Source organism: Turicibacter sp. KK003, from assembly GCF_037014675.1.
In the GTDB taxonomy this organism is placed as follows: domain Bacteria; phylum Bacillota_I; class Bacilli_A; order MOL361; family Turicibacteraceae; genus Turicibacter; species Turicibacter faecis.
In genome coordinates this window covers 167,501-225,000 of record NZ_CP142738.1, presented here as the reverse complement: position 1 = coordinate 225,000, position 57,500 = coordinate 167,501, and the positions used below count along the sequence as shown (strand labels likewise).

Here is a 57,500-nt window from a genome sequence, read left to right as displayed (position 1 = left end):
TCGTCTTTTTGACGACTCATTTATAATATCATTCCGACACAAGATTGTCAAAAGTTTTTTTTATTAATTTTCAGTTAATGTGGGGCCGATTCTTGGCCCCCCCTTTACTTCAGTATCCTTTTTGAAAATAAATTAAAGAAAAATCCTTTTTTCACTACCTCTTTTGGCTTAGGTGCATCAATTTCTTCATTTTGATAGACTTTTAATGGATTCTCATAAAATAATTCCTCTACTAATTGCAAATCATGCTCTTTAATTACTTCTAAGGCCTCTTTAATTTTAGGCGACCTACGTTTAGTACTATGGGCATCTGTCGCAATAAAATGAATCATATTATGATCAATAAGCGTCATAACTGTCTTTTGAACTCGTTCCCCAAACAACCCCCTAATACTTCCTACATTAGCCTGACACAAAACTCCTAAATTTAAAAATTTTAATAGAAGATTCGGATTTTCCATTATCATTGGATAACGTTCAGGATGTGCCAAGATTGGTACTAATCCCATCAACCTTAATTCATAGAAAACATCCTCTGCGTAAATTGGTATGTCGTTCATTGGAAACTCAATTAAAATGTATCTTGAGTTATTTAAGGTAGCAACTTCACCTTCTCGCACTAGTTTAGGCAGATCCGGGGTAATATAAATTTCATGACCAACCGATAAGTTTAACAAAATTCCCTCTTTATATAGACATTTATTCACTTCTTGAACTAATCCTTCTAAGTGGTTTTTATTAGATGAATCATTATATTGGATATAGTGAGGGGTACAAATAATATTTTTTATTCCTTGACTGGTAGCAATCCGAGCCATTTCTAATGTTTCATCCATATCTTTTGCACCATCATCTATACCCGGTAAAATGTGACAATGAAGATCGATCATTTTATTTTCTCCTCCCTTTATCTATTACTTTTTATTATAGCATTTCCGTTATCAGCCCCTTTAGATTTTACATTAAAATGTGACTTATATCATATTTTTTATTCTATTTATCTGATAAAATTAGTATACCATTTAGGAAAGGATTGAAATTTATGCAAGAAATGATTTATATGAAGTGTGGTTGTGAATTTAAGGATGGACAGGCCGTTGCAGATAAAGTAAGAATGAAAGGATTTGCAGATCGAGAAATGCCTCAACCCGCTACCATTAATTGCAGCTGTGGAAAGAGTTATACTAAGACTAAACTAGTTGATAACTGCCCGAACTGCCAAATGACATACGCGGTTACGCCCTGTTCTGCTGACGATCATAAATACATTGTCCCCGCGGGAATTAATTATTAAAAACATCGGGTCATATCGCCCGATGTTTTTTTATTTTATATGCTTTTCAATTGCGCTCTAACAACAAAGCGTTGCGGCGTAGGTCCCATATAAATGAAAGGATAACATGTAACAAGTGTAATGGTCGGCTCCTGAGACTTTTCATAAATATATGGATCGTATGGATCCACAATCTGAATTTCTTTAACTTCAAACACCAACGTACTCTCTACCCCCTGAATCGTAATGTGGTCACCCACCTCAATATCTTTTAATTCCCATAGCACATTCTCCCTATGCCCATATAGAACAGAGTTTCCTATAGCACCCGGAAGAACCGTTAATTCATCTAACCCTATTCCCTGACTTAATTCCTTATCAGTTGTTCCTACATGGATGGGAATTTTTTTTTCATTATTACCTAATTGTAAAATTCCAATAATTCCATCCGTGCGCTCCGCTTTTTCCTCTTCTGGTGTTTTATCCTCTTTGACATCCTCCCACTTGTCTAAGGCCATGTTTATCCCCTGATGAACTTCTAAAATTGGATATACAGCATATACACAACACAATGTTCCCACAACTATGAGTACGGCAGAGACCCATTTTCTCAATACTCATCCCTCCTCTATATAATAAAAGAGAAACAAAAGTTTCTCTTTTATTATTGATTAAACTTCAAATTGTCAAACGTGACAATAGTCTTCGTTTTATTCTTTCCATCAATATACTCAATTTTTACTGGATCGCCTTCATAACTAATTGGAAGTTCTGCCGATATCGTTCCAGATCCCATTAATAACAATTCAGGATGCTCCTTTAAAAGAATCGTATAATAGGTATTTCCATCCGTTTGACTTGTCCCTATTCGCTCAATTGTTGCTTCTATAGTCTTATGTTCTCCAAGTGATGAGTCTAATAAACTTCCTTGAGTTCCAAATACTAATTTTGCATAGTTCGTTCTAGCCTCATCCAAAGTTTCTCCTGTCCCTACCTTTGAATAATCTTTCACATTAACAAAAGCATATTGTTTCACCAAGCCCTGGTTATCCTTTAAAGTCGTAAAATATGTAGGCTCATTTTCAATATTTAACAAGACAGGAAAACTAGCCTCATATCCTAAATGTTGCACCTTTCCTTCAGCGGATTTCATAGCAGCAGTTTCAGTTGCCCCTGCTATTTTATAGAAAGTTGTTTCCTTTGTTCGAGTGTTAGATAACATAAACCCTACTGTTGATTCATCCGATCCCGATGAAGTCATTCCTGTATAAAAATACCATTCACCATCAATAAACATGTAATTAGTTCCTGGCGTCGTTTGAATGATATCCTTTTTAGCAAATAAAGTATTCATAAAGCCGTTTTTGTACCATCCCCAGTCATTTATTTGATTGATAACAAAGGATTGTGGTTGAATTCGATCGATCCATTTTGGGGCATCTTCTACAGAATATTTATTGGTTTCACCGGTTTGTGCATCTACAACAACAACCCCTGTTGCATCTGATCCCCCATGAATTCCAACCTTTTTGGTGTAAGTAGTCACCACCCAGTATGGACGTCCACTATCATCTAATTCAAATGAATAATCGGTTAATCCACTAAACATATTCCCCTCAAAATAAACTTTACGACGTATATCTTGATTAAAATAGGCTGAAGGTAGATACTTCAAGTTAATTGGATTTCCCTTTGAATCTTCTTGTACTAATCGTACATCTTGGGCATCTGTAGCTGAAACCATAATGTACCCTGGTGTTCCCTCTCTATTAGTAAACCATTTAATAATATCGATATGTTCAAGCGGGGCAACCCAGTATAAAGAATCCTTTATACTAATCAGTGTATAATCACCTACATAAACCTGTGATCCCAATCCGACGTCTTCGCCTAGCTTTTTATCCCCTAGTCGTCTAGCGTAGGCCTCATCGACAGTAGGAATCTTTTTTAAATCCATTTCAGGTATTTCCTGTTCAAACTCTTTCGTCTCAATATCCCCAATCAGATTTCGATATTGTTGACTTAAAAAAAGTGGCAGAGATGATACCTGATATCCCAAATAAATGAGCAATAACAGAATGACACATCCTTTAACCTTTTTACCCGGGAAATGAATCGGTTTTCCCTTGACCGCATCCTGAAAGATATAACGAACATCTTCGTAAAAATATGCAATGCATACAATAATAGCTAGACCAAAAAATAAATTAAATCCCTCTTCAAACTTAACATTTAAAGGAACTAGCAAGATATAGTCCGCTATAAAAAATAAAATTACCAAAGGGATAACGGTAACTAAAATATTCTTTAACCTCTTCACTTAACTCACTCCCTCTCATATAATGAGCCTATTATACCAAAGAGCATTCACCAATACCATAGTTTAGGTAAATTCTTCTTTAGTATTATTTACGCATCCAATTGAAAAATCTAAAATAAGAGAATTAACAAAAAAATCTGACATCCATTTTTAAAATCTACACTAATCCCTAACCAATCATCCCGCTAATAAACCTACTTCATCTAGATTCTAATCCTAATAGTAGAAACTAAAAAAAACCAGCGATCGCTGGTTTGGGGTTAAGAATTTAATTATATAGATAGTGCTATGATTTTAGTGTCTTTTAGATTTGTCATTTTAAATTTGACGGGCTTAATGTTAGTTTTATTTTATTTGAGGAGTACAAAACTAATTTATTAAATAAATATCATCGTGATAAGTTATTTAAAGTCATATATCAATAATATTTATAAATCTATTTTTCACACTACCCTAATATTCTTAACAATTAATATTATACTATAAAAATATTCATTATTGTGAAAAAAAACAAAAACTTTGTGATTTTTTTATATATACATCAATAAGAGGTAGATCTTAATCTACCTCTTATTGATTTACTTCTCGATTGCCCCTAATACCTCATCTACCATTTTAATTGTTGAATTAAATCCACCTGTTGCTGTGTACCAAATAGCAGCATCTAAATAAACAATATTATTATTTTGAGCGGCACTTGTTGAATTAATTAACTCATTATCAAGTGTACCTTGGGCATTTGAATCTCCACCAACAACAGCACCTCGGTCAATAACAAATAAGTAATTAGGATTTATATTTGAGATATATTCAAAAGATACTTTTGAACCATGTGTCGAAGATTCTCCTAAGTTTTCATCTGCTTCTTTAAATCCGAAATTTTGATGAATCATTCCAAAGCGTGAATTAGCACCATAAGCACTAACTGCTCCCTCATTTGTTAAAACAACTAAAGCATTTAATCCTTGCTCACTTACTTTCTTATTCAAATCCTCAATTTTTTCGTTAACCTCAGCTAATCCCTTTTCAACAATATCTGTTTTATCAAAAATATCGGCAAGTACCTTCATGTTTTTTTCAAAAGAGGCTAAATAATCTTCACTATCTAATCCCATGTAAAGCGTTGGCGCAATTTTGCTTAATTCTTCGTAGTAGTCTGCCTGACGCCCTGAGATAATAATTAACCCTGGATTCATTTCATAGATTTTTTCTAAATCTGGTTCCTTTAATCCTCCAACATTCACATATTCATCCGATTCAAATTTTGATAAATGACTAGGAATAGCACCCGATTTAGGTAATCCTTTAACTTCTACCCCCATATAATCCAACGCATCTAAAATACCAAAATCAAATACAACGATGTTTTTAGGATTTTTTTCAACAACCGTCTTTCCGTACTCATGGGTAACTTCTACTGTTTGTTTCTCAGTTTCCTTAGGATCTTTTGCTTCTTGATCAACGGGCTGTGAGCACGCCACTAATGATACAACCCCTATTCCTGCAATAACATTCATAAATAACTTCTTAAGCCTAATCTTCATTTTTTATTTTCCACCTTTTCCTTAATATATTTTAAACTAATAATAAACACATATTTTTTTATTATTAATCTTTTGAACATTAAATTCCATTTCATATAACTTACTTAATATCGATTCCTTCATAATTTCATCTCTAGTTCCTGATATGACAACCTCACCCTCCTTTAGAGCGATAATTTCATCAGAGTAACAAGAGGCAAAATTAATATCATGGATCACCATAACAACTGTTTTTCCTAATTCATCGGTAATCTTGCGTAATATTTTCATAATCTGCACACTATGCTTCATATCTAAATTATTCAACGGTTCATCTAAAAAGATATAATCCGTATCTTGTGCCAAAACCATTCCAATGAATGCACGTTGTCTCTGACCACCACTCAACTCATCCAAAAATTTATGTTGGATATCTCCTAATTTCATATAATCAATCGCTTCATCAATTTTGTTGATATCTTCCTGAGTTAAATTACCCTGGCTATGTGGAAAGCGACCAAATGAAACTAAATCCCTTACACTTAAGCGGACATTTAAATGATTACTCTGTTTTAAAATACCTATTACCTTAGAAAGTTCCTTTGTGTTCCAATGGGAGATTTCTTTTCCTTCAATAAATACTTCACCCGCATCCATTTTGAGTAGGCGACTCATCATCCCAAGAACCGTACTTTTCCCAGCCCCATTAGGTCCAATAAATGACGTAATTTTTCCTTTTTTTATGCAAAAAGAAACATCATTCACAACCGGCTTTGAGCTATACTTTTTCGAAATTCCTTTAACCTCAATCATGCACGCTCCTCCTTTAATAAGATGTAAATAAAATATAAACCACCTATAAAATTAATAATTACCCCTACCGTTGTACTAAAGTGAAAGACTCTTTCCACTAAAAACTGTCCACCAATCAGCGCTGCTAAACTTAAAAGAATAGCAGTAGGAACTATTACGCTATGACGATAATCCTTCACCAACTGATAAGCCAAGTTGGTTACTAAGATACCAAGAAAAGTAATAGGTCCTACAAGTGCAGTAGAAACAGAGACTAGAATTGACACGATAATTAAGATTTTTTTTACCATATAGTCATAGTTAATTCCAAGATTAACGGCTTGCTCTTTTCCTAATGACATAACATCTAACTTTTTAAAATCTTTACAAATGCATCCAATTGCAACACTTACTATAATAATTGAAATCATTAACAGGGAAGACTGAACATTATTAAAACTTGCAAACATTTTATTTTGAACAATGAGAAATTCATTCGGATCCATTACCATTTGCATAAAAGAAGACAGACTACTGAATAATGTCCCGAAAACCATTCCAACCATTAAAAGAAAGAATAAGTTCGTCCCTTCTCTTTTAAACATCATTTTAAAAAGGAATAATGAAAAAATAATCATCAATGCAGCAGAGAATAAAAAGTTAATATTAGACCCTGCAAGTGCAATATTTAGTGACCCAAAAACAAAAACAATTAACGTTTGGAACAAGTTATATAAAGAATCTAAGCCCAATACACTTGGCGTTAATATTCTGTTATTCGTTACGGTTTGAAAAATAACTGAAGAAAGTGCAATCCCACTTCCCGTGAGAGCAATAGCTATTAGTTTCGGTACCCTTAAAGATAAAGCATATTGATAAGAGTTTGGATTTAATCCATACATCAAAAACAAGAAACTACTAACAACAACTAAAACAATTAAAATAATCAATACCTTATGCCGACGCATTTGAACCCCTCCTCATCAGCATGTATAAGAAGATTATACTTCCGATAACCCCAACGGTTAAACCGATAGAAACTTCGTATGGATATATAACGATTCGTCCAATCACATCACAGGCTAATAGAAATAAGGCTCCCATCAAAGCTGTATGCCAGAGACCACGTTTTAAATTATCTCCTAAATACATCGACACCACATTAGGAACAATTAATCCAATAAACGGGATCGATCCAACCGTAATAATAATCACAGATGTAATCAGAGCAATAATTGTTAATCCAACGTTTACTACCCACTTATGATTTAAACCTAAATTTGCTGAAAAATCTTCTCCCATTCCTGCAATCGTAAATTTATTGGCATACAGAAACGCAATAAAAACCAAAGGAATACTAAGATATAACAGTTCATAATTTCCTTTCATAATATTCGTAAAATCCCCTTGAGCCCAAGACGAAATATTTTGAACTAAATCGAACTGATAAGCAATAAAGCTAGTAATTGAATTCACAACATTTCCAAGCATCATCCCGATTAAAGGAATAAACAAGGAATTTCGGAACTTTACTTGCTTCATAATTCCCATAAAGAGAAATGTCCCTAGCAATGAACAAATAAAGGCAAACACCATTTTATGAACCAGTGATGCCCCGGCAAAAAAGACCATCGCAATTAACATTCCGAGTTTAGCAAAATCCATTGTAGCCGCCGTTGTCGGAGAAACAAACTTATTCCTTGTTAATTGTTGCATAATTAAACCGCAAATCCCCATTCCAACCCCGGTCACACAAACACTCAATAGACGTGGAATACGACTAATAAAAAGGATATATAATTGTTGAGAATCTCCGTTCAAAATGGAGGATAACGTTACGTCGCTTGCACCTATAAAAACAGAAATAACCGATAGCACTCCTAATAAAATGATTAAATACCTCTTCCTCATATACTCCCCTCTTCCTAAATTAACATTTACTATTTATATCCTTTATGATATAATTCACACATTGAAATTGATAATCGTTATCAAAAGATCTATTTATAGTATACCATTATTTATACATAATCGCTAGTTATAACTTTTATTTTTCAATCACATTTTATCGACGTTATTAGGGGGATTAAACATGCATCATACAGAGTTAATTAATCATAGCACAGACAGTACATATGGTCATCAAGTGTATCAGTACATAGAGAAACGGTTTTCCACGACGTTAAAATTAGACGATGTTGCCCGTCACTTTAATTTAAACAAATGTTACTTCTGCTCAGTTCTAAAAAAGGAAACAGGAATGACATTCACCCAAATAGTCAGAGAAGTTCGCGTTGAAAAGAGCAAGCTCCTTTTAACAAATAGTAATCTTTCTACACTTACAATTGCGTTAACCGTAGGGTTCAATAATCAGAATTACTTTAATATGTCATTTAAAAAGTTAACAGGAATGACACCACTCGAATATAGACGACTCGCCCATCAAAATAAAAGAGCGTAAACATCCATTTGTTTACGCTCTTTTTATTAATCTATTAAAAGTTCTCGCAGAATTCTACCATCTGCCTCATTCATTTTAAATCCTAAAATTGCCGCACATGTTGGAGCAATATCAACGACTTTAGCAACTGAAATTTCTTTTCTAGGTATAATTCCAGGACCGCTTAAAATTAAACACGGTTGCTCTCCCTTGCTTGGAATATGTCCGTGTGTTCCACGACTTACCCGGTAATCGTTATTCATAATTGGATTTTGATAGTCAGCTTGGAGATTGAAACCAAATGATGCCCCATCTTTCGCCTCTAAAACGAATGTAAAATCCCCGTCTAAATGATAAGTCTCTTTAACTTGTTCACGTGTAAATATATGTTCAATATGCAATAACTCACGATTCTCATTTAATAGTCTATAGACCTTCTCTTCTAATTCCTTATCATTCTTATCTTTTAGGTAAACATGGGCTGAGATGGCACTTGATTGAATGTATGCCTTCCAATCAACAATATCACCATTTTCATCTAAACTTAATAATCCGTTTTCAATTAGTAATTTATTAGGATTTATACTCATATCGATATCTAATTGTCCATGATCGGAACAGAATACAAATGTTGTCTGTTCATAAACCCCTTGAGCCTTTAATTCATCTACCACAATCGCTAACATGTCATCCAAGTACTTATATGCATCTACTAATTTTTCTGAAAAAACACCGTATGAATGACGATAGTGATCCGGCAATGTCATGTGCATTAGGATAACCTCAGGTTGATAACGATTAATCACATATTTTGAGGCTAATGCTGAAAACTTATCTGTCGAATAATAATTTGGTAACGTCCAAGCCTCCGCACAATAATCCCACATTTCCTGCGTTAACACATCATTTGAATTTTTACGGATTTCAAATTCTTGCTCTTCTTTTGGATAATGAATTCCGGCACGTTGAACAACATAATCCACATCGGCACCAATTAAAGTTGGCCAACTATTAATAAATACTTTATATCCATTTTCATTGGCTAATTCCGGAAGAATCTGAGCTTTATTTTGATCGCGTCGCTCATACCATGGTGCATTTTTAACTAGCGGAGTAAACACCTCATTAGTAATAACTCCATGTTTTTGTGGATATGTTCCTGAAACAATAGACGCATGTGCAGTATACGTCATTGAAGGATAAACTGTCTCTACCGATTTTACAATAGAGGCTTTCTCTAAAATCGGAGAAAAAGTAGGTAGTTTTTTTAATATTTCAATATCTTTTCCAATCATTGCGTCAAATGAGATTAGCAATAACCTTCTTTTCATTATAATCACTCACTTTTCCTGTTGCTTTATACAATATCTGTTCAACTACAATAATGGCATAAAAACTTAAAATTGTCCAATCTTTAACGTCACACATCTCTCTCATCCTGCATAAACTAAAATAGAAAGATTAGAATGGGGGAGATACCTTTGAAGGTCATGAACACTATTCTTCTATTATTCACCCTATTACTTATTCTTATCAGTCTATTAACCAACGCATCAGACGATACACCTCAATCAACAAGTAATAACACCGACTGTAATATCCAATTATCTGAGCCTAAAAATTTTAAAAATTTAATAAATGATTTATATCCTATGTAAAAGGAAGCCCCTTAACTAATATTAAGGGACTTCCTTTTCTTATTAATATCCAAACATGATTTTATAAATAACATAAAACCATCCTAATAAACCGTGAATAATCGCCCATAAAATAGAATGGTTTGAATTAAAAGAAACCACGACAGCAATCATCATTCCTAAATTGTAGCTTTTACCTAGAGTTGTTAAGGCGCCCTTTCGAAATTGATGACGATAGTCCTCTCGAAGTTCTGCCCTTAATTCCTCTTTCAATTGGTCACGCCAATAATCTTTCTGTGAATGATCACTTCCATCACTAATAATCTCTGCATCCACAACCTCTACAGGTTCATTGTATTGCCCCATTACATTTCATCCTTTATTATTTTGTTTTTAACTTTTCTAATTCCTCTGCCGTAAAATGGTGGCGTTCCATACAGAAGTAGCAAACAGCCTCAGCGCCATTATCTTCATCAATCATTGCCTGAATTTCATCATTCCCTAAACTCATAATTCCACTCTCAAATCTTTCCTTTGAGCAATTACATTCAAAGCGAACTTCTTGATGTTCTAATATACGAACTTCCTCACCAAATATAGCCTCTAACATTTTTTCAGATGTATATCCCTCATCAATCATTGTAGAAACTGGTTTAATCGTAGACAATGCTGTTTCTAATTTAGTCAATGTTTCTTCTGTTGCCCCTGGCATGACTTGAAGGATAAATCCTCCCGCCGCACGAACCGAATTATCTGGTTCAACAAGCACACCAACCCCTACTGCAGAAGGAACCTGCTCTGAAACTGCATAATAATACGTAAAATCGTCACCGATTTCTCCTGTCTGTAATGGAACCTGCCCAGTAAAATAATCTTTTAACCCTAAATCCTTAGTTACTGAAAGTTGCCCATCAGTACCAACAGCCATTCCTACATTTAACTTTCCAGAATCGTATTGAAAATGAACCTCAGGGTTAGATGCGTATCCTCTTACACAACCTTTTGAATCAGCGTCTACGATAATAGATCCAATCGGTCCATTACCGTTAATACGAATAGTAATTTTTTCATCACCTTTTAGTTGGCTTCCCATCATTGCTCCAACCGTTAGTGTTCTTCCTAACGCTGCTGCTGCAGTTGGCCAACATCCATGACGTCGACGTGCTTCTTCAACTAAATGAGTTGAACTAACAGCAAATGCACGAATTTGATCGTCAAACGCTAATGCTTTAACTAAATAATCTTTCATTGACAATTCCTCCTGATCAATAATTATTGCTTAGGAAATTTTTAAATATAACTTATATTAGCCATTTTACATGAAGAAAATCATTTTGGAAAGTTAAATTAATGTTCCACCTAATCAAAACTAGGCTATTCCCCTTATATTATGCTTATTATACGATATTTAATAATTCCTTTCCTCAAATACATCTGAAGAAAAAGAGTTTCCCCTATGAGTAAACCCCGAATTTAAACTTACAATAAACACGACTAATAAAAGTGATACTTAAAATTTTTAATACATTAGTGCCGCTCATATCTTATCTTTCCGGTGAGTGAGATTATACTTATTTAGGGTGAGACGAACCCTCTTAGTTCCCTATTCACAACGCCTAAAAAAAACACTCTTAATAAAAGAGTGTTTTTTTAATCAATAACAGGTAATTTATCATTCGATAAAGTTAAAGTTGATTTTAATTTATAGTTACTATCGCGGACTAATTTAAACTTATTTTGCTTAGCACTTTCTTTTTCAGAATTAACATTATAAGCAGTTTCTTCTAGTCTACCTTTTTCAACTAACTCATCGATTTGTTCTTTTGTTAACGTTTCATATTCTAATAAGGTTTCGGCGATTAACTTCACCAAATCCTGATTTGATAATAAAACTTGTCGGCAACGATCATAACATGAACTAATAATTTTTTGAACTTGCTCATCAATTTGTCTAGCCAAATGATCCGAGAAATTCTTATCTTTATTATAATCACGGCCTAAGAAAACATTTCCGCTACGTTGTTCGTATTGAATAGGTCCTAAGTCACTCATTCCATATTCAGTTACCATCGCACGTGCAATTCCTGTAGCCTTTTGGAAATCATTATGTGCCCCTGTCGTTACCTCATGGAACGTAATCTCTTCTGACACACGACCTGCTAATAAACCAGTAATGCGATCTAACAGGTCTTGTTTTGTTTGTAAGAATGTTTCTTCTTCCGGTAACATTAAGGCGTATCCACCAGCTTCACCACGTGGAATAATTGTAACCTTATGAACAACTTCTGCATTCTCTAACTTAATACCAACAACCGCATGTCCTGCCTCGTGATAAGCAACAACGCGACGTTCTTTTTTAGAGAATACTTTTGATTTTTTAGCTGGCCCCATCATAACACGATCCGTTGCTTCATCAATATCATGCATTTTAATCTGCTTACGATTTTCACGAGCCGCTAATAAAGCTGATTCATTTAATAAATTTTCTAAATCCGCACCACTAAATCCTGGAGTTCGGCGAGCAATATCTTCTAGACGAACTTCTGGAGCCAAACGTTTATTACGTGAATGAACTTTTAAGATTGCCTCACGACCTTTAACATCTGGACGACCAATTGTAATCTGGCGGTCAAATCGTCCAGGTCTTAATAAAGCGGGATCCAATACATCTGGACGGTTAGTTGCAGCCATAACAATAATTCCTGAATTTGGACCGAATCCATCCATTTCTACAAGCAATTGATTTAACGTCTGCTCACGTTCATCGTGTCCGCCACCCATTCCGGCTCCACGTTGACGCCCTACCGCATCAATTTCATCAATAAAAATAATACATGGTGCTGTTTTTTTGGCAGTTTGGAACATGTCACGAACGCGACTCGCCCCTACCCCTACAAACATTTCTACGAAATCAGAACCTGAAATCGAATAGAATGGAACTCCTGCCTCACCAGCTACCGCTCGGGCAAGTAATGTTTTCCCCGTTCCAGGAGGTCCTACTAAAAGAATACCTTTTGGAACACGTGCACCCATTTCATTATACTTAGCCGGGTTTTTAAGGAAGTCAACAACCTCTACTAACTCCTCTTTTTCTTCATCATTTCCGGCTACATCATCAAATGAAATTCCTTCCTGTTTAGATAACTTAGCACGGCTTTTACCGAAATCAAAGGCTTTATTATTCCCTCGCTGAGCTGATCTAAACATGAACATGATTACACCTAAGAATAAGACAGTTAAAATAGCATAAGATAAGAAACTCCATACCTTACCAATCGTTGAAGCCACAGTATTCTCTAATTTAACATCCTTTTCAAGTGCTAAATTACTAATTTTCTCATATGACTTGTCAGCTACTACAATCGTATATGGAACCTCTTTTTCTTCAACCTTCATTTTACCTGAAATATTCCACAAGTTTTTATTATCCTCACCGTCAACCGGACGGGCCTCCATGGAAATAACATTTCCATTTTCAATATTGCTAATAAATTCATTATAGGTTGGTTGTTCAATCACCGGCTGTTGTGGCTCCATGAAAATGAACCCATATAAACCTAAAACGATAATAAACAATAGAAAATAGATTCCAATACTTTGCGGACCTTTTTTCTTAAAGCTATTTTGCTTTTTGAAACTATTAATCTTATCTTTTGGATTAATTGGCGGCATTGTAGCACCCCTTTCTTATTTCATGTAAACTTCCTCTTTAAGAATACCTACATACGGTAAGTTACGATAATATTCATCATAGTCTAACCCGTATCCTACAACGAATGCCTTAGGAATTGTAAATCCAATATATTTTGGCTCCATCTCAACGACACGCCCTTCAGGTTTATCAAGCATTGTAACAACCTCAACCGAAGCAGCACCTCGATGTTTTAATAATGCTATCACTTTTGTTAATGTGAACCCTGTATCTACGATATCCTCTACAATAATGATATGACGATTTTCCACTGAAATGTCTAAATCCTTTAAAATTTTTACCTGTCCAGAAGAAGTTGTTCCACCATGATAGCTTGATACATCCATAAACTCAATTTGAATCGGCATATTCATATGCTTCATTAAATCTCCAATAAATGGGATTGATCCTTTTAATAAGCCTAATAAAATAGGTTTCTTGCCTGCATAATCAACTTCTAACTCTTTTGCTAATTGTGCTGCCTTCTCTTCAATTTGTTCAGTAGTAAATAAAATTTCTTTAATATCGTTACGCATCTTCTTCATTCCCTCCGCGATGTTTATAAACAATTGTCATTGTTTTACCATTTGACTTATGGCAACAAAATGCCGATTTTTTCAAAAGTGGTACCCAAAGAATCTTATCATTTGAATCAACCACAATAGGCCATGTGTCCCTCAATAACCGAGGAACCTTACCCTCTATCATTATTTCCTTAATCTTTTTCGAACCTGATCCATTCATTAATTGAATACGATCTCCGGGTTGACGAGTACGAACTTTTAACGGCAATTCTATTTCATTATAACACAAATGGACTTCGTTAATGCAAAATTTTTCCGGTTTTTCATCGACTTTGTTCTCGCTTACTTTCAGAATATCTCCATTAGGCAACACAACACTATCATTAAGGGATAGCGTAAACTCGTATTCCTCTGAACTAGTCATATCTTTAGAAAAACTAACCTTATCATAGGCCACAATACAGCGAATCTGATGCGGTAAAAATAAGGTTAAATTAGGCTTAGGATTTCTTATAAGTTCTAAAACTTTTTCAATATGAATATGTTGAATATCTTTAATTACAAACTGTTGCAAAATTCGCTTGATTAAACGTCTCGATAAACTTGGAGGCAACTGTTGAATAAAACGACGAGAAAGCCAAACATCGTTACCTTGTCGATATGTATTCTCCATTAGTTCATCAACTTGTTGACTAAAATATATTTCATCATCATTTAACTGCTCACCTATAACATTCAAATGTTCATATACAGATGGGCTTTCCTTTACGAGTTCGGGAACAATATACTTACGAATACGGTTTCTCGTATAGACATCACTTTGATTAGATTCATCCTCACGGAATTTAACCCCCTCCCGTTCACAATACCCATAAATCTGTTTTTTAGTAACACGGATTAACGGACGAACCACTTTTAAATGTTGACTAACCCTTTTAGCCTTAATCCCTATAAGCCCATTGGGACTTTCGAAATACAACAATCGTTGAATTTGTGTCTCCAGTTGATCATCGGCATGATGGGCTGTTACTAAACAATCCGCTCCATACTTCTTAGCGACTGATCTAAAAAAATTATAACGTTCTTTTCGAGCGTATTCATGAAAGTTTTCCGTTGTCCCCCCCGGGGGTAAATAATAAACCTCATACGGTAATTGATAGTTAGTTGCAATCTTTTGGACTAATAACTCGTCTAAATCAGCATTTTTTCTTTTCTTATGATTCACATGCGCAACTACTAAGGATAGTTGATAATTAGTAGCGTAATGCTTTAAAAAATGAAGCAGTGCCATCGAATCTGCCCCTCCAGATACGGCCACGATGACCCGCTCCCTTTGGTCAAATAAATCATATTTTTTTATCGTCTCTAATACGACCTTTTGCATTAAATGTCAAACTCCTTATACAACAAAATCTTATTTTTTATTATATCTCTTTTAAAATAAAAAAAAAGTGTCATTACAAGTTTCATACACTTTTTATCCATTATGGAATGCCAATAATAAAAAGCGATTAGAAATTATCTAATCGCCACTGTAATAAAAATTTTAATGATATATCCTCACCCTAAAGGGGGAATTGATTGAAGAATAAATATAACTATTTGCGCATATAATTGTATTAATTCTTTTAAAAATAAACTTTAAATGATTCAACCTGATCCTTCATTTTACGGATCACCGAATGCGGCTCTGCACCCAGTAAAAACGATATCCTTATCGTAAATTTTATTTAATTGTCAACTCGAACACGGCCCTCTAATACCAAAGGCACTCTTATACTTCCTAAACACTTCGATTTCTTTTTTAACACATTTTATTTCTCTTATCCGAACACGGCCCTCTAATACTAAAGGCACTCTTATACTTCCCAAACACTTCGATTTCTTTTTTAACACATTTTATTTCTCTTATCCGAACACGGCCCTCTAATACCAAAGGCACTCTTATACTTCCCAAACACTTCGATTTCTTTTTTAACGCATTTTATTTCTCTTATCCGAACACGGCCCTCTAATATCAAAGGCACTCTTATACTTCCTAAACACTTCGATTTCTTTTTTTACACATTTTATTTCTCTTATCCGAACACGGCCCTCTAATATCAAAGGCACTCTTATACTTCCTAAACACTTCGATTCACTTATTAAATCTCTTTTTCTGTTTTATTAAAGATCTATCCAAGAAGTTTACTCCAGCAACAGTTATTTATTAATTCAAATATACACTTTCATTTTTCTAGCATATTGGCTGCCACTTTTACTATATCGAATTAATAAACCTTCTGTCTCAAATGGCTTCTGTTATTTTCACATTAAACGCTTGTAAAAAGCTTTTTATCGCCTGTTTTGTCCCTTTAGATTCGTAAATCTAATTTACACGGACTAACATTAAAGAACTTCCAAGCCAACCTGACCTCGATTGGCTTTATTTACACATCTTTTCGCACACATTTCGAAACTTCCCGGTTAACCAGCTCCGACCTTGGTTAACTTTTTTTGCACATACTTTTTTAAAATCTTATGACTCGCCAATCAACTCTAACCCTGATCGACTTTACTCACACACTTTTTCGCACACACATTTTTTAATCCTATTACTCACCAATCAACTCTGACTCTGATTGACTTCACTCACACACTTTTTTCGCACACACTTTATTTCTTAAATCTTATTACTTACCAACCAGCCCTGACTCTGATTGACTTCACTCACACACTTTTTTCGCACACACTTTGTTTTTAAATCTTATTGCTTACCAACCAGCTCTGACTCTGATTGAATTCACTCACACACTACTTTTTGCACACACTTTATTTTTAACTCTTATTACTGATCAATCAACTCTGACTCTGATTGACTTTACTCACACACTTTTTTCGCACACACTTTGTTTCTTAAATCTTATTGCTTACCAACCAATTTTGAATATTATTGATTTCATTCACACACTTTTCTTAAACTAACTGACTTCATTTTAAACACTTTAAAACTTCCTGGTTAACCAGCTCCGACCTTGGTTAACTTTAATCATACACTACTTTTTCACACACACTTTGTTTTTAAATATTATTGCTTACCTATGAGCTCTGACCCTGATCGACTTTACTCACACACTTTTTTGCACACACTTTGTTTTTAAATCTTATTTCTCGCCAATCAACTCTGACCTTGATCGACTTCACTCACACACTTTTTTGCACACACTTTGTTTTTAAATCTTATTGCTTACCAACCAACTCTGACCTTGATTGACTTCACTCACACACTTTTCTTAAACTAACTGACTTCATTTTAAACATTTTAAAACTTCCTGGTTAACCAGCTCCGACCTTGGTTAACCTTTTTTGCACATACTTTTTTAAAATCTTATGACTCGCCAATCAACTCTGACCCTGATCGACTTTACTCACACACTTTTCCTAAATAAACTGACTTCATTTTAAACATTTTAAAACTTCCTGGTTAACCAGCTCTGACTCTGATTGACTTCACTCACACACTTTTCTTAAACTAACTGACTTCATTTTAAACACTTTAAAACTTCCTGGTTAACCAGCTCCGACCTTGGTTAACTTTAGTCATACACTACTTTTTGCACACACTTTGTTTTTAACTCTTATTTCTCGCCAATCAACTCTGACCTTGATCGACTTCACTCATACACTACTTTTTGCACACACTTTATTTTTAACTCTTATTACTGATCAATCAACTCTGACTCTGATCGACTTTACTCACACACTTTTTCGCACACACATTTTTTAATCCTATTACTCACCAATCAACTCTGACCCTGATTGACTTCACTCACACACTTTTCTTAAATAAACTGACTTCATTTTAAACACTTTAAAACTTCCCGGTTAACCAGCTCCGACCTTGGTTAACTTTAGTCATACACTACTTTTTGCACACACTTTGTTTTTAACTCTTATTTCTCGCCAATCAACTCTGACCTTGATCGACTTCACTCATACACTACTTTTTGCACACACTTTATTTTTAACTCTTATTACTGATCAATCAACTCTGACTCTGATCGACTTTACTCACACACTTTTTCGCACACACATTTTTTAATCCTATTACTCACCAATCAACTCTGACCCTGATTGACTTCACTCACACACTTTTCTTAAATAAACTGACTTCATTTTAAACACTTTAAAACTTCCCGGTTAACCAGCTCCGACCTTGGTTAACTTTAGTCATACACTACTTTTTGCACACACTTTGTTTTTAACTCTTATTTCTCGCCAATCAACTCTGACCTTGATCGACTTCACTCATACACTACTTTTTGCACACACTTTATTTTTAACTCTTATTACTGATCAATCAACTCTGACTCTGATCGACTTTACTCACACACTTTTTCGCACACACTTTGTTTCTTAAATCTTAGTGCTTACCAACCAATTTTGAATATTATTGATTTCATTCACACACTTTTCTTAAATAAACTGACTTCATTTTAAACACTTTAAAACTTCCCGGTTAACCAGCTCCGACCTTGGTTAACTTTAGTCATACACTACTTTTTGCACACACTTTGTTTTTTAATCTTATTACTGATCAATCAACTCTGACCTTGATCGACTTCACTCACACACTACTTTTCGCACACACTTTGTTTTTAAATCTTATTACTCGCCAACCAGCTCTGACTCTGATTGAATTCGCTCACACACTTTTTCACACACACTTTGTTTCTTAAATCTTATTGCTTACCAACCAGCTCTGACTCTGATTGAATTCACTCACACGCTTTTTCGCACACACTTTGTTTTTTAATCTTATTTCTTACTTACCTATCAGCTCTGACTCTGATTGGCTTCACTCACACACTACTTTTCACACACACTTTGTTTCCTAAATCTTATTGCTTACCAACCAATTTTGAATATTATTGATTTCATTCACACGCTTTTCTTAAATAAACTGACTTCATTTTAAACACTTTAAAACTTCCCGGTTAACCAGCTCCGACCTTGGTTAACTTTAGTCATACACTACTTTTTGCACACACTTTGTTTTTTAATCTTATTACTGATCAATCAACTCTGACCTTGATCGACTTCACTCACACACTACTTTTCGCACACACTTTGTTTTTAAATCTTATTTCTCGCCAACCAGCTCTGACTCTGATTGAATTCGCTCACACACTTTTTCACACACACTTTGTTTCTTAAATCTTATTGCTTACCAACCAGCTCTGACTCTGATTGACTTCACTCACACACTTTTTCACACACACTTTGTTTCCTAAATCTTATTGCTTACCAACCAATTTTGAATATTATTGATTTCATTCACACACTTTTCTTAAATAAACTGACTTCATTTTAAACACTTTAAAACTTCCCGGTTAACCAGCTCCGACCTTGGTTAACTTTAGTCATACACTACTTTTTGCACACACTTTGTTTTTTAATCTTATTACTGATCAATCAACTCTGACCTTGATCGACTTCACTCACACACTACTTTTCGCACACACTTTGTTTTTAAATCTTATTTCTCGCCAACCAGCTCTGACTCTGATTGAATTCGCTCACACACTTTTTCACACACACTTTGTTTCTTAAATCTTATTGCTTACCAACCAGCTCTGACTCTGATTAACTTCACTCACACGCTTTTTCGCACACACTTTGTTTTTAAATCTTATTGCTTACCAACCAGCCCTGACTCTGATTGAATTCACTCACACACTTTTTTCGCACACACTTTGTTTTTAAATCTTATTACTGATCAATCAACTCTGACTTTGATCGACTTCACTCACACACTTTTTGCACACACTTTTCCTAAATAAACTGACTTCATTTTAAACATTTTAAAACTTCCTGGTTAACCAGCTCTGACTCTGATTAACTTCACTCACACACTTTTTCGCACACACTTTATTTTTAAATCTTATTTCTCGCCAATCAACTCTGACCCTGACCGACTTTACTCACACACTTTTCCTAAATAAACTGACTTCATTTTAAACATTTTAAAACTTCCTGGTTAACCAGCTCTGACTCTGATTAACTTTACTCACACACTACTTTTTGCACACACTTTGTTTTTAACTCTTATTACTGATCAATCAACTCTGACCCTGATCGACTTTACTCACACACTTTTCCTAAATAAACTGACTTCATTTTAAACATTTTAAAACTTCCTGGTTAACCAGCTCTGACTCTGATTAACTTTACTCACACACTACTTTTTGCACACACTTTGTTTTTAACTCTTATTACTGATCAATCAACTCTGACCTTGATTAACTTTACTCACACACTACTTTTTGCACACACTTTGTTTTTAACTCTTATTACTGATCAATCAACTCTGACCTTGATTGACTTCACTCACACACTTTTTTTGCACATAATTTGTTTTTAATCTTACTACTTACCTATCAGCTCTGACTCTGATTGACTTCACTCACACACTTTTTCGCACACACTTTATTTTTAAATCTTATTTCTCGCCAATCAACTCTGACCCTGATCGACTTTACTCACACACTTTTTTTGCACATAATTTGTTTTTAATCTTACTACTTACCTATCAGATCTGACTCTGATTGGCTTCACTCACACACTTTTTTCGCACACACTTTATTTTTAAATCGTATTTCCCGCCAATCAACTCTGACTTTGATTGACTTCACTCACACACTTTTTCGCACACACTTTGTTTTTTAATCTTATGACTCGCCAATCAACTCTGACTTTGATCGACTTCACTCACACACTTTTTGCACACACTTTGTTTTTTAATCTTATTGCTTACCAACCAGCTCTGACTCTGATTGGCTTCACTCACACACTTTTTCGCACACACTTTGTTTTTTAATCTTATGACTCGCCAATCAACTCTGACTCTGATTAGCTTTATTTTTTGATTATTATTTATTGGCATAAATATTTTTCATTCGAACTTAGTCCTTACAGATCTTTTATCTCTGTTTTAACACTTTACATAAACTTCTCTTTTTGTTCCTCACCGGCTCCGACCCCGGTTTTCTACACTAAACTTTGTTTACACTTTTACCAATTCTTACTTCTAATCTAATCTCTTTTACACTTGGGTATTCAGCTCTGACCCTGATTTACCTCTTTTAAACACTTTTTTATCTCTGTTTTAACACTTTACATAAACTTCTCTTTTTGTTCCTCACCGGCTCCGACCCCGGTTTTCTACACTAAACTTTGTTTACACTTTTACCAATTCTTACTTCTAATCTAATCTCTTTTACACTTGGGTATTCAGCTCTGACCCTGATTTACCTCTTTTAAACACTTTTTTATCTCTGTTTTAACACTTTACATAAACTTCTCTTTTTGTTCCTCACCGGCTCCGACCCCGGTTTTCTACACTAAACTTTGTTTACACTTTTACCAATTCTTACTTCTAATCTAATCTCTTTTACACTTGGGTATTCAGCTCTGACCCTGATTTACCTCTTTTAAACACTTTTTTATCTCTGTTTTAACACTTTACATAAACTTCTCTTTTTGTTCCTCACCGGCTCCGACCCCGGTTTTCTACACTAAACTTTGTTTACACTTTTACCAATTCTTACTTCTAATCTAATCTCTTTTACACTTGGGTATTCAGCTCTGACCCTGATTTACCTCTTTTAAACACTTTTTTATCTCTGTTTTAACACTTTACATAAACTTCTCTTTTTGTTCCTCACCGGCTCCGACCCCGGTTTTCTACACTAAACTTTGTTTACACTTTTACCAATTCTTACTTCTAATCTAATCTCTTTTACACTTGGGTATTCAGCTCTGACCCTGATTTACCTCTTTTAAACACTTTTTTATCTCTGTTTTAACACTTTACATAAACTTCTCTTTTTGTTCCTCACCGGCTCCGACCCCGGTTTTCTACACTAAACTTTGTTTACACTTTTACCAATTCTTACTTCTAATCTAATCTCTTTTACACTTGGGTATTCAGCTCTGACCCTGATTTACCTCTTTTAAACACTTTTTTATCTCTGTTTTAACACTTTACATAAACTTCTCTTTTTGTTCCTCACCGGCTCCGACCCCGGTTTTCTACACTAAACTTTGTTTACACTTTTACCAATTCTTACTTCTAATCTAATCTCTTTTACACTTGGGTATTCAGCTCTGACCCTGATTTACCTCTTTTAAACACTTTTTTATCTCTGTTTTAACACTTTACATAAACTTCTCTTTTTGTTCCTCACCGGCTCCGACCCCGGTTTTCTACACTAAACTTTGTTTACACTTTTACCAATTCTTACTTCTAAACTAATCTCTTTCACACATTGGGAATTGAAGATAACCCCAATTATCCCTTGGGATTACCCCCTTCCACCTTCTCTTAAAAACATCTATCGCGCAGACCCACCTCTAACAACGGATGCACGCATAAACACACATAATTATATAGCGTTTATTTACTTAATAATGGGTATTATTATGATGCATATTGGGCTTGGGAAACTCCCTGTCGCTTATATTCCACCACTAAAACCATCATATCATCTCTAATTTTTCCTTTATGTTTACTAACTGTTGTTTGTAAAATATTTTTCGCCATATGTTTAGGAGGTATTCCAACCTGCCCTAAAATCATATGTTCCAAATCAGTAATATCCGGATATTGTTCGACAATACCATCACTACACATAATTAATATATCATCTTCTTGTAAATCTAACGTAACGTGATCAACATCTTGATCGCTCATAACGCCGACTGGAAGTTGCGCTAAATTAATTAATTCAATCTGATGATCTCTTATAAAGAATGTCGGTGTTGCCCCCTTTTTATAGAAGGTAGCTCTTTGACGCTCCCGATCAATCATACAGACATCTAACGAAAAGAATCTTTCGTTCGCATTGGAATGTTGTTTTAATTGCTGTAACGTCTGGATAGCCGTTTTAATTGGAATATTAAAACTTAACAAACATTTCAAAATTTTAAGGGCTTCCGAACTCTCCTTATGAGCTAGTTCACCATTCCCCATTCCATCACTAATCGCAATAAACGTTTGACCGTTCGTGAAATTTTCATAAATATAACTATCTCCTGAAACCTTATTTCCGTCTTTTCCAACATAGGAAACCGCATGATCAATTTTAAATTGATTAGAGGAATAAATCTTTATTTTCGTCTGCTTTCCTTTAGTCTTCTCAACAATTAAACGAAGTGGCTCATTCGTAATCCCTTCAAGTATTGCCTGAATAGACAACAACGTTAACTCTTTCGGGGGCGAATTAATCACTAAATCCATTTTGATGAGTCTTGGATAAAGACTTTTAATCTTAATATCCGAACACCTCACATTAATTCTTTCCAGCTCTTCCTTAATACGGTTGAACTGCAGTTCAAAGTCATGACGATCGTACATCATTGACTGCATCATATTGTCGATTGCCAATCCGATACAATCTAAAACCACGTCAACTCTGATTAACTGACCCTTACCTATAAAAGAACGCAAAGATTTCACTAATTGTTGAAAATTAACTAACTGATTAAATAACTGACTAATCGTATAAATATTCAACCGATCCTTACTTTCTCTCTTTGGCTTAGGCGAAAATGTTTGCTTCATTTTCGTTACGAGTTCCATGCTTCTCTCTCCTCCTAATGGCCTTAACTAATTGCTCCCTCCCGTGGGCTCAATTCGTACCCCTATATTACCACTCATCAACTAGAGATTTTGTCACTTTCTTGGAATCATTTAAACTTTTAAAAGACACAATTTTTACATCTTCGGCACATCTATTGAAAATAAACCAGCTATTCTACCTTCTTTTACACGACTCGGCAGCATAGTGCTATAAACTTTTAAAAACTTTTATGTAAAAGTGAATAAAATTAGATTTACAAACATAGCCCTATTTGTTCACCTCTATTTCCTCTTAAATAACACACACAACTGAAGAGAAAAGTTTGAATATTCCCTCAACTCTATCTCTGACTAATACCTTCGACTATTCGATTAAACCTTAGCTAAAAATGCATCTCCCCTCTATTGACACGTTTTTTTAAAAGAGTTATATTGTGTATATAGAGTATATACAATATAACAGGAGGTGATTAGTTTATTTATGGAAATAGTCATCAGCAATACCAGCAAAAAACCGATTTACGAACAAATTACTGATCAACTAAAACAACACATCATATCTGGGGTTCTTCAGGAAGGGGATGCCCTTCCTTCCATGCGCGCTCTCGCTCGCGACCTTCACATAAGCGTTATTACGACGAAGCGAGCATATGAGGACCTTGAACGTGCAGGATTTATCGAAAGTATTGTTGGAAAAGGAAGTTTTGTCACTCAACATAATAAAGAATTATTAAAGGAAGAAAAACAACGACAAATTGAAGAACACTTCACCCGTGCCATTGAATTAAGTAAACAGTGCGGCATCTCATATGAGGATTTAGCTGAGATTTTAAAACTTTTATATACTGAGGAGGAATAAAAATGGAAAATGCGATAGAAGTTAGAGGGCTCTCCAAAAAACGAGATGGATTTTTCTTAAACAATGTAAACCTAACCGTTCCTAAAGGCTATATTGTCGGATTAATTGGGGAAAATGGAGCCGGAAAAAGCACAACGATTAAGGCTATCTTAAACCTAATCGATAAGGATTCTGGGACAATCAAACTATTCGGTCAAGATTATCAACAACATGAAATGTCGATTAAACAAGAAATTGGAATCGTCTTTGATGATTGCCATTTTCCTAAACAATTAACCCCAAAAGATTTAAATCTCATTTTAAAAAATATCTATCTAAAGTGGGATACTCACTTATACCTTGACTATCTCAATCAATTTAAACTCCCTTTAAACAAGCCGATAAAAGATTTTTCACGGGGGATGAAAATGAAATTATCACTCGCTACTGCATTAGGTCACCGTCCTAAACTTCTTATTTTAGACGAGCCGACAAGCGGACTCGATCCAATTGTTCGAAATGAAATTCTCGATATCTTTTTAGACTTCATCCAGGATGAAGAACATTCCATCCTAATTTCATCACATATCACAAGTGATTTAGAGAAAATCGCCGATTATATCACCTTTATTCATGAGGGAGAAATCGTCTTCTCTGACTCTAAAGACCACCTTCTTTATGATTACGGACTTATTAAATGTCAAGAAAAGGACTTTTGCTCGATTGACCCAGAAGATATCGTCAACTATAAAAAGCATCCTTATCATATGGAAGTACTTATCAAAAATAAAAGAAAATTAGAAAATAAATATAAAGCATTAACGATGGATTCAGTCTCTATTGAAGATTTAATGCTTTTACATATTGGGGGGCGTAAATGATGAAAGGGCTAATTATAAAAGATTTCTTAAACTTAAGAAACAACATTAAAACGATGTTGATTACCATACTTATCTATTTATTATTCTTTATTTCCTATGATCCAAGCTTTTTAAGTGGGCTGTTAATTATGATTTTTTGTTTGCAAAGCCTAAGTACTTTCTCCTACGATGAGTACGCGAATTGGGATGTATTCGCCCTATCACTTCCTATTTCACGAAAAGAACTCGTTCTTAGTAAATATATCGTCTTCGCTATCTTCCCGATCGCCGGAACAATTCTTTCAGAAATAATAGTCACTGGGATTTGTCTTGTGAAAGGCATCCCTATTAGTGCAGAACTTTTTATATCCGGCATTGCCATTTTATTTACAGCGGAATTACTGATCTTATTTTTACTTCCATTTGTCTTTAAATACGGAATTGAACGCGGCCGTATGATGATGATGGTTATCAGTTTTAGTCTATTTGGCGGGATTGTTTTATTAGGTAAGTTTTTAAAAGGAATATTGACTCCTCAACGGATCACTCATTTAGAAACATTACTTCCCCTTTTACCGTGGATTGGAATCATCACTCTACTCATCGTTGCCTACTTCTCTTATCAATTATCCTCTCGAATCGTTTTAAAAAAAGAATATTAAAAATTTAAAAGGCGTACATCCCATCATGTACGCCTTTTAAGTTATACAAAAAAACTCATTCCAAACGGAATGAGTTTGATATCTATGCTAAACAAGTATCGTTAGTTAGAACGACGACGCTGTGTTTTCATGTTCTTTTTAAGAGCCGATTGTTTCTCATCGCTATCCTTTAAAAAGTTAGTAATTGCTTTATCTAAGTCTAAAGCTGGACGAGCTGGCTTTTCTGGGCGTGCTGGTTTCATTGAAAGGTTAATTTTCCCTTCTGGTGTCACCTCTTTAACGCGCACAGTTACTTCCTGACCCACGCTGACAACATCTTCAACTTTTTCTACGAATTTCTCAGATAACTCACTAATGTGTACAAGTCCTGATTTTCCATTTTCTAACTCCACAAATGCACCAAACTTCTTCACACTCGTGACTTTACCATTTAACTTTTGACCAGCTGTGATTGACATAAAAATCGACAGTCCTCCTCATAATTTTTATAATTTTAATTTTAGTTATTCTTGTCCTTGCGGAAGCTTAAATAATATCTCGCCTTCCTCAGATTTAAAATATTTCTCGCGCGCAAGCTTAGCAATGTAATCCTCATTTTCAAGTTTGCTTATTTCGTTGCGATAATATTCCTCTTTCTCAATTAACTCATCATATTCTTTTTCATATGCAGCTAATTTTTCCTTAGCTTCAGTAAGTTTGGCTAAACGACTTGTATATAGGCAAGCCCCAACGACACAAAAGAATCCTATAATAAGGCTAAGTGTTAATACCCGACGATAAAAAAGCTGTTGTCGCCTTTTTCGATTATTCTTCTGTACTAGAGTTAACTTTCTTTCTGCCACGTCGTCGTTTCTCCTTTTTTTTCTTCTTACTTGATATAGATTTTCCTAATTTAGCTAAAGGCGTATAAAATAAAAGCTTTAAAATTCTAAGAAACAACATTATTATATCAGAAACAAGCTTGTAAATAAACATAATGGGGGAAATTACTAAGATATTCACCACTTTTTTTATAAAGTGTGCAACTGTGAATAAACTCTCCCCTAACATTTCAAGATCCCGGTGCAACGGCTGTTTTAAGAACTTAAAGTATATGATAGCCCCAACGACTAAGAAAAGCAAAATATACAAATGGAAGATTCCTTCATTAACATTATATATATAGATAAAGGTAAGAGGAATTTGGATTAACCAATACATCACAATAATCACCCATTGTATGGAATGATTAAATAAAATCTCTTTAACGATGTAAGTAAAATCTAACGTTACACCGATAAAAATTCCATACAATAGGACATGAACCATTAGTTGAAATTGGACTTGTAAACTCATTATTTAAATAATTTGCTAAAGATTCCTTTTGAGTCTTCACCAATCATGTCTAAATCGTCGTATTCATAACCGGTAATATAACCCATAATCGATAGCTCTCCCTTTTCAAGATCAAGATTCTTAAGCTCTAAATCCATTCCTCTCACTGTTAAAATCCCCATTGTTGTATCAATCGTAAACAACTCACTATCAAAGCTTAATAACTTTTTAATTCCACTAACATCCATTAACTTCCTTTCTTTCATTGATACCTGATGGTAACCCAATAGCGTGCTTGGCTTTTGCTTCATGTACGACTCTTTCTCATAAATGTTCATATTCTTATCCCTCCGTTATCTGTTTTATCACTAGAAACTTATGATTGTTCTAAGCGAAATATAACTGGGGGAAAGAAAGACCTTGTTTCTACTTCATATTTTATGAAATCCCCCTCCCATTCGTTAATAAAATCGACATCTTTTTTCTTTTCTCCTCTTTCTTAGGAGTCAAGATGGCGAATTAATTCTTTTATTAAGATTTGAGTGATAAACTCAAAGCACATCACCAATAAAATAAGCACAAAACTCCAAGCAAAAACAGCGGGCATATTTAAATAAGTCTTCTCGTAGTTTAACTGACGACCAATTCCTATAGAGGTCTGAGCCATTACTTCCCCCATGACCATGACTTTAAATGATAATCCGATCGTTGCTTGAACCCCACCACTTAATTCTCTCATTAATTGTGGATAATAAAGCGCCCTAAATTTTTCATACGGGGTCGCACCAAACAATAAGCAAACATCTAATAAATCAGAATCTACATGGTTCATTGAGCTCTCTATCATCTCATATAAAAGGGGGAAAATCACACAGGCCATAATCATAACAGGCCCCCGTTCCGCCCCAAACCAAATTAATAAAATAATGGTGATTGAAATAGTAGGTAACGTTCTTAAAAGCGTTATAAATGGCGCTAAAAACAAGCGAAGCGCCTTAAAATAGCCCACAAGAATACCTAGTAATAAACTAATGATTAACACACCTGTAAAAGTAAGAACTGTCCTCCTAACCGTCGAAAGTACGGTCACAGTGAACATTGGATCAGACACAATCTCATAGGCTGCCTCAAAAACACTTATTAATGATGGTAAAATAATCGGTTGATGAACACATTGTACGAATAACTCATAAATGAGTAAGACACCTAAAATCCCCATTAATCGATACCCTTGCTTCATAAGTATGCCCCTCCCTCTTTTTCTATCTTACGGGGAAAAAATAAGGAAAATACCGTTCAAATAAAAAAATAGGTCACTACGGAAGCGACCTATTTTTAAAAACTTAAAAGTTATCCACATGATGAATTCACAAAAGTCATTGACATTAAGTTAGACAACAAAATGCAGTATAACTTTTAAATATTTATGACCCTTACTTGGCAAGTGGTATTTCCCTTGCATCCTTTGTCGGCTACCAAACCGAGTTTCAAGTAATCGTCAATAATAATATATGCACACTCAATTATTTTATACCTATTAATTCGCGAAATAATAGAAGTCATCGTCCGGCATCGAACCGCCAATTGTAGCTGGATTAAATTCAAACAATTTTTTCAAATAGACTTCAATCTCTTTCTTTGAATCGGCTGCTGTTTTAAACCTTAAATTTGACTGTGGCGTCGACTGAACAATAATATTTTCCGGCATTTCAAGTCCTGTTTGAATAGCTTCTTTAGCCATTTCGTCTGTTGATTCATTTGCGAATGAAACACTTGCCTCCACTTGGGCTAATAACGGTTCAATAACCTCTTTATGATTCTCAATTAAATCTTTATGAACAAATAAACTTGCTTGTGGATAAGAACTTACCCCATAAATTTCTTCCCACTGTTGTTGAAAATCAACAACGACATTTACATTCTCACTCTTTGTTTTTAAAACCGATAATGAAGGTTCTGCGATAACTGCAAGATCCGTTTCACCCGCTGCAAACATCGATTGAACATCTGCAACACTTGGTAAATACTCAATTTCTACCGAATCAAGTAGCCCCTTTTCCTTTAAAATGCACTGTAGCACAATGTCTGGTGTACTTCCTTGGCCAAAAGCCGTAATCTTTTTACCTGCTAAATCATCAAAATTTAATTCTTCTTGACTAATTAAATATAAATTTCCCCACACTAAAGTGGCTACTAATTGATAAGGCACTTCTTTTTGATAAAGCGTAGCTCCTAAATTAGTGGGTGCAACAATCACCTGTGAGCTCCCTGATGTAAAAGCTGCAGCTAATGCATCACTTCCTTGTGTATAAGGCGATACGGTATATTCCACATGATCTCCAAGGGAAGGTGCCGTTGCCTTAAAGTGCGCCATTGCCATGGCTGTTGATCCACTCGGAACTAACATATCAAATGAAACATTTTCAAATTGTGGAGTCGTCTCTATATTCTGCTCCTCATTTTCGGTTTGTTGCTCTACCTTTTCCTTTGTTTCATCTTTCTTATTCTCATCTACCGTTTGATTCGCGCAGCCGACGATTCCAAACAGCAATAGGAATATTGCTAAAAACTTTTTCATTTAAAATTCCTCCCATATGCTTGATTACCTCCGATTATATCTTACGTCCTACGATTTATCCGTAAAAAGCATGAGTCATTTTTCGCATACGAACAAGGGATTTCATCAAATGTTGTAACAATTTTAACAAATGGATAGGAACCTATCAAAAATAAAAAAACGATGTTCTCCCCCATTCCTAAATAACGAGAGATTTACTCATATTTTTTAAAACTATTTTTTATTTGTCGCTTTATATAAGAAAATGAAAGGCTTTTATTTTCTTATATAAAGACATTTGTTATAATGTTAGTGAATTTTCTGTACGATTGGAGATACAAAATGAACTATGTTGCATTCAATCATGTTTTTAAAACTTATCCCCGTTCAACTAAGGCGGTTATTAATGATTTTAATCTCTCAATTTCTAAGGGAGAATTCATCGTCATCGTTGGTCCTAGTGGAAGTGGTAAATCAACGTTGCTTGAACTTATTTGCGGATTTGAAAAAATGACTTCTGGGGATATCTTAATTGAGGGAAGACGAATTAATGAAACATTACCAAAAGATCGAGATGTTGCAATGGTCTTTCAAAACTATGCCCTGCTCCCCCATCTTAGCACTTACGAAAATATCGAATTTGGGATGAAATTACGCAAACTTCCAAAAAAGCAGCGCGAGGAAAAGGTACGCTGGGCGGCCCGTATTCTTCAACTCGAAGAATATCTCGATGTACTTCCAAAAAATCTTTCCGGTGGACAACGGCAACGCATCGCTATTGCACGCGCAATCGTCAGAGAGCCGAAACTCTTCCTAATGGATGAGCCGCTTTCCAACCTAGACGCCAAATTGCGTGAATCGACTGGTAATGAGATTACCCAATTACACCGGCGACTAAACGCAACAACCATCTATGTCACCCATGATCAGACGGAAGCCCTGACCATGGCAGACCGAATCGTTATTTTAAATGAAGGGATTATTCAACAGATCGGTACTCCTGTTGAGATTTACACGAAACCAGCCAATTTATTTGTAGCAACCTTCATTGGGAAACCGCGCATTAACCTTTTTAATGTGACGTATCACACCCACCACCTCATCTTATCTAATCATATTTCACTCGAGGTCGGATCTCGATTCTCCCCTCTTACAGAAAACGGGGAATATCTTCTAGCCCTTCGAGCCGAACACCTTTATTTAGATACGACGAATGGGATTGAAATGAGGATTCAAAAAGTTGAGTATCTTGGAAGTGAGGTTATCCTCCATCTACAAAAAGATGACTTGGTCATGACAATGAAATCTTATCAAAACTTAGATTATAAAACAGGGGCATTCATTAAAGTCAGCTTTGACCTAGCTCACGCTCATGTTTTTAATAAAACAACACATGAAAGGATTGAACTTAACCATGAACAAAATTAAGCTACTACTCGTCAGCATGACGTTACTCTCATTGACGGCGTGCCAAACAAAACCGAAGGTAGAAGAGGGAAAAATCGGTGGAACATTAACAGTTGTGACTTCTCGTCCTGATGCTGCCGAACTATTTGAAGAGATTGAAGAGGGATTTAAAAAGAAATATCCTGAAGTTGAAGATATTATTTGGGAGTCTTCAAGCGACTATGATGCTGATATCATGAAACGAATGAATACAAAAGATTATGGAGATGTTTTGTTTGTTCCTTTCTCAATGGCAGGAACACCAAGTGAATATGAAAACTACTTCTATCCGCTTGGAAAAGTAGAAGACTTAGAAAAAAAATATTTAGATGTAACTGAGGCTGTGTATAACGATACAGTCTACGGTTTACCTGTTTCAATTAATATTTTAGGCTTTGTCTATAACGAAGACGTTTTAAAGAAAGCTGGCGTTGAAAGTATGCCAACCTCAACAGATGCTTTACTTGAAACTTGCGATCAAATTGAATCAAAAACAGGGGCAACATGCTTTTACACTAACTATAATACCTCTTTAGGAGTTTGGGCAGGTGCCTTATCTTCATATGGGGAAAATTATAAAGAAGCCGCACTTAACGGTAATCCATTTGATGAAGGTCAACCGATTCGTGAAGTAATGGATTTATTCTACAAATTAGCAGCTGGTGGATATATTGAAGAAGATCCGATTACAGGCGACTATAACCAATCGCTTCAATTATTAGCGGACGGAAAAGTGGCCATGATTATGCGCGCCTCTCAAGACTTAGCAACTATTCAAGCGCTCAATGATTCTGAGGATAACATTAAATTGGCTCCATTCCCAACCACTTTAAACGGAACAACAAGTGTTCCAGTTGGAGCCCCTGGGGTCATTGGAATCAATAAAAATACAGAAAACTTAGCAACGGCGAAAGCATTCTTAGAATACTTTATTTCTGCTGAAAGTGGTTATGCAGAAGATTTAGATGGGGTTCCAGTCATCATTGAAGAATTAAACGATGATCAACGTGCTTTATTTGAAGAGGGGACAATTGTAAAAACTGCCTCAACTGAAGATGCAGCCATTCAGGAACGTTATAGTGCTGTTGCCGGGGAAGTCGGAATCGCCCGCTTAACAGATGTTTTACAAAAGGTAATCAATATCGGATTATATCCAGAACAAAACCAAAGTTATGAGGACTATGTTAAAGAGTTACAAAACGCTTGGGATCAAGCACTAAAAAATCATGAATAGTTCCTTACATAAAAAAGAAAGAGTCCTTATTGGGCTCTTCCTTTTTATTCCCCTATTATTACTGATTACCTTTGGCTTTTTACCTTTACTTGAAATTATCTCCTACAGTTTCACCTCATGGAACGGAATTAGCTCGCAAAAACCGTGGGTAGGGTGGAATAATTACGTGAAAGTACTAACAAGTCCTCAATACTTTCAGGTTTTTATAAATAACCTTTACTATTTTGTCTCTGGACTCCTGCAAATTTTAATTGCTTTATATCTCGCCATCCTTTTATCCTTTAAAGTCAAATTCAAATCATTTTTTAAGGCGAGTATTGTTTTTCCTACTCTCATTAGTGGCGTCGCCATTTCTATGATGTTCCGGCTCTTTTATACACCAGGTGGCCCCTTTGATACCCTTTTAATCACCCTTGGTCTAGAGAAGCTCATCCATTTTTGGCTCGGAGACCCTCGTTACGTCAACTATACATTAGCCGGAATCTCTCTTTGGCGTCATACAGGACTCCGCTTCTTAATGTTTTATGCAGCCATTCAAACCATCCCCAAGGAATACTATCAAGTAGCCGAAATTGAGGGGGCAACAACCTTTCAAAAAATTCGGTACATTATCTTACCCAATATCCATACAATCCTAAAGATTAACTTTATTCTATTAACAGTCGGGGCCGTTACAGCATTTGAAATTCCGATGATTATCACGAATGGTTCAAATGGAACCACCACCTTCTTACTTCAAACACTAAAAACAGCATTTGAACAAAAACAACTAGGACTTGCTGCAAGCATGGCTGTTGTCATGATGCTCGCCCTTATTTTACTAACCTCACTTCAAAAAAAGTTATTTAGGAATGATGATTATGATTTTTAAACGTCTACTACAATCAATCTTGAAATATTTTAGTTTAATCTTGTGGACATTCATTGTCTTCTTTCCACTACTCACCGTCTTTTTTGGATCGTTCAAAACTTACAGTGAGTTTATGTCCACGTCTGGGGTAACCCCACCCGTCAGCTTTTTAAATTTTGAAAATTATTATATCGCTTTAACCAAGGGAAAAATGTTGACAGGATTTTTCAATACTTTTATTCTGATTCTTGCAGGTGTTAGTGGGAGTATCTTTATCGGTTCGATGGTGGCGTATGTTATTAACCGATTTAACTTTAAAGGAAAAAAGTTAATTCTATTTATGTATCTCTTTGTCTCCATTATCCCTATGGAAGTCTCTCAAGTTTCAACCTTCAAAATTATTGCGTCCCTCGGGCTATATAACACACGATTAGCCCCGATTTTACTCTATCTTGGGGCTGATGTCTTGATGGTTTATCTTTACTTACAAGTTCTTGAAAAAATTCCACGAGAAATTGATAAAGCAGCGATGTTAGAGGGGGCATCCTATTTTCAAATTTATAGGAAAGTCATCTTTCCTCTTTTAAAACCAGCGACAGCAAGCATTATCATGCTAAAGGTTATTTCGATTTATAATGATTTTTACATTCCACACCTTTATATGCCAGGTGAACATTTAAATACCATCTCGACGGCCTTATTTAACTTTATGGGCCCTCATCGCATTGAGTGGAATGTGATTAATGCGGCAATAATTTTAAGTTTAATTCCGATGTTGGTCTTCTTCCTCATTTTACAAAAACAAATTTATACTGGATTGACAGCGGGAAGTATTAAATAAAGGAAGTGTATTATGAAAAGAAAAAATTTTTTACAACGTGCTTATACAGTCATGGAGATTAGGACTGGATTTGCTACGGGACTACCTGTCCTAAGTGGGGGATTATTTGGCGCCTATTTAGCCGGACACTTAAAAATCATCCCGCTTTTGTTAATGTTCGTCACTGGTTTTTGCTTAAATATCGTGGCAAACGTTGCAAACGAAATTCGCGCTTATCTAAAAAGCGAGGAAAACGAAGAGACATTCACTCATCATCTCGGAAGTGAGGGACTTGTGCGAGGAGATGCAACGGTTGTGGATACTTTAATCGTTCTCTTCTTTTTCCTTGGCATCAGTGGACTTTCAGGAATAACCCTCGTCTTCGTGACCAAAAACCTAACGATTTTAATGATTGGGATTTTAAGTGCATTTGCGGCAATTGGTTACTCTCTTGGTCCGAAACCTTATATTATCTATCCCATTGGGGAACTCGTTTCAGGGCTTTTTGTTGGGGCAATTAGTACGTTGATTTCGGCTTACTTACAAACAGATCATCTCAACCTTCCTATTGTTCTTTATTCTGTTATCCCCATGATCATGACGGTGTTTTTAATGTCCACCAATAATACCTCAGACATTGAAAAGGATCGAGGGCACCGTGTAACCTTACCTCATGTTATTGGATTTAGAAATTCAATTAAGCTGATTATTCCAGAAGCCCTTCTTATGTTGATCGCCTGGACGACACTTTATCTCATTGGGGGAATTACTCTACTCATGTTTATCAGTGGAGTTGTGATTTTTTATTACTTTGGATATATTCGTTGGTATAAAGATTATTATCAAATCCAAGCCCCTTACAAAGAGATGGGACGCGAATTTGGTCCAAGACCTTTATTATTGATTTATAGCTTTAATCTTATATTATCCACAGAATTCTTTATTTACCTCATCCAATCTTAAGGAGGACTCATGATGACTATTCATTTAACATTAATCAAAAAAAATCCCCTGACGCTTCAAGTCTTACTTGCTCAAAAATTGGGACTGTTTCAAAAACATCACGTATCAGTCAACTTATCCACAACAGAAGATTTTTTATTTGATGGAAATAATCCTTTCTTCTGTGGAACATCGGATGCGATGGTCGGTGATACAACTTTCTTCTTTTATATGCTTAAACGTGGAAAAGATGCCGTTATCACCTCAGATTTAACACGTACCATCCACTTAGTCGCTGGGCGTCACCCGATTCAAGATCTTTCTCATCTAAAAATTGGGGCTAATCGGGCGGGGCTTCTCCGACTTTTTTTAGAAACAGACTTAAAAGAAATGATTCCTCATGCGAGTATTACATGGATTAATAATTCCTATGAACGACTTGCTGCACTGGATAAAGGAGAAATTGAAGCCCTTGTGGCTATTGATCCCTTTGTCACAGATGTCTTAGAAACAGGTGGAAAAATTTTATGGAGCTTAGCCAATAGCTCACACAACTGGGTCATGTGGGCCTTTGATCGAACCTTTTATGAACAAAATCAAGGGGCTGTGCATAACTTCTATCAGGCATTAGAAGACACAACAAACCTATTTAACCAGGCCTCACCTAATCAACGCATTCAGTGGGCGAAAGACTGTGGATATCCTGAAAAACTAGCCTCTCGATTCGCCACTTTCACCTTTGAACCCTATCACCCTTACGCTGTGGAAGACTTTAACCTTTGTCAAAATTGGATGTATAAAAACAAAGAAATCGACCAATTTTACGATCCTCATCAGTGTATCGTAAATCCATTTAAAAAGCCTGCGTCTTGTTAAAGACGCAGGCTTTTCTTTTAATCAATAAATAATGCATCATATCGTGGACCTTCTTCCCACTCTAAATACCCCGCTTGGAAAGGATAATCTTGACCACGGAATGGGTGAAACTCTATAAATAAACCGTGTGGTAATTCAACCCTTAAAGGGAACTCATAATCTATTTCCAACTGCTTCGCTCTCTCATTATACCCAAAGGCAACAACTCCATACTGAAGCGGCAACTGATATCGATCGCTAAAGCTCATAACCTCCAAGTAGTTCTCTCCTTCTTGAATAGGAACGGTCAGTCCAGCCACCTGATAAAAACGATTAAAACTTGTTTCATGGTAAATACGAAAACTTAATTCCCCCTTCTCCTTAGAAAGAGTCGCATAAAATCCGTCAAATTCTTTTGAGACATTCGCCTGTGCATAAGTTTCTTCAAACGTTTGATAGGAGATTGTCTCCTTCAGAAAAACACCGAGGGCACACGCTAAAAAGACCGCCGCTAAGGCCACGGTTGATTTTAAAAAGGTAGGCATCAGTCTTCCATTTTCCTCGATCTCTAAGCGTGTCAGGTCATCCCACTTTTTAAACCTCTTGAACATGAATACAACAACCGCATAGGCCATCCCCCCAATCACGAAACCTAAAGCGTTCAATAAAATATCATCAACGTCAAAAAAATTCACACTTGTGAGTAGTTGTAATGATTCTATGATTGTCGATAACAAGACTCCATAACTAAATAATCGCCACCATTTGCGAGATGACTTAAACAAGAGGCAACTGAAAAAGCCAAGCGGAACTGTGACAAGCAAATTCCCCACCACGTTATACCACCCATTCTTAAGGGTTATTCCGATCCCCAGGGTTAAATCCCTTGGATCCAAAAGAACCGCACTTATTCCTTTAAAGGGAATAAAATTAGCTTTAGTTAAGGCATACGATAAATCAAATGTAAAGGTGCTCGCCTTCAATAAAGTAAGAAAAATATAGATAAGTAAAAAAAGCATGGCTATAAAAACGACGATTTCCCTCACCCAATGGATAGACCGAGACTTTCTTAAATACCTGATACGTGTTCCAAAAAGGAGACACGCAAACAGAAACAATATCACATAATTCATAAAACCTCTCCCCAATCCTGAGAATTTATATTTTTTAACACCTCCAAATTATAATATATTTTCACATATAACCTCCTAATATTATGTTAAAAATATATAGGATAATAAAAAAGGCCTCTACTTTTTAGTCAAAGTTAGAGGTCTTTTTATGTATAAGAAACTTCTATTCGAAAATTTCGATTCCGGTAATTTCATCTAAAGATGGACGTTCAATTCGTTCTTCGGAGATAATTTCATACATATAAGCGGCATCTTGTTTTTTCGTTGAATCTTTGATATCTGTCACGCGTACTTTTAAAATTTTATTTCCATAATACAGCGTTAATTCATCACCTAATTTAACAGTCGAACTTGATTTGGCGATTTTTCCGTTAATTTCAATACGACCTTTATCCGCTACTTCCTTCGCCAACGTTCGACGTTTCACTAAACGTGAAACTTTTAAATATTTATCTAAACGCATCGTTTACATCTCCTTCTCTTCATTCACCATTAACGACTAATTTTCCTTTTTAGGGGGAACATAAATCGTTGTTAAATTATCTAATTTAAAGTTGTGATCTAATTCGTAAAGCTTCACCCATTTCAGTTCCTGTAAAGAACTTCCCGCTGCCTTCACAATACAAACTTCATATTCGTCATCATAAACTTCCATCAAATCTAATTTTAAGTTAGAGGCTGTTAACTGGTCAAATACCTGTGGAATAATCAGGTGTTGCTTAGGAGCAATCGCTTCATAATCAAAATCTAAGGCATCCATCACTTGTAATCCCTCAATCGGGTCAATGGCAAGTGCCGCAAACATCGGATCTAAGAAACTCTGCCCTCCTAATACAACAGCATCTGCCTCATCCACTAATCGCTTGACTGCATATTCCGCAACACATGGATGACCTGGAGTCGCATAAATCAAATCTCCCTTTTTAGCTTCTTCCTTAATCGTCTCAATAATTTCTTCATAAACAGCCTCAAATGTTTCATGCTTCATATAAACATCATCGAAGGCACGATAAGCAATTTGATTTTCCTCTAAAAAATTAATCATCGGGTGTTCCGCTGTTCTTAAAAATAAAGGTAACCCAGATGTTAACTTTGCCACGACTCCTCGTGTTAGCTGAGAATCATCCCCAGCTCCTAATCCTACAATATAAATCATTGACTACCTCTCCTTCTGTTTAACTTAACACTTCATCTTCTACTAATATTGGTCATAATTCAGACCTTTATTCAATTTCCGTTTGAACCGGCTTCACCTGTGAACGAGCCTTCTTTTTTTTCGCTTTTTGCTTCCGTTTGCGAGAACGTCGTGATGCTGCCTGAGAGGTCATCAAGAAAACCCCCATTAGAACGGCGTAAACTAATACTCCCGCTAAAACCTGAATCACAAGTGAAATCATATTATAAATTCGTACATCGTCTAACCCGGATAAAAGTTTAGGAATTTGTGGTTCAATATACGTTAAAACGAGCCACAATCCCGCTGTAGAAAAGCTAACCTTTAAAAAATTAACGAACGAAGTCTTATACATCATCTTTCTAAACTGGTATAGGTTAATGAGCGCCATCACTCCAAGCGATGCCACCGATGCAATAGCTGTCCCTGATATTCCTAAACTAGTCGTTAACGGCGCTGTTAATGCTACTTTTACTAGCACACCTCCGAGTACCGAAATTAACAACTTCGTATATTGCTCCTCTTGTTGCATAATCGCCATACATAGGAAAATAAACGGATAAAAGAAAACCTGTAAAGTTAACAATCTTAAGGCTTCAATCCCGCTATTATCCTTAAATAGCGCAATATTGAGTTCATCCACCACGTTAAATAAGCCTACACAGGCCGGAACAGATAGTGCAATAACCATAAACAAGGATGTATTAAATACCTTTTTCCGCTCTTTTTCGTCCCTTAATCCTGCCAATTGAGGAACAGTCGAAGAAACAATGGCGCCTGTAAATACGGTTGCTGTCTGTACAATAGGGAGTCCACGATCGAAACTTCCCTTAAGGCCCATCGCCTCTAACGACGGAATCCCACTGTTAACTAAAGAATTAAAAACGAAGAAGCTATCGATTAATTGAAAAATAATCAATATTCCAGCACTTAAAAATAAGTAAATCGACTTCTTTAAAAATCGTGGACGCCGTTTCATTTTTAAAAAGATTTGAGGTTGATCATCCAAATGCTTCACAAATAAATACACAATGGCAAGAAGCGGACCAAATAACCCGCCTAAATAAGCGAAATAAGCTAAGCGATAAATATTCTGTCCTTGGATCATAATCAAAGCGAAAATAATCGCTGCAACCCGAATTAATTGTTCAATCGTCGTCGAATAGGCAACAACTTGAAGTGTATTCGCCCTCGTTTGTGCCACTCCACGCCAATAAGAAATCGTTGGAATTAACAAGAATGCCAATGCAACGACACGCACAATCCACGTTAACTGCATATCCCCCATCGTATAGGCTATCAAATGGCTCCCCAAAAATAATCCTACAAACGAGACAAGCCCAAAAATCCACAATGAATTTTTGATATATCTTTTAATATCCTCACTGTATTGATGAGTCAATAATAACTCTGAAATAATCGTTGGTAATACAACACCATTAAGCGTCGTATAAACCCCGATTAAAGGATAAATCTGTTGAAAGACATAAAGCCCTTCATCACCTGAAATATTTTGATACGGAACTTTATATAACAAACTTAACAACTTTACAAAAAAAGCTGTGATTGTTAAAATCATCGTCCCCTTCATCCAGCCCGATTTCATATCATTTAAGCCCTCCCTAGCTTTCCTTATCAACTTCTTATTATATCATCAAAATGGACTCCTTGAAAAAATGATCACTCATTTTTTGAAAAATATTCCCTTTATTTTTTTATTCCATGCTACAGATTCACCAAATTCTTCATCAATAAATGAACAATTCTAAATTCATTAAAACATCAAACTCTTTTTATTAAACGGTCATTTTTTCCTTTTGATAAAAAGAGGTAAAAAAGATATAATAATAAAGTTGCACAAAAACGTTTAATACAATTTATATTTAGCTTTTTATAGAGGTGATATCACGTGAGAACGATTGGAGATTGTCCAATGTGGACAAAAAATATGGAAAAAAAGAAGACCTATCCTACTTTATCAAAGGATATTAAAACAGAGATCGTGATTGTCGGTGGTGGAATCACAGGTGCACTCACGGCCCATTACTTTATGAAACAAGGCATGAGGTGTGTTTTAGTTGATAAAAGTAACATCGCCACTCATGCAACTTCCGCCTCAACGGCCATTTTAAAATATGAAATTAATCAGGGATTAAAAAATCTCATGTCACAAGTTGGAGAGCAAAATGCCCAACATGCCTTCTTATTTGGATATCAGGCTGTCATGGAAATAAGCCAAATCGTTAAAGAAATTAACAGCTCATGTGATTTCTCATTTAAACCTGCCTTTTTCTACACCGAGGATCCGCGACAAACGGATGCCATGGAACAAGAGTGTACGGCGCGACAAGCGATTGGAATTCACTGTGAATTATTCACACAGGAAAACAATAAAGATGAGTTTAGTTTCAATTTTGAATCAGGTATTTATTCCCACTATGGGGCCGCTATCATGAACCCCGTTCAATTTACCCACGATCTCATCAAATTTAACGTCGACAAAGGATTAGAAGTATTTGAAAATACAACCATTGTGGATTATAATCTATCATCCCATCAAAGCATCCTCACGACAGAAAATGAATTTACTATTACGGCAGATAAAGTTATTATTTGTACAGGAGTCAATGCACTAGAATTTTTCAATCATGAAAAACCATTCTGTCAACTTTATCGTACGTTCTCGATTCTAACAAAACCTGTGGATAATTTTATTGGGGGGAAAGACAGTTGTATCATCCGTAACGATCAAAAACCTTATACCTATGTTCGTCCAACGCTTACTAACGAAATTGTTATTGGGGGAGAAGATTTAGCAATTGATCGCTTAGATGGTGACATCGCCAATATGGGAGATCGTGATCCTCTAGCCCTTCAACACTACCACCAATTATTACGCCGTGTAAGAAAAATGTTCCCACAAATTAATGAAATAAAAACAGCATGCTGGTTCCATGGGTTATTTATCGATACAAAAGATGGCCTCCCATTCATCGGTAAACATCCTGACTATCCAGGGGCCTACTTTAATCTAGGTTACGGATCAAATGGAATCCTCAATGCACTTATTGGAGCCAAACTCATTTCACAAGATGTAGCAGGAAAAAATCCTCGCGAATTAGATATCTTCAAATTTAACCGTTACTAAACCCAAACCCTTTCAAAGGGTGTGAACGAATAAATTCTAAACATATAAGCAAGAGGAATTAGACCATCCCTTAGGTGGTTTAATTCCTCTTCTTTTTGTAGACATAACGTCCCCTGTTTCATCTTCACGACGGATGTTAAGACTATCGATTGGGACAATAGGAGACATTTGTTTAATCCACGCCCAGGAACGATAAATTAAAGCACTTGAGGACCCCATTTATAAATATTAACCTCCAATATCTCCTATCAACACCTATCACTTAGAATTCAAAATTCCATTTGGCCAAGGCATATTAGCCCCTCCTTTTATTAATCAAAAAAGTAGAAAAGAAGCGAAATACCCCAAAGAAATCAATACCCCGATGAGGTAGAAAATGTAAACATCTAACATTGATCACCATTAAATGATCGATATATAGGTCACATCCTCCCTACTACACGGTATTAAACCTAAAAAAATCTTTGGTGTCCCTTTTTTCATATTTTTTTCAAAACCGCATACCTTTTAATAACTAGTCATCTAAAAAGGAGGAAGCCGGAAATGGCTAAACAAGCATATAAAAAAAACATTGCCTATAACCGCGCCCGAAGAAGCATGATCGCCATCCTAATTGGGCTCATTGTCCTCTTTGTAATCGGCATCTTTATGTCCTAAAGGATAGAGAAATCGTGCACCTTCTTATTCAAACGTGCGTCTATCTACGATTCCTCTATAGGTTTTAATCCTATTACGAAATAAATAACCATAACAAAAAAGGAGGTACCCCCATGTCCTTGAAGGAAAAAAGTTCCACCGTTAAATTAGAATATTTTTTATACGGATTAATTTTCAGGATCTTTATCGTTCCTAAATTTAAGACAATAGGCTCACATAATGATCCCCACTTAAAAAATAGCCCCGTTGCATCTTACAATGGAAATACTTATTACTTTATTAACCATCAAAAAGGGGATTAATTAGAATTAATCCTCTTTTTTGTGCTATCATATAAACAAACTGATAGCGTCTAGACAATCCGCTACTTTACCTCTATTTTATTGAAAGGATAGATTCAATGATTAAACTCGAAACCAAACATTTAATTCTCTACCCATTAACGGCGCAAAGGATTAAGGACATTTTAAATGATGAGCCCCTTGAATATTCTACAAAAATTTGGTTAACACCTGATAATACAACTCTATTAACGTGGATGCTTGAAGAGCTTTACGCATTTATGCCGCCTAAATTAGGCTTTACCTCTTGGATATTTATCGAAAAATCGTCCAATGAAGTAATTGGAGATGGAGGCTATAAAGGAAATCCAGACGATTCAGGACAAGTTGAAATCGGCTATGAAATTATTGAGTCCAAACGTAAATTAGGATATGCCACAGAAGCCATAGACGCACTTCTAAATTGGGCATTAACCCAACAAGAAATTAAAACAATTATCGCCAAATGTCACTATGAAAACCTCCCTTCTCAAGGATTACTAGATAAAATGGGATTTCAATTCATTGGCGAAGAAGATGAAATGGATATTTATCAAATTAAGCTTGAAAATTCTGCTTTAACTCATATCAAGCAGTATCTAATAAAATGTACCCTACTATCCGGAGGGATTGCCCTTCTAACCCTCCTTATCAAAAAAATTCGAAAAAAAACACTTGATTAATCAAGTGTTTTTTCATCATCCCTTAATATATAATTAATAACTCGCTTAGCATTCACATGGGTGATTCCGTTAATATCCATACTACTATATCCGCGATTGATCAACTCATCAATGACTAAGCTAGCAGATGCGGCACTTTGACAGTCAATTAAGTTTGCCTCTCCTGCATTCAGATAATTCATAAAATCAAACCCAAGCGAAATATGACGTGTTCCTACTAGATCCCTTAAATAATCAATATGATTCACCAGTGATGCAACATCCGGCTTTAAAGGATTTGTAAACTTCGACACTGCTGTTACCCCAATAACCCCGTCAACAATGGCAATTTCTTTAATTTGTTCATCTGTTAAATTTCGTGGGTGTGGCTCTAGCGAATAACAATTTGAATGGGACGCAATGACTGGTGCTGTCGTCACAGATAAAATATCTTCAAACGTTTGAACATTAGCATGGGATACATCAATCACCATCCCTAACTCATTCATTTTTTTTACTAACTCACATCCAAGACGTGTTAATCCCGCTTCTTCTTCACTTCCAACACCCGTCGCGAATTGATTTTGTTCATTCCATGTTAACATGGCATGGCGAAAACCCTTATTATAAAGTTCAACGATATGATTAATATCCCTAATGCTCGCTAATCCTTCTAACCCTAAAATAACATTAACCTTATGGTCTGCCCAATCACTCTTAGTTGTCACGACTTGAACATTTTCTGAACCTTGTAATTCATCTATAATGTATTGAATAGCCTGGTCAAAATCAGTAAGTAACTCGTTGTTGATATCCGTATAATACGTCCAAATTCCTCCGGTAACATTTCCCTCTAACAATTCAGGGATATGATAATTCTCAACAACACCACGCTCTCCCTTGAGACGGTGTTTCACAATATTGTACAAAATGTCAGTGTGCGTATCGAAAATCAAAGGTCAACCCCTCCTTATAAACGCAATTGAACCTTCTAATCACTATTAATTATATATTATCTAGACTAAAAAAAAAGCAACTATTATCACACTTTTTCCGACAAAATAACCAAAAGGTCTATGAAACTAAATTTCATAGACCTTTCTTCACTAAGCCTCTTCCTCTTCTTGATTAAATTGACTATTATATAAATCCGCGTAAAAACCATTTTGCTTCATTAAAGACTCATGATTTCCAGTCTCAATGACATCTCCATCTTTCATCACTAGGATAACATCCGCCTCACGGATTGTCGACAAACGATGGGCAATCACAAAACTTGTACGCCCCTTCATAAGGGTCTTCATAGCAGTTTGAATTTGCAGCTCTGTTCGTGTATCGACACTACTTGTTGCCTCATCTAGAATCATAATTTCTGGATCAGCAAGTAGGGCACGAGCAATTGTTAATAACTGTTTTTGTCCCTGAGAAATGTTCGATACCTCTTCGTTTAAAATAGTATCATAACCATCTGGTAAAACACGAATAAAGTGATCCGCATGGGCCGCCTTTGCAGCCGCTACAATTTCCTCCTCTGTAGCGTTCTCTCGACCATACGCAATATTATCTCGGATTGTTCCATTGAAAAGCCAAGTATCTTGCAGTACCATTCCGAACTTTTTACGTAAGGCTGCTCGGGTCATGTTCGTAATATCTACCCCATCAACTAAAATTCGTCCACCGTTCAATTCATAAAAACGTAAGAGTAAGTTAACTAGGGTCGTTTTTCCTGCCCCAGTTGGTCCAACAATTGCCACCATTTGCCCCGGCTCTGCCTTAATATTCATATCATTGATTAAAATACGATCTTCTCGATAACCAAACTTAACATGTTCAAACTCTACTGCCCCTAAGTCCTCTTTTGGACACTGAGGCGTTGTTGGATCAGGAATAACTTCTGATTCATCTAACAATTCAAAAACACGTTCTGCAGATGCGACAGTTGATTGAATAATATTTGAAATCTGTGCAATTTGAGCAATAGGTTGGGTAAATTGACGATTGTACTGGATAAAGGCCTGAATATCTCCGACGGTAATTCTTCCTTTTGTAACAAGGACACCTCCGATAACAGCCACTAAAACATATCCTAAATTTCCAATAAAGCTAATAATCGGCATCACTAACCCTGATAAAAATTGAGCTCTCCATCCGACGTTGTATAAGCGGTCATTAATTTCCTCAAATTCATGGATTGCCTGATGTTCATGACCAAATGCCTTTACAACATTATGCCCTGTATACATTTCTTCAATATGTCCATTTAAATCTCCAAGTTCCTTCTGTTGACCAATGAAATACTTTTGTGAACGTTTAATCACTAGCATCATTAAAACACCTGATAAAGGAATAACAATAATTGAAACAACAGTTAACAACGGACTAATAGTTAACATCATAAATAATACACCAATGACCGTTGTCACCGATGTGATAACTTGTGTAATAGACTGTTGTAAAGTCCCACTAATATTATCGACGTCATTCGTAAATCGACTTAATAACTCACCATTCGTATGCGAATCAAAAAACTTTAAGGGTAAACGGGCCAGTTTTTCATCAATATCCCGTCGCAAATCATAAACCACTTTTTGGGAAATACCAGCCATTATAAATTGTTGTAAATAGTTAAAGGCTGCGCTTAGCACATATAATCCAATTAAGATTAAAATTATTTTAAAAATATAAGAAAAATCAATTGGTAATGGCGAAACATTGCCACCAACCATTTCTAAAATGGGGCGCATTAATTCATCCGTAATCTTTGCCATGATTTTTGGAGAAACAATTGAAAAAACAACACTCATAATTGCCGCTACAAAAACGATGACCAAACCTACACGATATGGTTTTAAATATTTTCCTAAACGAAGTAATGACCCTTTAAAATCTTTTGCTTTTGCTCCACCCGGTTTTGGGCCTCCCATAGGTCCTGCCATAAATTATTCCTCCTCCCCTTTTTTAAGTTGTGATTCAACAATCTGTTGATAAATTTCGTTTGTTTTTAATAACTCTTCGTGAGTTCCCATCCCTACGATGCGTCCCTCATCCATAACTAAAATGCGTGTTGCATCCATAACCGTGCTGACGCGTTGGGCAACGATAATCACTGTAGAGTTTTTCGTTTCCTCTCGTAAAGCTTCACGTAATTTAGCATCTGTTTTAAAATCCAATGCTGAAAAACTATCATCGAATAAATAAATCTCTGGTTTACGAACAACTGCCCTTGCTATTGATAGTCGTTGTTTTTGTCCACCTGAAACATTTGTTCCACCTTGAGATATTTGAGATTCTATTCCTTCTTTCATCTTTGAAACAAAATCTGTTGCTTGGGCAATATCCAAAGCATGACAGATTTCTTCATCTGTTGCATCTTCTTTCCCGTATAAAATATTATCTCGAATAGTCCCTGTAAACAGCATAGCCTTTTGAGGAACATATCCAATTTTAGAACGAAGTTCTTCATCATTCATCTGACGAACGTCTATCCCATCGACTAATACCTCTCCCTCGGCAGCGTCATAAAAACGAGGGATCATGTTTAAAATTGAAGATTTTCCAGAACCTGTCCCCCCAATAATTGCTGTTATTTCTCCGGGACAAGCTGAAAAGGAAATATTCGAAATAGCATATTCTTCTGCCCCTTCATATCCAAAAGAGACATTTTTAAACTCAACATATCCTTTTAATTGTGGTTGCTTAGCGTGAGTAGGACTAACAATAGATGGGTCCATCTCAAGCACCTCATTAATACGAACAGCTGATGCTTGTGCACGTGGAATTAATACAAACATCATTGTTAACATCAATAATGAAAACATAATTTGGGTTAAATATTGGATAAAGGCCATTAAATCTCCAACCATTAAATCTCCACTATCGATACGAATTCCACCAAACCAAATAACAGCAATGATTGAAAGGTTTAAAATAAGCATCATTAATGGCATTAATGCCCCCATTAAACGATTGGCTATTGTAGCAATTCGAGAGACTTCTAAACTCGCCTCGTTAAAACGCTCCTGTTCCTGAGAGACTTTATTAAATACTCGAATAACACGGATTCCTGTTAGATTTTCACGAACGACTAAATTCAATCTATCAATTCGCTTTTGCATCTTTTTAAACATTGGCATTGTAAATCGAGCAATAATAATAATCGTAAGGATAATAATAGGGATGACAACGAAAATAACCTTTGACAACTCAATATCCTTATTAACTGCCCGAATAAGCGCCCCAACAATCATCAATGGGGCACTTAACATCATTCGCATCATCATAATTACAACAAGTTGAACCTGATTAATATCATTTGTTGTTCGTGTAATTAAAGATGCTGTTCCAAATTCGTTAACCTCGGCTAGTGAAAATGATTCAACTTTAGTAAACACCTTTTGACGTAAATCTCGGCTAAATCCCATACCAATTTTAGCTGTTAAATAACTTGTTAAAATGGTACACCCCGTTCCTAATAGGGCAACAAGTAACATAATTCCACCGCGGCCTAAAATATAAGGGATATCCCCTTGAACAATTCCTGTATTAACAATTTCCGACATTAAATCGGGTAATTCTAAATCTGTCATCGTTGAGACAAAGACAAGAACTAAAACACATGCTATTAGGGCTGCATACGGTTTTAATCCCCTAAATAATTTCAACATCTCTAACTCCTCCTCCTTTAATCTTGTAGATTTCCTAATAACTTTCTAAAAATGAATTTAGCTTGGTCGATTTCATCTTTAGAAAAATTTCCAAATGCACGAAAATTAAGTTCACGGAAAATTTCATTCACAACTTTGGCCTGTTCAATCCCACTCTCAGTTAAACAAACATACGTTACTCGTTGATCCGTTAAACTACGTTGACGCTCAATCAGCCCATCTCGCTCCATTCTTTTTAGCATGGCGCTAATCGTCGCCGGGGTCACATTTAGCTTATTTGCTAACTCAACCTGAGTCGCCTGATGACACTGCGATAACACATGAATAATCCCTGGTTGTGATGGACATAAGCCTTCCTCCTCTAAAACCCGTTTAACGATCGATAAATGACTTCTTATTAAATGACCAAATATCTTAGCTACATCATTAATCTCTTGATTATCCACATTATCACCTCTTATTAGCTAAATAAATCTTACCTTACTCTTCATAGTTAGTCAACTAACTATTAGCTAACTAATCATTTTTTTATTTTATAATTATTTTTATAGCAAAAAACACTGATTCTAACTAGGCAATTTAATCTTCTGCCCTTAGTGTGGAGAATCATTTAGAATTTTAATCTTGAAAAACAAAAAAGACAGAAAATGATTAAACACTCTCTGTCTTTTTCATTTAAAAAATAAAATGGGCAATTACTGCGATAATCGGTAATGTGATTAATGTCCGTTGAATAAAGATAATAAACAATTCCTTCAAATTCACTGGAATTTTTGAAGAGAGCAATAGTGCACCTACCTCTGACAAATAAATCAATTGAGAAACCGAAACTGATGCAATAATAAAACGTGTCATATCGCTTTTAATAGTTGAGGCAAGGACGGATGGGAGTAACATATCCGCAAATCCAGCGACTAAAGTTTGCGATGCCGCAATTGGCTCAGGAACTTGCAATAACATTAAAATAGGTAAAAATGGTAATCCTAAAATTTTAAATACTGGAGTATATTCGGCAATAACTAAGGCAATTGTTCCTACGGCCATTACGATTGGAATAACAGCTAGCCACATATCTAACACATTCTTAAATCCATCTATAAAAATGACCTTTATAAAGGCTTGTGATTTAGCTTTTTCTATCGCCTGCATAAACCCATATGAAACATAATTAAATCCAGTTGGAATCTTTTCATCCGATTCCTTCTTTGTTCCATCAAAAAATACGTCCTCTTTTTTAGATAAGGGTGGCATTTTGGGTAGTATAATAGCGGCTAACAAACTTGCAATGGTGACAGTTATATAAAATGGAATAAACATATGCCCAAGATTAACTGTATTAATAACAACTAGACTGAATGTCACCGAAACAAGTGAAAAGGTCGTACCAATCACCGCAGCCTCGCGTTTAGTATAAAAACCGTCCTCATATTGCTTACTTGTCAACAACACTCCAATGGTTCCGTCACCTAGCCATGAGGCAATACAATCGACTGCTGACCTTCCCGGTAAATTAAAGATGGGGCGCATCACCTTAGATAATAACGAACCTACAAACTCCAATAATCCGAAATTTAATAATAAAGGTAAAAAAAGTCCCGCAAATAAGAAGACTGAAAAGAGAATGGGTAGTAGATCACTAAACACCAATCCCCCCGTATTCGAAGAGATTAAAAATGGAATCCCTTGATTAGTGTATACCATAACCGTAAATATAGCTGCTAAAAATCTAAGAATCGACCAAATAGGGGTTACGTCAAATAAACTATTTAGAAATCTATTTTTCACGATGAATCCCGGTTTCAATAGTTTAGTAACTGCTGTCCCAGCAGCTGTGATAAGCACTAAAACTAATAATATAGTCGGTAGAATACTCTCTAAATGATGTTTCAGTCCATTTGATAAAATGGCAATAGGAATCGTGATTCCTTCCGCTGTAGAAATAGGACACATAAATAAGATAACTCCAATGAAAGAGGGTATCATAAATTTCAATTTTTCTAACTGGTTATATGAGCTACACGAGCCTTCGTTTTTTATATTTTTATCTTTACTCATTTCTATTACCGCCCTTACTTTTTCTCTGATTTTATAAGTATACTTGTTAGAATAAAACTTATCAACCTTTTTAACGACAATAATCGCTCTTTATATAGAAAAAAGTCCTTGATAAACGAACAAGGACCTTTTGGATATCATGAAACCTATAATTTAAAATTTTCTTCTACACCGTAAACTTCCGTATTTAAAATTTGTCTAAATTTCCTTAGACGTTCATCACTTAATTGACAGGATGACATAATTCTTAACTCTACAGTTCCCGTAGTTAAATTAAGTGGCGGTTGATAGTGAGGAATATCATTTAAGATGAATCCTAATCTCTTGTAAAATTCTACTCTTCTTTTCGTTAGGGTATCTATTGGAGGTTCTACCTCTAAAATAATCGGTCGTTGTTTTGCCTCTAACATAACATCTCTAATCAATTGAGTTCCGATTCCCTGTCCCCTCACTTTTTCCGTACAAGCTAAATGTTCAATATATATAAAATCATCAAATTCATAATAAGCACAAAAAGCAGTTACTTCATCATGATGTAGGGTTGTTTTTAAAAAGTAATTAGGACGTGATAAAAGCTTTTTCTGCTCTTTATATTCCCTGAACTCATCTACCGGAAAAGATTCTTTCATTATCTCATAAACTTCATCAAACTTTGAAATCAAGCAATCACCCTCTGTATAAAATATAATAATATTGCATATAATAACATGACTCATACACTTTTACAAGAAAGTTATTATATGGAGGCCCAAAATGAAAATAAATCCTGATTTATACCATGGCCACGATCAATATACTAATTTTTTTGAGGGTTGGTATTTTAAAATCGTTGATGCTACTGGTCGTTATTCGTTAGCTTTTATCCCAGGTATATCTCGTACTGAAGATGCAAAAAAACATCATAGTTTTATTCAAGTCATTGATTTAGTTAACCATTCCTATCATTACTGCAAATATAGTGTTGACGATTTCTATTCTAATAATCGACACCTCAAAGTAAACATTGGGTTAAACGAATTTAGCTTTCACAAAATTTATGTTGATTTTGAGAAATTTCATGGACTATTGTATCTGGGTCCTCCTAAAAAATGGCCTCATACGAAACGTAGTCCAAACATGATGAGATTATTAAATTATATTCCCTTCCTAGAATCGCATAGTCATGTCTGTGCCATTGACGGAAATATTGAAGAAGGGCACCTTAAAATTGGAAATCAAATTATTGATTTTAGTAACGGAAAGTATTATATTGAAAAAAATTGGAGAAAGAGCCATCCGACTCCGCGTATTGGAATTCAAAGTAATTACTTTGAGGATGGACGGGCGACACTCACCTGCTCATTAGAAATTATCCCTCTCCCTATTATTAAGGAGTTTTTAGGGTTTGAAATAGGAGTTACCGTTGATCAAAAATTTTATTCATTCACCACAGCAAACCATAGCAAATTGAATATATCCTTCTTTGATCGTGATATCTTATTGTGTGTAACAAAAGATAATGTACAGTTAATCCTAAAAACAAAAAGTAAATCAGAGGATTTTATTGATTGCCAAGAGTTAAATCATCAAAATACCTCGTTTCTATATGAAGCAATTTTAAATGCTGAGGTGGAACTAACCTTACTAAATAAAAAAAATAATACCCTTATCTATCATGGAATAGGAAAAGCATGCGGTATTAAATATAGAGGGGACCTTAGCAGATTTTATACTACCGCAAAAATATCTTAAATATATCCACATTTTACTGTGGATTTTCTTTTTTTACAATCTTTTATTAGAATTCCCAAAATAATCATAATTATACCCTGTTTTATTTACTCCTTCTCATAAATAGCGATATAATAATGGAAAATATACTCATGGAGGTAGGACAACTATGTTAAAGCCACGTATACTTATAGTTGATGATGAACGTGAAATTCGAGAAGCTATTCGTATCTATTTAAGAGGAGAGGATATCGAAACAGTCATGGCTAGTAATGGACAGGAGGCAATTGATTTAGTCAAACAAGAAGAAATCCATCTTGTTTTAATGGATGTCATGATGCCTGGAATTGATGGAATCGTAGCCACCAGCCTAATCAGAGAGTTCTCTAATGTACCTATCATTATGCTCACCGCAAAATCTGAAGATACCGATAAAATTATGGGCCTCTCAATTGGAGCGGACGATTATATTACAAAACCATTTAACCCTATGGAACTCGTTGCACGTGTTAAAAGCCAGTTACGTAGATACCTACAATTTAATTCTCCACAAAGTACGCCAAATAAAGATTTATTAGAGGTAGGGGGACTTAGTATGAATATAGTTACTAAACAAGTCAATGTAGATGGGAAAGAAGTCCGGCTAACACCGACAGAATTTAAAATTCTCGCCCTTTTACTGAAAAATAAAGGACGTGTATTTTCAATCAATGATATTTATGAAAATGTCTGGGACGAACCTGGATATAATGCAGAGAATACAGTTGCCGTACACATTAGAAAAATTCGGGAGAAAATCGAAATTAATCCACGCGATCCAAGATATCTTAAAGTAGTCTGGGGAGTTGGCTACAAAATTGAGGCATAGATTTACCTCATAATAATTAAGAAATACATTCATCTTAAAAAGTAATTCACGGTGACCATAGCATTAAAGGCTATGGTTTTTTTCCACCTCATATTAAGAATTTTTTAAGAAAATTAGTAACTAGATATTAAGAACGTTATGTTATCTTTATAATAAAAGAATGGAGTTGATATAATGAAAAGTAATGATTCACCTAATCAAGTAAACCAGTTATTAGATAGTCAAAAAAATTGGATCAAATTTTTAATTTTAATCGGAACATTTATTCTATGTTTTAACTATATAACGATCCAGTTACAATATCGAAATATCTTCCCTTTAAATTATTTTGAATCTTTTCAATATGCATCGCAAGTGGAGGACTTTTTAAAAGATTTTTATACAAGTCAAATCGAAATCCCTCAACTCAAAAAACCTATAGAGGAAATTCCCGTTACCAAAGAGGAAATTTTAGATGCAAAATTTGATAATAACCTATACTCTCGGTATTTATATGATGATACTACAGGCGAATATCACCCTATCTCATCTTTAACCGATGAACAAATTACAGAAATCATTCGCTATCATAAGTACCAGGAAAATAAGGATAAAATTTATGATTATTATAATTACAACTCTCATAATCAAGGGAATGCCTTTTATTATAAGATCGTTGATAGAAATGGAGAAACGTATACTAATGTTCCCGACGAAGACATAAAGTATCTCAATGTACTCGAAATTCCTTATTACGGGAAAAACAATGAAAATTTCAAAAATTCGGTTAACTCATTTGCTTCCGATCAAGGATTAACAGGAACCCTCTATTTACCAAAATATCCAATGGGAAACTCCACGATCCAAAGCTCCTTTATTCAAAATACTATCATCAAAATTATTTGGTTTGTTGCAGTTGTACTAAACATTTTTATCCTATTTCCTATCTACTCGTATTTTAAAAAAGTTAGACATACTCCTCTAACAATTCCGGATCAATATACTTGGATAGGGAAAAAATATTCCCAATTACCTATTGAATTTAAGGCTAGTATTTTCTTTGCTACTTTATTGTTCATTAAAGGTTTTCGAATCAATTTTCACGCTTCACCTACAGCTTTCTATATTTTTAAAATAGCCTTTCAAATTATAGTCCTTATCTTTGTGATTTACATTTTTACGCTTCAGGTCCAAGGAATAATAAATAGATTAAAAAAACCTCAGATTATCCAAGAAGAGTGGAACAATGGGTTTTACATGAGCAATAAGGAAGCCTGGAGCCAATTTCCTCTCTATCGAAATATCTTCTTTAAGCTATTTATTTTTACAGCACTTATTGGATTTTGGGGTGTTATTTGGGGAATATCTACTGTAGCTTTTGGAAGCTTCGTTATAGTGACCCTTATTAGTCTTTTACTTATCCCCATATTATTATTTTCTATTAAAAGATGTTCTCAACGTCTTCAGCTTATTGTGGACACATTATCAAAACTAGCACAAAATAAAAAAAGTCCTCAGATTATAGTTAAAGGCCATGATCTTATTTCAGATATATCAAGAGATATTAATACAATTCAAGAGGGGTTCGCATTGTCGAGCCAAAAGCAGTCGGATAGCGAACGGCTTAAAACGGAATTAATCACAAATGTTTCCCATGATTTAAGAACTCCTCTTACAAGTATTCTAAATTACGTAGATTTAGCAAAAAGGAGCAATATAAGCGATTTAGAGCGTCAAGAATACCTCAACATTATCGATAACAAATCTAAACGATTAAAGGTTCTTATCGATGATTTATTTGAAGCTAGTAAAATGGCTAGTGGAGCTGTCGAATTACATAAGGAACGAGTAGATTTAGTCGCCTTAATCTATCAGTCATTAGCAGAATACGATGACCGCTTTAATGACCAAGGATTAGCCATTAAAACTAAAATGGTTGAACAACACATGTATGCCTATTGTGATGGAAGAAAAATGTCGCGGGTATTTGAAAATTTATTTAATAATATTATTAAATACGCCCAACCAGCAACTCGAGTTTATATTGAAATGGAGTACGAAGAATCAGACATTGTTATTACTTTAAAAAACATCTCAAATTACGAATTAGGGTTTGATGTGTCTGAATTATCAGAGCGATTTAAACGTGGGGATAGTTCTCGTCACACCGAAGGATCAGGATTGGGGCTCTCTATCGTGAAATCTATCCTAGAATTACACGGAGCAATATTCGAGCTATCAAAAGATGGTGATTTATTCAAGGTCATTATAAAAGTCAAAAAATACTCCTAAGCAGAGACAGATATTAAAAAGAAACCATTAGCTATATGGATAGCCCAATGGTCTCTTTGGTACTATAAAACTCGTAGAAACTACACCGGTATTTATGTGTAGATTCTACGAGTTTTATTTTTTATGGTTAATAGGTGATGCGGTAACGAAGCTCTCTTAGGATTAAAACATCCGTTAAAAAAAGTGTTGCCTCACCCTATTCATTCCCCATTCGATTAAGCAAGTTGAAACTACTATGTAACAAATCAAAATGAAACAAATAAATAGAGATGAGAACCTATCATATATAAAAAAAACACCCCGAAGGATGTTGATTGGCTATTTGGAGCGGGTGAAGAGAATCGAACTCTCACAGTCAGCTTGGAAGGCTGAAGTTCTACCATTAAACTACACCCGCATTTTTTTCGGCCTAGCGACGTCCTACTCTCGCACTTGCGTACTACCCTCGGCGCTAAGGAGCTTAACTTCTGTGTTCGGTATGGGAACAGGTGTGCCCTCCTTGCCCTTATCACTAGACCTTCTGTCAGATTTCATCAATCTCACAAAACTAGATATCTTCTGCTTACTTCTTCTTGTCCGGCAACTCTCGCATCACAGTGGTAAAGTTCAATAACTGTTCATCACCTTCGTGATTCCTCAGTTCTTTTCACTTTCTGCCTGTGATAATCGCTCGTTTTTGCCTTTCCTATTTAGTTAAGTCCTCGATCGATTAGTATCAGTCCGCTTCATCTGTCACCAAACTTCCACTCCTGACCTATCTACCTCGTCGTCTTCAAGGGATCTTACTTCTTTCGAATGGGAAATCTCATCTTGAGGGGGGCTTCACGCTTAGATGCTTTCAGCGTTTATCCCTTCCACACGTAGCTACCCAGCTATGCTCCTGGCAGAACAACTGGTACACCAGCGGTGTGTCCATCCCGGTCCTCTCGTACTAAGGACAGCTCCTCTCAAATTTCCTACGCCCACGACGGATAGGGACCGAACTGTCTCACGACGTTCTGAACCCAGCTCGCGTACCGCTTTAATGGGCGAACAGCCCAACCCTTGGGACCGACTACAGCCCCAGGATGCGATGAGCCGACATCGAGGTGCCAAACCTCCCCGTCGATGTGAACTCTTGGGGGAGATCAGCCTGTTATCCCCGGGGTAGCTTTTATCCGTTGAGCGACGGCCCTTCCATTCGGTACCGCCGGATCACTAAGCCCGACTTTCGTCCCTGCTCGACTTGTTGGTCTCGCAGTCAAGCTCCCTTCTGCCTTTACACTCTTCGAATGATTTCCAACCATTCTGAGGGAACCTTTGGGCGCCTCCGTTACTCTTTGGGAGGCGACCGCCCCAGTCAAACTGCCCACCTGACACTGTCCCCTGACCAGCTCATGGCCACGGGTTAGAACCCCAGTAACACAAGGGTAGTATCCCAACAGCGACTCCTCCAAGACTGGCGTCCTGGTCTCTTCGTCTCCTACCTATCCTGTACATGTGTCACCAGTGCTCAATATCAAGCTACAGTAAAGCTCCACGGGGTCTTTCCGTCCTGTCGCGGGTAACCTGCATCTTCACAGGTACTATGATTTCACCGAGTCTCTTGTTGAGACAGCGCCCAGATCGTTACGCCTTTCGTGCGGGTCGGAACTTACCCGACAAGGAATTTCGCTACCTTAGGACCGTTATAGTTACGGCCGCCGTTTACTGGGGCTTCAATTCAAAGCTTCGCTTGCGCTAACCTCTCCTCTTAACCTTCCAGCACCGGGCAGGCGTCAGCCCCTATACATCACCTTGCGGTTTAGCAGAGACCTGTGTTTTTGATAAACAGTCGCCTGGGCCTTTTCACTGCGGCTTGCTTTCACAAGCACCCCTTCTCCCGAAGTTACGGGGTCATTTTGCCGAGTTCCTTAACAAGAGTTCTCTCGCTCATCTTAGGATTCTCTCCTCGCCTACCTGTGTCGGTTATCGGTACGGGCACCTAATAAATTATCCCTAGAAGCTTTTCTTGGAAGCGTGACATCAGCTGACTTCACCCTTTCGGGCTTTCGGCATCACAGCTCAATGTTTCGCCATGCGGATTTGCCTACATGACCACCTCACTGCTTACACGTGAATCCATTCACACGCTCAACTTAGCCTTCTCCGTCACTCCTTCAGTTTATTAAGTGGTACAGGAATCTCTACCTGTTGTCCATCGGCTACGCCTTTCGGCCTCACCTTAGGTCCCGACTTACCCAGGGCGGACGAGCCTTCCCCTGGAAACCTTAGGCTTTCGATGGATAGGATTCTCACCTATCTTTCGCTACTCACACCGGCATTCTCACTTCTAACCGCTCCACAGCTCCTTCCGGTACTGCTTCTCCGCTGTTAGAACGCTCTCCTACCACTGACACTTCGTGTCAATCCGCAGCTTCGGCGGTCCGTTTAGCCCCGGTACATTTTCGGCGCAGAGTCACTCGACTAGTGAGCTATTACGCACTCTTTAAAGGATGGCTGCTTCTAAGCCAACCTCCTAGTTGTCTGTGCATCTCCACATCCTTTTCCACTTAACGGACACTTGGGGGCCTTAGCTGGCGGTCTGGGCTCTTTCCCTTTTGACCATGGACCTTATCACCCACAGTCTGACTCCCGATCATATCTATCTGGCATTCGG

General features: G+C 36.0%; 47 protein-coding genes, 1 tRNA gene and 2 rRNA genes (1 of these 50 cut by a window edge). 16 read left to right on the top strand and 34 right to left on the bottom strand.

Going from position 1 to position 57,500, the window contains the following annotated elements; genetic code table 11:
- Positions 1-104: 104 nt before the first annotated feature.
- On the bottom strand, positions 105-890 hold the full coding sequence (locus VXM77_RS01025) for a CpsB/CapC family capsule biosynthesis tyrosine phosphatase (RefSeq protein ID WP_161832882.1): 786 nt from the start codon (positions 888-890) through the stop codon (positions 105-107).
- Between the two features lie 152 nt (positions 891-1,042).
- Here VXM77_RS01025 and VXM77_RS01020 point away from each other — a divergent pair, with 152 nt between their 5' ends.
- Positions 1,043-1,294, top strand: coding sequence for a hypothetical protein (locus VXM77_RS01020; protein ID WP_202618813.1), 252 nt, complete (start codon positions 1,043-1,045; stop codon positions 1,292-1,294).
- Positions 1,295-1,329: 35 nt separating this feature from the next.
- On the opposite strand, the gene VXM77_RS01015 is transcribed toward VXM77_RS01020, so the two are convergent.
- The 6 genes from VXM77_RS01015 to VXM77_RS00990 form a co-directional block, all read right to left on the bottom strand.
- On the bottom strand, positions 1,330-1,887 hold the full coding sequence (locus tag VXM77_RS01015; protein ID WP_262953703.1) for a class D sortase: 558 nt from the start codon (positions 1,885-1,887) through the stop codon (positions 1,330-1,332).
- Positions 1,888-1,937: 50 nt separating this feature from the next.
- Entirely contained in the window at positions 1,938-3,593 is a 1,656-nt protein-coding gene (locus VXM77_RS01010) for a hypothetical protein (RefSeq protein WP_161832885.1), read from the bottom strand.
- Positions 3,594-4,171: 578 nt separating this feature from the next.
- Positions 4,172-5,137, bottom strand: a complete 966-nt coding sequence (locus tag VXM77_RS01005) for a siderophore ABC transporter substrate-binding protein (RefSeq protein ID WP_161832886.1) — start codon at positions 5,135-5,137, stop codon at positions 4,172-4,174.
- 36 nt (positions 5,138-5,173) lie between these two features.
- Complete coding sequence (locus VXM77_RS01000; protein WP_338506668.1) at positions 5,174-5,929, bottom strand: ATP-binding cassette domain-containing protein; 756 nt, start codon at positions 5,927-5,929, stop codon at positions 5,174-5,176.
- On the bottom strand, positions 5,926-6,876 hold the full coding sequence (locus VXM77_RS00995; RefSeq protein WP_262951134.1) for an iron chelate uptake ABC transporter family permease subunit: 951 nt from the start codon (positions 6,874-6,876) through the stop codon (positions 5,926-5,928). Before VXM77_RS00995 ends, VXM77_RS01000 begins: the two co-directional genes overlap by 4 nt.
- A complete protein-coding gene (locus tag VXM77_RS00990) occupies positions 6,863-7,819 on the bottom strand; it encodes an ABC transporter permease (RefSeq protein WP_161832889.1) in 957 nt (318 codons plus the stop codon). Before VXM77_RS00990 ends, VXM77_RS00995 begins: the two co-directional genes overlap by 14 nt.
- 181 nt (positions 7,820-8,000) lie before the next feature.
- Between VXM77_RS00990 and VXM77_RS00985 the strand changes: the two genes are divergently transcribed.
- Positions 8,001-8,369 (top strand): AraC family transcriptional regulator, encoded by a 369-nt coding sequence (locus VXM77_RS00985; protein ID WP_338506666.1) that lies wholly within the window; start codon positions 8,001-8,003, stop codon positions 8,367-8,369.
- A 26-nt stretch (positions 8,370-8,395) separates the two neighbouring features.
- Here the strand turns inward: VXM77_RS00985 and VXM77_RS00980 are convergent, their stop codons facing one another.
- From VXM77_RS00980 to VXM77_RS00945, 8 genes are all read right to left on the bottom strand, one after another.
- Complete coding sequence (locus VXM77_RS00980) at positions 8,396-9,679, bottom strand: alkaline phosphatase family protein (RefSeq protein ID WP_161832891.1); 1,284 nt, start codon at positions 9,677-9,679, stop codon at positions 8,396-8,398.
- Complete coding sequence (locus VXM77_RS00975; RefSeq protein WP_255421510.1) at positions 9,648-9,776, bottom strand: hypothetical protein; 129 nt, start codon at positions 9,774-9,776, stop codon at positions 9,648-9,650. Before VXM77_RS00975 ends, VXM77_RS00980 begins: the two co-directional genes overlap by 32 nt.
- 272 nt (positions 9,777-10,048) lie before the next feature.
- Positions 10,049-10,351, bottom strand: coding sequence for a CAAX protease family protein (locus VXM77_RS00970; RefSeq protein ID WP_161832892.1), 303 nt, complete (start codon positions 10,349-10,351; stop codon positions 10,049-10,051).
- A 16-nt stretch (positions 10,352-10,367) separates the two neighbouring features.
- Positions 10,368-11,234, bottom strand: a complete 867-nt coding sequence (gene hslO / locus VXM77_RS00965) for an Hsp33 family molecular chaperone HslO (protein WP_262953706.1) — start codon at positions 11,232-11,234, stop codon at positions 10,368-10,370.
- 401 nt (positions 11,235-11,635) lie between these two features.
- Positions 11,636-13,657 carry an ATP-dependent zinc metalloprotease FtsH gene (gene ftsH, locus VXM77_RS00960; protein ID WP_262951138.1) on the bottom strand — a complete coding sequence of 674 codons (2,022 nt, stop codon included), beginning with the start codon at positions 13,655-13,657 and terminating at the stop codon, positions 11,636-11,638.
- A 15-nt stretch (positions 13,658-13,672) separates the two neighbouring features.
- Positions 13,673-14,212 (bottom strand): hypoxanthine phosphoribosyltransferase, encoded by a 540-nt coding sequence (gene hpt, locus VXM77_RS00955; RefSeq protein ID WP_161832896.1) that lies wholly within the window; start codon positions 14,210-14,212, stop codon positions 13,673-13,675.
- Positions 14,205-15,584, bottom strand: coding sequence for a tRNA lysidine(34) synthetase TilS (tilS, locus tag VXM77_RS00950; RefSeq protein ID WP_161832895.1), 1,380 nt, complete (start codon positions 15,582-15,584; stop codon positions 14,205-14,207). The genes hpt and tilS overlap by 8 nt, the downstream gene beginning before the upstream one ends.
- Positions 15,585-22,661: 7,077 nt before the next feature.
- On the bottom strand, positions 22,662-23,822 hold the full coding sequence (locus VXM77_RS00945) for a SpoIIE family protein phosphatase (protein ID WP_161832236.1): 1,161 nt from the start codon (positions 23,820-23,822) through the stop codon (positions 22,662-22,664).
- 481 nt (positions 23,823-24,303) lie between these two features.
- Between VXM77_RS00945 and VXM77_RS00940 the strand changes: the two genes are divergently transcribed.
- Genes VXM77_RS00940 through VXM77_RS00930 form a run of 3 tightly spaced genes read left to right on the top strand, consistent with a single transcriptional unit; the run spans position 24,304 to position 26,182 of the window.
- A complete protein-coding gene (locus VXM77_RS00940; protein WP_161832235.1) occupies positions 24,304-24,681 on the top strand; it encodes a GntR family transcriptional regulator in 378 nt (125 codons plus the stop codon).
- 2 nt (positions 24,682-24,683) lie between these two features.
- A complete protein-coding gene (locus tag VXM77_RS00935) occupies positions 24,684-25,541 on the top strand; it encodes an ABC transporter ATP-binding protein (protein ID WP_161832234.1) in 858 nt (285 codons plus the stop codon).
- On the top strand, positions 25,538-26,182 hold the full coding sequence (locus tag VXM77_RS00930; protein ID WP_262950333.1) for an ABC-2 transporter permease: 645 nt from the start codon (positions 25,538-25,540) through the stop codon (positions 26,180-26,182). The genes VXM77_RS00935 and VXM77_RS00930 overlap by 4 nt, the downstream gene beginning before the upstream one ends.
- Positions 26,183-26,283: 101 nt before the next feature.
- Here VXM77_RS00930 and VXM77_RS00925 read toward each other — a convergent pair whose 3' ends face one another.
- The 6 genes from VXM77_RS00925 to VXM77_RS00900 form a co-directional block, all read right to left on the bottom strand.
- A complete protein-coding gene (locus VXM77_RS00925) occupies positions 26,284-26,640 on the bottom strand; it encodes a S1 RNA-binding domain-containing protein (protein WP_161832232.1) in 357 nt (118 codons plus the stop codon).
- Positions 26,641-26,685: 45 nt separating this feature from the next.
- Entirely contained in the window at positions 26,686-27,024 is a 339-nt protein-coding gene (locus VXM77_RS00920) for a septum formation initiator family protein (protein WP_161832231.1), read from the bottom strand.
- Entirely contained in the window at positions 26,987-27,517 is a 531-nt protein-coding gene (gene yabQ, locus VXM77_RS00915) for a spore cortex biosynthesis protein YabQ (protein WP_161832230.1), read from the bottom strand. Before yabQ ends, VXM77_RS00920 begins: the two co-directional genes overlap by 38 nt.
- Positions 27,517-27,834: a sporulation protein YabP gene (yabP, locus tag VXM77_RS00910; RefSeq protein WP_161832229.1), complete on the bottom strand. Its 318-nt coding sequence runs from the start codon at positions 27,832-27,834 to the stop codon at positions 27,517-27,519. The genes yabQ and yabP overlap by 1 nt, the downstream gene beginning before the upstream one ends.
- Before the next feature lie 161 nt (positions 27,835-27,995).
- Positions 27,996-28,736 (bottom strand): ABC transporter permease subunit, encoded by a 741-nt coding sequence (locus VXM77_RS00905; protein ID WP_161832228.1) that lies wholly within the window; start codon positions 28,734-28,736, stop codon positions 27,996-27,998.
- A 297-nt stretch (positions 28,737-29,033) separates the two neighbouring features.
- Positions 29,034-30,074 carry an ABC transporter substrate-binding protein gene (locus VXM77_RS00900; protein WP_161832227.1) on the bottom strand — a complete coding sequence of 347 codons (1,041 nt, stop codon included), beginning with the start codon at positions 30,072-30,074 and terminating at the stop codon, positions 29,034-29,036.
- 321 nt (positions 30,075-30,395) lie between these two features.
- Here VXM77_RS00900 and VXM77_RS00895 point away from each other — a divergent pair, with 321 nt between their 5' ends.
- The 6 genes from VXM77_RS00895 to VXM77_RS00870 all read left to right on the top strand — a co-directional run bounded on the left by VXM77_RS00895 (position 30,396) and on the right by VXM77_RS00870 (position 36,221).
- Positions 30,396-31,481, top strand: coding sequence for an ABC transporter ATP-binding protein (locus VXM77_RS00895; protein WP_161832226.1), 1,086 nt, complete (start codon positions 30,396-30,398; stop codon positions 31,479-31,481).
- Positions 31,468-32,733, top strand: a complete 1,266-nt coding sequence (locus VXM77_RS00890) for an ABC transporter substrate-binding protein (RefSeq protein WP_161832225.1) — start codon at positions 31,468-31,470, stop codon at positions 32,731-32,733. The genes VXM77_RS00895 and VXM77_RS00890 overlap by 14 nt, the downstream gene beginning before the upstream one ends.
- A 166-nt stretch (positions 32,734-32,899) precedes the next feature.
- Positions 32,900-33,604, top strand: a complete 705-nt coding sequence (locus VXM77_RS00885; protein WP_202618770.1) for a sugar ABC transporter permease — start codon at positions 32,900-32,902, stop codon at positions 33,602-33,604.
- Entirely contained in the window at positions 33,594-34,424 is an 831-nt protein-coding gene (locus tag VXM77_RS00880) for a carbohydrate ABC transporter permease (RefSeq protein ID WP_161832223.1), read from the top strand. The genes VXM77_RS00885 and VXM77_RS00880 overlap by 11 nt, the downstream gene beginning before the upstream one ends.
- Positions 34,425-34,436: 12 nt before the next feature.
- Positions 34,437-35,366, top strand: coding sequence for a prenyltransferase (locus VXM77_RS00875; protein WP_161832222.1), 930 nt, complete (start codon positions 34,437-34,439; stop codon positions 35,364-35,366).
- A gap of 12 nt (positions 35,367-35,378) precedes the next feature.
- Complete coding sequence (locus VXM77_RS00870; RefSeq protein WP_161832221.1) at positions 35,379-36,221, top strand: ABC transporter substrate-binding protein; 843 nt, start codon at positions 35,379-35,381, stop codon at positions 36,219-36,221.
- A 17-nt stretch (positions 36,222-36,238) separates the two neighbouring features.
- On the opposite strand, the gene VXM77_RS00865 is transcribed toward VXM77_RS00870, so the two are convergent.
- The 4 genes from VXM77_RS00865 to VXM77_RS00850 form a co-directional block, all read right to left on the bottom strand.
- A complete protein-coding gene (locus VXM77_RS00865; RefSeq protein WP_161832220.1) occupies positions 36,239-37,333 on the bottom strand; it encodes a VanZ family protein in 1,095 nt (364 codons plus the stop codon).
- A gap of 163 nt (positions 37,334-37,496) precedes the next feature.
- Positions 37,497-37,796 (bottom strand): RNA-binding S4 domain-containing protein, encoded by a 300-nt coding sequence (locus tag VXM77_RS00860; protein ID WP_161832219.1) that lies wholly within the window; start codon positions 37,794-37,796, stop codon positions 37,497-37,499.
- A 36-nt stretch (positions 37,797-37,832) separates the two neighbouring features.
- Positions 37,833-38,489, bottom strand: a complete 657-nt coding sequence (locus VXM77_RS00855; RefSeq protein WP_161832218.1) for an SAM-dependent methyltransferase — start codon at positions 38,487-38,489, stop codon at positions 37,833-37,835.
- A gap of 67 nt (positions 38,490-38,556) precedes the next feature.
- Entirely contained in the window at positions 38,557-40,086 is a 1,530-nt protein-coding gene (locus tag VXM77_RS00850; RefSeq protein WP_338506649.1) for an oligosaccharide flippase family protein, read from the bottom strand.
- Positions 40,087-40,440: 354 nt separating this feature from the next.
- Between VXM77_RS00850 and VXM77_RS00845 the strand changes: the two genes are divergently transcribed.
- Together VXM77_RS00845 and VXM77_RS00840 are read left to right on the top strand one after the other, a co-directional pair.
- Positions 40,441-41,655, top strand: a complete 1,215-nt coding sequence (locus tag VXM77_RS00845) for an FAD-dependent oxidoreductase (RefSeq protein ID WP_202618769.1) — start codon at positions 40,441-40,443, stop codon at positions 41,653-41,655.
- A 1,057-nt stretch (positions 41,656-42,712) separates the two neighbouring features.
- Positions 42,713-43,315 carry a GNAT family protein gene (locus tag VXM77_RS00840; protein ID WP_202618768.1) on the top strand — a complete coding sequence of 201 codons (603 nt, stop codon included), beginning with the start codon at positions 42,713-42,715 and terminating at the stop codon, positions 43,313-43,315.
- On the opposite strand, the gene VXM77_RS00835 is transcribed toward VXM77_RS00840, so the two are convergent.
- The 6 genes from VXM77_RS00835 to VXM77_RS00810 all read right to left on the bottom strand — a co-directional run bounded on the left by VXM77_RS00835 (position 43,312) and on the right by VXM77_RS00810 (position 50,675).
- Entirely contained in the window at positions 43,312-44,250 is a 939-nt protein-coding gene (locus VXM77_RS00835) for a membrane dipeptidase (RefSeq protein WP_161832215.1), read from the bottom strand. The two genes, VXM77_RS00840 and VXM77_RS00835, sit on opposite strands and share 4 nt — an antisense overlap.
- A gap of 150 nt (positions 44,251-44,400) precedes the next feature.
- Positions 44,401-46,230: an ABC transporter ATP-binding protein gene (locus VXM77_RS00830; RefSeq protein WP_262951165.1), complete on the bottom strand. Its 1,830-nt coding sequence runs from the start codon at positions 46,228-46,230 to the stop codon at positions 44,401-44,403.
- A gap of 3 nt (positions 46,231-46,233) precedes the next feature.
- A complete protein-coding gene (locus VXM77_RS00825; protein WP_161832213.1) occupies positions 46,234-47,958 on the bottom strand; it encodes an ABC transporter ATP-binding protein in 1,725 nt (574 codons plus the stop codon).
- 17 nt (positions 47,959-47,975) lie between these two features.
- Positions 47,976-48,404: a MarR family transcriptional regulator gene (locus tag VXM77_RS00820; protein WP_338506643.1), complete on the bottom strand. Its 429-nt coding sequence runs from the start codon at positions 48,402-48,404 to the stop codon at positions 47,976-47,978.
- 229 nt (positions 48,405-48,633) lie between these two features.
- The gene (locus VXM77_RS00815; protein ID WP_338506642.1) at positions 48,634-50,013 is read right to left on the bottom strand and encodes a YjiH family protein; all 1,380 of its coding nucleotides are present in this window, start codon (positions 50,011-50,013) and stop codon (positions 48,634-48,636) included.
- Between the two features lie 146 nt (positions 50,014-50,159).
- Positions 50,160-50,675 carry a GNAT family N-acetyltransferase gene (locus tag VXM77_RS00810; protein ID WP_262951170.1) on the bottom strand — a complete coding sequence of 172 codons (516 nt, stop codon included), beginning with the start codon at positions 50,673-50,675 and terminating at the stop codon, positions 50,160-50,162.
- A 91-nt stretch (positions 50,676-50,766) separates the two neighbouring features.
- Between VXM77_RS00810 and VXM77_RS00805 the strand changes: the two genes are divergently transcribed.
- The 3 genes from VXM77_RS00805 (at position 50,767) to VXM77_RS00795 (ending at position 54,862) form a co-directional block, all read left to right on the top strand.
- Positions 50,767-51,744: a tocopherol cyclase family protein gene (locus tag VXM77_RS00805; protein WP_161832209.1), complete on the top strand. Its 978-nt coding sequence runs from the start codon at positions 50,767-50,769 to the stop codon at positions 51,742-51,744.
- Positions 51,745-51,892: 148 nt separating this feature from the next.
- Entirely contained in the window at positions 51,893-52,591 is a 699-nt protein-coding gene (locus VXM77_RS00800; RefSeq protein WP_161832208.1) for a response regulator transcription factor, read from the top strand.
- Positions 52,592-52,945: 354 nt separating this feature from the next.
- Entirely contained in the window at positions 52,946-54,862 is a 1,917-nt protein-coding gene (locus VXM77_RS00795; RefSeq protein WP_338506638.1) for a HAMP domain-containing sensor histidine kinase, read from the top strand.
- 323 nt (positions 54,863-55,185) lie between these two features.
- Here VXM77_RS00795 and VXM77_RS00790 read toward each other — a convergent pair.
- The 3 genes from VXM77_RS00790 to VXM77_RS00780 all read right to left on the bottom strand — a co-directional run.
- A tRNA-Gly gene (locus VXM77_RS00790) sits at positions 55,186-55,259 on the bottom strand.
- A 10-nt stretch (positions 55,260-55,269) separates the two neighbouring features.
- Positions 55,270-55,378, bottom strand: a 5S ribosomal RNA gene (rrf, locus tag VXM77_RS00785).
- Between the two features lie 173 nt (positions 55,379-55,551).
- Positions 55,552-57,500: ribosomal RNA gene (locus tag VXM77_RS00780) — 23S ribosomal RNA — on the bottom strand; it runs 945 nt beyond the window's last position.

Bases quoted from the DNA above. Each gene is read 5' to 3' on its own strand.
- VXM77_RS00805 (WP_161832209.1), top strand. From the start codon at position 50,767: ATGAAAATAAATCCTGATTTATACCATGGCCACGATCAATATACTAAT.
- VXM77_RS00845 (WP_202618769.1), top strand. From the start codon at position 40,441: ATGTGGACAAAAAATATGGAAAAAAAGAAGACCTATCCTACTTTATCA.
- VXM77_RS00860 (WP_161832219.1), bottom strand. From the start codon at position 37,796: ATGCGTTTAGATAAATATTTAAAAGTTTCACGTTTAGTGAAACGTCGA.
- VXM77_RS01020 (WP_202618813.1), top strand. From the start codon at position 1,043: ATGCAAGAAATGATTTATATGAAGTGTGGTTGTGAATTTAAGGATGGA.
- VXM77_RS00800 (WP_161832208.1), top strand. From the start codon at position 51,893: ATGTTAAAGCCACGTATACTTATAGTTGATGATGAACGTGAAATTCGA.
- VXM77_RS00980 (WP_161832891.1), bottom strand. From the start codon at position 9,679: ATGAAAAGAAGGTTATTGCTAATCTCATTTGACGCAATGATTGGAAAA.
- VXM77_RS01025 (WP_161832882.1), bottom strand. From the start codon at position 890: ATGATCGATCTTCATTGTCACATTTTACCGGGTATAGATGATGGTGCA.
- VXM77_RS00815 (WP_338506642.1), bottom strand. From the start codon at position 50,013: ATGAGTAAAGATAAAAATATAAAAAACGAAGGCTCGTGTAGCTCATAT.
- VXM77_RS00895 (WP_161832226.1), top strand. From the start codon at position 30,396: ATGAACTATGTTGCATTCAATCATGTTTTTAAAACTTATCCCCGTTCA.
- VXM77_RS00840 (WP_202618768.1), top strand. From the start codon at position 42,713: ATGATTAAACTCGAAACCAAACATTTAATTCTCTACCCATTAACGGCG.
- VXM77_RS01000 (WP_338506668.1), bottom strand. From the start codon at position 5,929: ATGATTGAGGTTAAAGGAATTTCGAAAAAGTATAGCTCAAAGCCGGTT.
- hslO (WP_262953706.1), bottom strand. From the start codon at position 11,234: ATGAAAGATTATTTAGTTAAAGCATTAGCGTTTGACGATCAAATTCGT.
- yabQ (WP_161832230.1), bottom strand. From the start codon at position 27,517: ATGAGTTTACAAGTCCAATTTCAACTAATGGTTCATGTCCTATTGTAT.
- VXM77_RS00880 (WP_161832223.1), top strand. From the start codon at position 33,594: ATGATTTTTAAACGTCTACTACAATCAATCTTGAAATATTTTAGTTTA.
- VXM77_RS00990 (WP_161832889.1), bottom strand. From the start codon at position 7,819: ATGAGGAAGAGGTATTTAATCATTTTATTAGGAGTGCTATCGGTTATT.
- VXM77_RS00905 (WP_161832228.1), bottom strand. From the start codon at position 28,736: ATGAAGCAAGGGTATCGATTAATGGGGATTTTAGGTGTCTTACTCATT.
- VXM77_RS01005 (WP_161832886.1), bottom strand. From the start codon at position 5,137: ATGAAGATTAGGCTTAAGAAGTTATTTATGAATGTTATTGCAGGAATA.
- hpt (WP_161832896.1), bottom strand. From the start codon at position 14,212: ATGCGTAACGATATTAAAGAAATTTTATTTACTACTGAACAAATTGAA.
- VXM77_RS00940 (WP_161832235.1), top strand. From the start codon at position 24,304: ATGGAAATAGTCATCAGCAATACCAGCAAAAAACCGATTTACGAACAA.
- VXM77_RS00865 (WP_161832220.1), bottom strand. From the start codon at position 37,333: ATGAATTATGTGATATTGTTTCTGTTTGCGTGTCTCCTTTTTGGAACA.
- VXM77_RS00930 (WP_262950333.1), top strand. From the start codon at position 25,538: ATGATGAAAGGGCTAATTATAAAAGATTTCTTAAACTTAAGAAACAAC.
- VXM77_RS00825 (WP_161832213.1), bottom strand. From the start codon at position 47,958: ATGTTGAAATTATTTAGGGGATTAAAACCGTATGCAGCCCTAATAGCA.
- VXM77_RS00925 (WP_161832232.1), bottom strand. From the start codon at position 26,640: ATGTCAATCACAGCTGGTCAAAAGTTAAATGGTAAAGTCACGAGTGTG.
- ftsH (WP_262951138.1), bottom strand. From the start codon at position 13,657: ATGCCGCCAATTAATCCAAAAGATAAGATTAATAGTTTCAAAAAGCAA.
- VXM77_RS00995 (WP_262951134.1), bottom strand. From the start codon at position 6,876: ATGCGTCGGCATAAGGTATTGATTATTTTAATTGTTTTAGTTGTTGTT.
- yabP (WP_161832229.1), bottom strand. From the start codon at position 27,834: ATGAACATTTATGAGAAAGAGTCGTACATGAAGCAAAAGCCAAGCACG.
- VXM77_RS00985 (WP_338506666.1), top strand. From the start codon at position 8,001: ATGCATCATACAGAGTTAATTAATCATAGCACAGACAGTACATATGGT.
- VXM77_RS00945 (WP_161832236.1), bottom strand. From the start codon at position 23,822: ATGGAACTCGTAACGAAAATGAAGCAAACATTTTCGCCTAAGCCAAAG.
- VXM77_RS00975 (WP_255421510.1), bottom strand. From the start codon at position 9,776: ATGTGTGACGTTAAAGATTGGACAATTTTAAGTTTTTATGCCATTATT.
- VXM77_RS00935 (WP_161832234.1), top strand. From the start codon at position 24,684: ATGGAAAATGCGATAGAAGTTAGAGGGCTCTCCAAAAAACGAGATGGA.
- VXM77_RS00900 (WP_161832227.1), bottom strand. From the start codon at position 30,074: ATGAAAAAGTTTTTAGCAATATTCCTATTGCTGTTTGGAATCGTCGGC.
- VXM77_RS00875 (WP_161832222.1), top strand. From the start codon at position 34,437: ATGAAAAGAAAAAATTTTTTACAACGTGCTTATACAGTCATGGAGATT.
- VXM77_RS00850 (WP_338506649.1), bottom strand. From the start codon at position 40,086: ATGATTTTAACAATCACAGCTTTTTTTGTAAAGTTGTTAAGTTTGTTA.
- VXM77_RS00830 (WP_262951165.1), bottom strand. From the start codon at position 46,230: ATGGCAGGACCTATGGGAGGCCCAAAACCGGGTGGAGCAAAAGCAAAA.
- tilS (WP_161832895.1), bottom strand. From the start codon at position 15,584: ATGCAAAAGGTCGTATTAGAGACGATAAAAAAATATGATTTATTTGAC.
- VXM77_RS00855 (WP_161832218.1), bottom strand. From the start codon at position 38,489: ATGATTTATATTGTAGGATTAGGAGCTGGGGATGATTCTCAGCTAACA.
- VXM77_RS00870 (WP_161832221.1), top strand. From the start codon at position 35,379: ATGACTATTCATTTAACATTAATCAAAAAAAATCCCCTGACGCTTCAA.
- VXM77_RS00890 (WP_161832225.1), top strand. From the start codon at position 31,468: ATGAACAAAATTAAGCTACTACTCGTCAGCATGACGTTACTCTCATTG.
- VXM77_RS00970 (WP_161832892.1), bottom strand. From the start codon at position 10,351: ATGGGGCAATACAATGAACCTGTAGAGGTTGTGGATGCAGAGATTATT.